The organism is Geodermatophilaceae bacterium NBWT11, assembly GCA_014218215.1.
GTDB lineage: Bacteria > Actinomycetota > Actinomycetes > Mycobacteriales > Geodermatophilaceae > Klenkia.
In genome coordinates, this window is record CP043652.1 from 1,773,974 (window position 1) to 1,831,644 (window position 57,671).

54 protein-coding genes and 1 pseudogene (2 of these 55 running past the window's edge) are annotated in these 57,671 nt (G+C 74.7%); 18 read left to right on the forward strand and 37 right to left on the reverse strand.

Annotated elements, in window-relative coordinates:
* The 4 genes in view from F1C76_08500 to F1C76_08515 are tightly spaced (each overlapping or abutting the next) and all read left to right on the forward strand, a layout consistent with a single transcriptional unit that may run on beyond the window.
* Positions 1-665, forward strand: partial view of a glycosyltransferase gene (locus tag F1C76_08500; GenBank protein ID QNG36627.1) — the 3' end only. 1,330 nt of this gene lie to the left of the window's left edge; only the last 665 of its 1,995 coding nucleotides appear in the window; its start codon lies beyond the left edge, outside the window; the stop codon is at positions 663-665.
* Positions 662-1,000, forward strand: coding sequence for an STAS domain-containing protein (locus F1C76_08505; GenBank protein QNG36628.1), 339 nt, complete (start codon positions 662-664; stop codon positions 998-1,000). The genes F1C76_08500 and F1C76_08505 overlap by 4 nt, the downstream gene beginning before the upstream one ends.
* Positions 990-1,436 carry an ATP-binding protein gene (locus tag F1C76_08510; protein ID QNG36629.1) on the forward strand — a complete coding sequence of 149 codons (447 nt, stop codon included), beginning with the start codon at positions 990-992 and terminating at the stop codon, positions 1,434-1,436. Before F1C76_08505 ends, F1C76_08510 begins: the two co-directional genes overlap by 11 nt.
* A complete protein-coding gene (locus tag F1C76_08515) occupies positions 1,433-3,898 on the forward strand; it encodes an acyltransferase domain-containing protein (protein QNG36630.1) in 2,466 nt (821 codons plus the stop codon). Before F1C76_08510 ends, F1C76_08515 begins: the two co-directional genes overlap by 4 nt.
* Before the next feature lie 3 nt (positions 3,899-3,901).
* Here the strand turns inward: F1C76_08515 and F1C76_08520 are convergent, their stop codons facing one another.
* Entirely contained in the window at positions 3,902-4,858 is a 957-nt protein-coding gene (locus F1C76_08520) for an EamA family transporter (GenBank protein ID QNG36631.1), read from the reverse strand.
* Positions 4,859-4,939: 81 nt separating this feature from the next.
* Between F1C76_08520 and F1C76_08525 the strand changes: the two genes are divergently transcribed.
* The 3 genes from F1C76_08525 to F1C76_08535 all read left to right on the forward strand — a co-directional run bounded on the left by F1C76_08525 (position 4,940) and on the right by F1C76_08535 (position 7,561).
* Positions 4,940-5,509 (forward strand): CGNR zinc finger domain-containing protein, encoded by a 570-nt coding sequence (locus F1C76_08525; protein ID QNG36632.1) that lies wholly within the window; start codon positions 4,940-4,942, stop codon positions 5,507-5,509.
* A gap of 4 nt (positions 5,510-5,513) precedes the next feature.
* Positions 5,514-6,080 (forward strand): hypothetical protein, encoded by a 567-nt coding sequence (locus F1C76_08530; GenBank protein QNG36633.1) that lies wholly within the window; start codon positions 5,514-5,516, stop codon positions 6,078-6,080.
* Positions 6,081-6,226: 146 nt separating this feature from the next.
* Positions 6,227-7,561, forward strand: a complete 1,335-nt coding sequence (locus F1C76_08535; protein ID QNG39107.1) for an aspartate aminotransferase family protein — start codon at positions 6,227-6,229, stop codon at positions 7,559-7,561.
* Between the two features lie 42 nt (positions 7,562-7,603).
* On the opposite strand, the gene F1C76_08540 is transcribed toward F1C76_08535, so the two are convergent.
* A complete protein-coding gene (locus F1C76_08540) occupies positions 7,604-8,023 on the reverse strand; it encodes a universal stress protein (GenBank protein ID QNG36634.1) in 420 nt (139 codons plus the stop codon).
* A gap of 17 nt (positions 8,024-8,040) precedes the next feature.
* On the reverse strand, positions 8,041-9,570 hold the full coding sequence (locus tag F1C76_08545; GenBank protein ID QNG36635.1) for an APC family permease: 1,530 nt from the start codon (positions 9,568-9,570) through the stop codon (positions 8,041-8,043).
* Positions 9,571-9,724: 154 nt separating this feature from the next.
* On the opposite strand from F1C76_08545, the gene F1C76_08550 reads away from it, so the two are divergent.
* Positions 9,725-10,939 (forward strand): ATP-binding protein, encoded by a 1,215-nt coding sequence (locus F1C76_08550; protein ID QNG36636.1) that lies wholly within the window; start codon positions 9,725-9,727, stop codon positions 10,937-10,939.
* Positions 10,940-10,989: 50 nt separating this feature from the next.
* A complete protein-coding gene (locus tag F1C76_08555; GenBank protein QNG36637.1) occupies positions 10,990-11,616 on the forward strand; it encodes a DedA family protein in 627 nt (208 codons plus the stop codon).
* 67 nt (positions 11,617-11,683) lie between these two features.
* Here F1C76_08555 and F1C76_08560 read toward each other — a convergent pair whose 3' ends face one another.
* The 13 genes from F1C76_08560 to F1C76_08620 all read right to left on the reverse strand — a co-directional run bounded on the left by F1C76_08560 (position 11,684) and on the right by F1C76_08620 (position 23,406).
* Positions 11,684-12,721 carry an NlpC/P60 family protein gene (locus tag F1C76_08560; GenBank protein ID QNG36638.1) on the reverse strand — a complete coding sequence of 346 codons (1,038 nt, stop codon included), beginning with the start codon at positions 12,719-12,721 and terminating at the stop codon, positions 11,684-11,686.
* Positions 12,722-12,845: 124 nt separating this feature from the next.
* Positions 12,846-13,151 (reverse strand): hypothetical protein, encoded by a 306-nt coding sequence (locus F1C76_08565; protein ID QNG36639.1) that lies wholly within the window; start codon positions 13,149-13,151, stop codon positions 12,846-12,848.
* A gap of 143 nt (positions 13,152-13,294) precedes the next feature.
* A complete protein-coding gene (locus tag F1C76_08570; protein QNG36640.1) occupies positions 13,295-14,713 on the reverse strand; it encodes a DUF11 domain-containing protein in 1,419 nt (472 codons plus the stop codon).
* A 66-nt stretch (positions 14,714-14,779) separates the two neighbouring features.
* Positions 14,780-15,874, reverse strand: a complete 1,095-nt coding sequence (locus F1C76_08575) for an MSMEG_0565 family glycosyltransferase (protein ID QNG36641.1) — start codon at positions 15,872-15,874, stop codon at positions 14,780-14,782.
* Complete coding sequence (locus F1C76_08580; GenBank protein QNG36642.1) at positions 15,871-16,686, reverse strand: carbon-nitrogen hydrolase family protein; 816 nt, start codon at positions 16,684-16,686, stop codon at positions 15,871-15,873. Before F1C76_08580 ends, F1C76_08575 begins: the two co-directional genes overlap by 4 nt.
* A complete protein-coding gene (locus F1C76_08585; protein QNG36643.1) occupies positions 16,683-18,011 on the reverse strand; it encodes an MSMEG_0569 family flavin-dependent oxidoreductase in 1,329 nt (442 codons plus the stop codon). Before F1C76_08585 ends, F1C76_08580 begins: the two co-directional genes overlap by 4 nt.
* Positions 18,008-18,865, reverse strand: a complete 858-nt coding sequence (locus F1C76_08590; GenBank protein QNG36644.1) for a carbon-nitrogen hydrolase family protein — start codon at positions 18,863-18,865, stop codon at positions 18,008-18,010. Before F1C76_08590 ends, F1C76_08585 begins: the two co-directional genes overlap by 4 nt.
* A 1-nt stretch (position 18,866) precedes the next feature.
* Positions 18,867-20,255, reverse strand: a complete 1,389-nt coding sequence (locus F1C76_08595; protein QNG39108.1) for an AIR synthase — start codon at positions 20,253-20,255, stop codon at positions 18,867-18,869.
* A gap of 14 nt (positions 20,256-20,269) precedes the next feature.
* Complete coding sequence (locus tag F1C76_08600; protein QNG36645.1) at positions 20,270-21,334, reverse strand: MSMEG_0568 family radical SAM protein; 1,065 nt, start codon at positions 21,332-21,334, stop codon at positions 20,270-20,272.
* A 10-nt stretch (positions 21,335-21,344) separates the two neighbouring features.
* Positions 21,345-21,848, reverse strand: coding sequence for an MSMEG_0572 family nitrogen starvation response protein (locus F1C76_08605; protein ID QNG39109.1), 504 nt, complete (start codon positions 21,846-21,848; stop codon positions 21,345-21,347).
* Positions 21,849-21,909: 61 nt separating this feature from the next.
* Positions 21,910-22,740: an amidohydrolase family protein gene (locus tag F1C76_08610; GenBank protein ID QNG36646.1), complete on the reverse strand. Its 831-nt coding sequence runs from the start codon at positions 22,738-22,740 to the stop codon at positions 21,910-21,912.
* A gap of 106 nt (positions 22,741-22,846) precedes the next feature.
* Entirely contained in the window at positions 22,847-23,212 is a 366-nt protein-coding gene (locus F1C76_08615; GenBank protein QNG36647.1) for a type II toxin-antitoxin system death-on-curing family toxin, read from the reverse strand.
* Positions 23,200-23,406: a hypothetical protein gene (locus F1C76_08620; GenBank protein ID QNG36648.1), complete on the reverse strand. Its 207-nt coding sequence runs from the start codon at positions 23,404-23,406 to the stop codon at positions 23,200-23,202. Before F1C76_08620 ends, F1C76_08615 begins: the two co-directional genes overlap by 13 nt.
* A gap of 196 nt (positions 23,407-23,602) precedes the next feature.
* Here F1C76_08620 and F1C76_08625 point away from each other — a divergent pair, with 196 nt between their 5' ends.
* A complete protein-coding gene (locus tag F1C76_08625) occupies positions 23,603-24,697 on the forward strand; it encodes a hypothetical protein (GenBank protein QNG36649.1) in 1,095 nt (364 codons plus the stop codon).
* A 140-nt stretch (positions 24,698-24,837) separates the two neighbouring features.
* A complete protein-coding gene (locus F1C76_08630) occupies positions 24,838-27,333 on the forward strand; it encodes a hypothetical protein (protein QNG36650.1) in 2,496 nt (831 codons plus the stop codon).
* Between the two features lie 66 nt (positions 27,334-27,399).
* On the opposite strand, the gene F1C76_08635 is transcribed toward F1C76_08630, so the two are convergent.
* Both F1C76_08635 and F1C76_08640 read right to left on the reverse strand, forming a co-directional pair.
* Complete coding sequence (locus tag F1C76_08635; protein QNG36651.1) at positions 27,400-28,779, reverse strand: TldD/PmbA family protein; 1,380 nt, start codon at positions 28,777-28,779, stop codon at positions 27,400-27,402.
* Positions 28,780-28,784: 5 nt separating this feature from the next.
* Positions 28,785-30,299 carry a TldD/PmbA family protein gene (locus F1C76_08640; protein QNG36652.1) on the reverse strand — a complete coding sequence of 505 codons (1,515 nt, stop codon included), beginning with the start codon at positions 30,297-30,299 and terminating at the stop codon, positions 28,785-28,787.
* Positions 30,300-30,375: 76 nt separating this feature from the next.
* Between F1C76_08640 and F1C76_08645 the strand changes: the two genes are divergently transcribed.
* The gene (locus F1C76_08645; GenBank protein ID QNG39110.1) at positions 30,376-30,843 is read left to right on the forward strand and encodes a low molecular weight phosphotyrosine protein phosphatase; all 468 of its coding nucleotides are present in this window, start codon (positions 30,376-30,378) and stop codon (positions 30,841-30,843) included.
* A gap of 3 nt (positions 30,844-30,846) precedes the next feature.
* Here F1C76_08645 and F1C76_08650 read toward each other — a convergent pair whose 3' ends face one another.
* Both F1C76_08650 and F1C76_08655 read right to left on the reverse strand, forming a co-directional pair.
* Complete coding sequence (locus tag F1C76_08650) at positions 30,847-31,215, reverse strand: hypothetical protein (GenBank protein QNG36653.1); 369 nt, start codon at positions 31,213-31,215, stop codon at positions 30,847-30,849.
* Positions 31,212-32,513: an amidohydrolase family protein gene (locus F1C76_08655; protein ID QNG36654.1), complete on the reverse strand. Its 1,302-nt coding sequence runs from the start codon at positions 32,511-32,513 to the stop codon at positions 31,212-31,214. Before F1C76_08655 ends, F1C76_08650 begins: the two co-directional genes overlap by 4 nt.
* A 58-nt stretch (positions 32,514-32,571) precedes the next feature.
* Here F1C76_08655 and F1C76_08660 point away from each other — a divergent pair, with 58 nt between their 5' ends.
* The 3 genes from F1C76_08660 (at position 32,572) to F1C76_08670 (ending at position 35,765) form a co-directional block, all read left to right on the forward strand.
* Positions 32,572-33,288: a DedA family protein gene (locus F1C76_08660; protein ID QNG36655.1), complete on the forward strand. Its 717-nt coding sequence runs from the start codon at positions 32,572-32,574 to the stop codon at positions 33,286-33,288.
* A 111-nt stretch (positions 33,289-33,399) separates the two neighbouring features.
* A complete protein-coding gene (locus tag F1C76_08665; GenBank protein ID QNG36656.1) occupies positions 33,400-35,154 on the forward strand; it encodes an AAA family ATPase in 1,755 nt (584 codons plus the stop codon).
* Positions 35,151-35,765 (forward strand): hypothetical protein, encoded by a 615-nt coding sequence (locus F1C76_08670; protein ID QNG36657.1) that lies wholly within the window; start codon positions 35,151-35,153, stop codon positions 35,763-35,765. The genes F1C76_08665 and F1C76_08670 overlap by 4 nt, the downstream gene beginning before the upstream one ends.
* 62 nt (positions 35,766-35,827) lie before the next feature.
* On the opposite strand, the gene F1C76_08675 is transcribed toward F1C76_08670, so the two are convergent.
* From F1C76_08675 to F1C76_08690, 4 genes are all read right to left on the reverse strand, one after another.
* On the reverse strand, positions 35,828-36,661 hold the full coding sequence (locus F1C76_08675; protein ID QNG36658.1) for a carbon monoxide dehydrogenase: 834 nt from the start codon (positions 36,659-36,661) through the stop codon (positions 35,828-35,830).
* Between the two features lie 92 nt (positions 36,662-36,753).
* Positions 36,754-37,614, reverse strand: a complete 861-nt coding sequence (locus tag F1C76_08680) for a xanthine dehydrogenase family protein subunit M (protein ID QNG36659.1) — start codon at positions 37,612-37,614, stop codon at positions 36,754-36,756.
* Positions 37,611-40,088, reverse strand: a complete 2,478-nt coding sequence (locus F1C76_08685) for a molybdopterin-dependent oxidoreductase (protein QNG36660.1) — start codon at positions 40,086-40,088, stop codon at positions 37,611-37,613. Before F1C76_08685 ends, F1C76_08680 begins: the two co-directional genes overlap by 4 nt.
* Positions 40,085-40,591, reverse strand: a complete 507-nt coding sequence (locus F1C76_08690) for a (2Fe-2S)-binding protein (GenBank protein ID QNG36661.1) — start codon at positions 40,589-40,591, stop codon at positions 40,085-40,087. The genes F1C76_08685 and F1C76_08690 overlap by 4 nt, the downstream gene beginning before the upstream one ends.
* 267 nt (positions 40,592-40,858) lie before the next feature.
* Between F1C76_08690 and F1C76_08695 the strand changes: the two genes are divergently transcribed.
* On the forward strand, positions 40,859-41,695 hold the full coding sequence (locus F1C76_08695) for a carbonic anhydrase family protein (protein ID QNG36662.1): 837 nt from the start codon (positions 40,859-40,861) through the stop codon (positions 41,693-41,695).
* A gap of 6 nt (positions 41,696-41,701) precedes the next feature.
* On the opposite strand, the gene F1C76_08700 is transcribed toward F1C76_08695, so the two are convergent.
* From F1C76_08700 to F1C76_08740, 9 genes are all read right to left on the reverse strand, one after another.
* The gene (locus F1C76_08700) at positions 41,702-43,000 is read right to left on the reverse strand and encodes a GAF domain-containing protein (protein QNG39111.1); all 1,299 of its coding nucleotides are present in this window, start codon (positions 42,998-43,000) and stop codon (positions 41,702-41,704) included.
* 96 nt (positions 43,001-43,096) lie between these two features.
* Entirely contained in the window at positions 43,097-44,353 is a 1,257-nt protein-coding gene (locus F1C76_08705) for a multidrug effflux MFS transporter (GenBank protein ID QNG39112.1), read from the reverse strand.
* A gap of 120 nt (positions 44,354-44,473) precedes the next feature.
* Positions 44,474-45,901, reverse strand: coding sequence for a mycofactocin system glycosyltransferase (gene mftF / locus F1C76_08710; protein QNG36663.1), 1,428 nt, complete (start codon positions 45,899-45,901; stop codon positions 44,474-44,476).
* 32 nt (positions 45,902-45,933) lie between these two features.
* A complete protein-coding gene (locus tag F1C76_08715; protein QNG39113.1) occupies positions 45,934-46,536 on the reverse strand; it encodes a class F sortase in 603 nt (200 codons plus the stop codon).
* Positions 46,533-47,369 carry a DUF4397 domain-containing protein gene (locus F1C76_08720; GenBank protein QNG36664.1) on the reverse strand — a complete coding sequence of 279 codons (837 nt, stop codon included), beginning with the start codon at positions 47,367-47,369 and terminating at the stop codon, positions 46,533-46,535. Before F1C76_08720 ends, F1C76_08715 begins: the two co-directional genes overlap by 4 nt.
* Positions 47,370-47,389: 20 nt before the next feature.
* Positions 47,390-48,943, reverse strand: a complete 1,554-nt coding sequence (locus F1C76_08725; GenBank protein ID QNG36665.1) for a hypothetical protein — start codon at positions 48,941-48,943, stop codon at positions 47,390-47,392.
* On the reverse strand, positions 48,943-49,527 hold the full coding sequence (locus F1C76_08730) for a hypothetical protein (GenBank protein QNG36666.1): 585 nt from the start codon (positions 49,525-49,527) through the stop codon (positions 48,943-48,945). Before F1C76_08730 ends, F1C76_08725 begins: the two co-directional genes overlap by 1 nt.
* Before the next feature lie 166 nt (positions 49,528-49,693).
* Complete coding sequence (gene mftE / locus F1C76_08735) at positions 49,694-50,392, reverse strand: mycofactocin biosynthesis peptidyl-dipeptidase MftE (GenBank protein QNG36667.1); 699 nt, start codon at positions 50,390-50,392, stop codon at positions 49,694-49,696.
* Positions 50,386-52,344 carry an FAD-binding protein gene (locus F1C76_08740; protein ID QNG36668.1) on the reverse strand — a complete coding sequence of 653 codons (1,959 nt, stop codon included), beginning with the start codon at positions 52,342-52,344 and terminating at the stop codon, positions 50,386-50,388. The genes mftE and F1C76_08740 overlap by 7 nt, the downstream gene beginning before the upstream one ends.
* Before the next feature lie 4 nt (positions 52,345-52,348).
* Between F1C76_08740 and F1C76_08745 the strand changes: the two genes are divergently transcribed.
* Both F1C76_08745 and F1C76_08750 read left to right on the forward strand, forming a co-directional pair.
* Positions 52,349-53,398 carry an iron-siderophore ABC transporter substrate-binding protein gene (locus F1C76_08745; GenBank protein QNG39114.1) on the forward strand — a complete coding sequence of 350 codons (1,050 nt, stop codon included), beginning with the start codon at positions 52,349-52,351 and terminating at the stop codon, positions 53,396-53,398.
* A gap of 29 nt (positions 53,399-53,427) precedes the next feature.
* Positions 53,428-53,910, forward strand: coding sequence for a pyridoxamine 5'-phosphate oxidase family protein (locus tag F1C76_08750; GenBank protein QNG36669.1), 483 nt, complete (start codon positions 53,428-53,430; stop codon positions 53,908-53,910).
* 210 nt (positions 53,911-54,120) lie between these two features.
* Here the strand turns inward: F1C76_08750 and F1C76_08755 are convergent.
* From F1C76_08755 to F1C76_08770, 4 genes and pseudogenes are all read right to left on the reverse strand, one after another.
* Positions 54,121-55,043, reverse strand: a pseudogene (locus F1C76_08755) (VWA domain-containing protein).
* A gap of 78 nt (positions 55,044-55,121) precedes the next feature.
* Positions 55,122-56,093, reverse strand: a complete 972-nt coding sequence (locus F1C76_08760) for a MoxR family ATPase (protein QNG36670.1) — start codon at positions 56,091-56,093, stop codon at positions 55,122-55,124.
* 56 nt (positions 56,094-56,149) lie between these two features.
* Positions 56,150-56,986: a mycofactocin-coupled SDR family oxidoreductase gene (locus F1C76_08765; protein ID QNG36671.1), complete on the reverse strand. Its 837-nt coding sequence runs from the start codon at positions 56,984-56,986 to the stop codon at positions 56,150-56,152.
* Positions 56,987-57,023: 37 nt separating this feature from the next.
* Positions 57,024-57,671, reverse strand: partial view of a mycofactocin-coupled SDR family oxidoreductase gene (locus F1C76_08770; protein ID QNG36672.1) — the 3' portion only. It continues 189 nt past the right edge of the window; the window shows 648 of its 837 coding nt (coding positions 190-837); its start codon lies beyond the right edge, outside the window; the stop codon is at positions 57,024-57,026.

Consider the following 57,671-nt stretch of genomic DNA (forward strand, 5'->3'; position numbering starts at 1 on the left):
AGGACCTCGGCACGATGCTGACCCAGCGGCTGCGCTGGGCCCAGGGCACCGTGCAGGTGATGCTGCGGGAGAACCCGCTGGTCCAGAAGGGGCTCTCGCTCACCCAGAAGCTGATGTACACGGCCACGATGTGGAGCTACCTGGCGGGCTTCGCCGCGCTGGTCTACATCGCCGCCCCGATCGTCTACCTGCTGGTCGGCGTGCTGCCCGTGCAGGCGCTGAGCTCGGACTTCTTCGTCCGGCTGGTGCCGTTCCTGGTGGTCAACCAGCTGCTGTTCCTCGTCGTCGGCCGCGGTGCTGCGACCTGGCGCGGCCAGCAGTACTCCCTGGCCCTGTTCCCGGTGTGGATCCGCTCGGTCACCTCCGCGGTGGCCAACGTGTACCGCGGCCGCAGCCTCGGGTTCGCCGTCACCCCCAAGACCAAGCAGGGCGGCGACGAGCTGCCCTGGCACCTGGTGAAGCCCCAGCTCACCGTGATGGTGCTGCTGGTGGTCGCCGCCGTCGTCGGGCTGATCCGACTCGCCGTCGGCCAGGCCACCCCGCTGGGCACCTGGGCCAACCTCGTCTGGGTCGTCTACGACCTCGCCGTCTTCTCCGTCGTCATCACCGCCGTCCGCTACCGCGGGTTCTCCCCCGCCCCCATCCCAGAGAAGGTCCCCTCGTGATCGACTTCCAGACGCACACCCGGGACGACGGCATCGGGGTGCTCGCCCCCGTCGGCCGGCTGACGATGGTCGCCGCACCCCAGCTCCGCGGGCTGGTCAGTCAGCTCGTCGAGCAGGGCCACCCGCGCATCGTGGTGGACCTCTCCGGCACCGAGTTCATCGACAGCTCCGGCCTCGGCGCGCTCATCGCCGGGCTCAAGACCACCCGGCAGGCCGGCGGTGACCTGCGGCTGGCCGCGGTCGGCCCGCAGGTGCAGGCCGTGCTGGAACTGACCAACCTGCACCGCGTGCTGCGCCCGCGCCCCGACGTCGCGGGCGCCTTCGATGGCGACTGACGGCGTCGAGCACGTCCTGCGGGTCAGCGCCCGCCCCGAGAGCCTCGAGCAGGTGCACGAGCTGCTCGCCGCCCTCTGGGCGGACGACGCCATGCCCGCCCTGGACCGGATGCACTTCGAGACCGCGGTCGCCGAGGTGGCGGCCAACATCGTCGAGCACGCCACCCGGGGCACCGCGGTGACGCTGGTGCTGCGGGTCAGCGGCTGGCCCGACCGGGTCGAGGCCCGCTTCGAGGACGACGGCGCCGAGGCCCACGTCGACCTGGACGCAGCCTCCATGCCCGAGTCCGGCGACCCCGACGACCTGGACGCCGTGCTGGCCCTGGCCGAGGACGGCCGCGGCCTGGCGCTGGCCCGGGCCGCCGTCGACGAGCTGGTCTACGAGCGGGAGGGGTCGACCAACCGCTGGTTCCTGGTCCGCCGGCGGTCGCGGTGAGGCGCGCCGGGCTCCTCGCCGTCCTCGTCGGACTCCTCGTCGCACTGGGGGTCGCCCCCGCCTGGGCCGCCCCGCGCGAGGCCCTCACCCCGCCGGCCGGCGCCCCCTACGTCGGCCCGGCGCTGGACTGGACCAGTGACGGCGCCGCCGACTACGCCGACCGGCTCGGGGAGTCCCCCAGCCTGTTCGCCCAGTCCGTCCGCTACCCGCTGACCGACGACGACGAGCTCTACCTGCGCCAGTTCGTGGAGCAGGCCACCACCACCGGCGCGCTGGCCGTCCTGACGCTGGAGCCGACGGAGTCCCTCGGCGACCTGACCGCCGAGGACGCCCAGCGGCTGGCCGACGAGCTCGCCGAGCTGACCGAGGCCGACGACGCCGCGTTCTGGGTGCGCTTCGCCCCGGAGATGAACGGCTCCTGGACCCCCTGGGGCCAACAGCCCGCGGCCTACGTCGACGCCTTCCGCACCCTGGCCGACGTCGTGCACGCCACCGCGCCGGGTGCGGCGATGACCTGGGCCCCGGCCTACGGCGCGGGCTACCCGTTCGGCACCGCCCGCGGCGAGGTCGAGGGCTCCGGCCCGCGCGAGGAGTCCGCCCTGGACACCGACGGGGACGGTGCGGTCACCGACGCCGACGACCCCTACGCCCCGTACTGGCCCGGCCCCGGGTACGTCGACGCCGTGGGGCTGTCGGCCTACCACTACGGCCTGCAGCAGGACTTCGGCGCCAACGACGTCCCGCCCGCCGGCAAGTACGAGGCACTGCTGTCCGGCACCGAGGGATGGAGTTCGCCCACCGGCGCCGGTCGCGACTTCTACGGCACCTACGTGACCGGCCAGGACCTGAGGATGGTGGTGCAGACCGGCGCGTTCTTCGCCCCCGGCGACCCGGGCGCGGACGCCGCCCAGGAGCTCGCGGTCAAGCAGGGCTGGTGGCGCCAGGTGTTCGCCGCCGCCCCGCAGTTCCCCGGGATCGCCGCCGTCGTGTGGCTGGAGCAGGAGCGCCCCGAGGCCGAGGCCGACGACGCCCTCGTCGACTGGCGGGCCACTGCCACCCCCGAGCTCGCGACCGCGTTCGCCGCCGACCTCACCGCCGCCGGGTTCACCACCGGGGCGGTCACCACGGTGCAGGACCTGCAGTCCGGCGGCACGGCACTGGCCCAGGACCGCGCCCGGACGACGACCGGCGGCGGCGACGAGATGGGCTGGATCGTCTTCTGCGCCGCGCTGGCGCTGCTGCTCTTCTACGCCTCCGGGCTGGCCGGACGGTTCCTGCCGTCCTGGCGGTACCCGGACGAGCACGACCCCCGCGACCGGCGGCTGGACCTGTTCCGCGGCTGGATCATCGTGGCGGTCGTGGTGACCCACATCGAGGTCGCCGGGCTGTTCTCCTACGTCACGCTCAACGCCATCGGCGCGATCACCGGCGCGGAGATGTTCGTGCTGCTCTCGGGCGTCGTGCTCGGCATGGTCTACCCGGTCGCGGTCCGCCGGGCCGGCGCGTGGCCGGCCGCCAAGGCCGCGTTCCGCCGGGCCGGTCGGCAGTACCTCACCGCGCTGGGCGTCGTCGTCCTGGTGTTCGTGCTGTCGTACGTGCCCTTCATCGACGCCTCGGTGATCACCACGTTCACCGACCGGGGCACCGGCGCCGACGGCAGCGCCGGGGCGGGCACGGTCTACGACCTGTACGCCAACGCCGGTCAGCTGCTGGGCTACCCGCCGCCCTGGTACGCGGTGCAGCAGCTGCTGCTGCTCCAGATGGGCCCCTGGGTCTTCAACATCATGGGCCTGTTCGTGCTGCTGTCGCTGCTGGTGCCGCCGCTGGTGTGGCTGCTGCAGCGCCGGCTCTGGTGGCTGGTGCTGGCGGTCAGCTGGGGCCTCTACGTGCTGCACGCCCAGACCGACCTGCGGGTGCTGCCCTCCCAGTTCGAGGACTCGTTCCCCCTGCTGGTCTGGCAGATCGCCTTCACCCACGGCCTGGTCGTCGGCTTCTACCGCCGGCAGATCACCGCCGCGCTGTCCCGGGTGCGCGGGAAGGTGCTCGTCACCGTGCTGATGACCGCCTACGTCGGCACCCTCGTCGTCCTGTGGGCGGGCTCGGTGTTGCACGTGGAACCACTGGAGGGCGTCTACGACGGGCTCTACGAGACCTTCTACCAGCGCACCGACCTGCAGGTCGGCCGGTTGGTCGACCTGGCCCTCGTGGTCGTCGTCGCCTACGCGGTGCTGACCACGATGTGGAAGCCGGTGAACGCCGCCGTCGGCTGGTTCTACACACCGCTGGGGAAGGTCAGCCTCTACGTCTTCATCGTGCACGTGTTCTTCGCCCTGGCCGTCGGCAACATCCCGGGCCTGGACCGGACGAACCCGTGGGTGGGCACCGCCGTGCACGCCGTCGTGCTGGCCCTGGTGTGGCTGATGGTGAGGTTCAAGGTCGGGTTCCGTTTCATCCCGACCTGATGCTCAGCGGACGACGGTCTCCGGCACCGGGTCCACGTCCACCACGGCCGCCGGGCGCTCCCCGGCCCGGACCAGCACGATCCCGGCCAGGACGACGACCCCGCCGAGCAGCTGCACCGGGCCGGGCTCCTGGCCCAGCAGCAGGGCGGCGAACAGGACGGCGAAGAGCACCTCGGTGAGCCCGACGAAGGAGGACAGGCGCGAGCCCAAGCGGCGGATGGCGGCGACCCCGGTCGCGTAGGCGAGCGCCGCGGCGAGCAGCGCCAGTCCGAGCACCGGGACGAGCCAGGTGACCTGCGCGCCGGCGAGCTCGACGTCGGCTGCGCTGGTCCGCCAGGGCACCAGGCCCACCGCGGCCGCCAGCCCGAGGGCGACCGCGCCCACACCGAGTCCGCCCCAGGCGCTGACCAGCGGGGGCAGGGCGCCGTCCGAACGCGCGGAGATGACGAAGTAGGACGCGAGCCCGACCGCGGCCAGCAGTCCCCAGACCACACCGAGCGGGTCGATCTGGGCGCCCCGGACGACGTCGAGCACCAGCACCAGGCCGACCACCGCGACGGCGACGCCGGTGGCGGTGACCGGGCTGGGCCGCTGCCCGTGCCGCAGCCAGGTCCACAGCACGACCAGGACGACGCCGGAGTACTCCAGCAGCAGCGCCACCCCGACCGAGAGCCGGCCGACGGCGAGGAAGTACGCGAGCTGGCAGCCGGCGACGGCCAGCAGGCCGAAGGCGAGCACCGAACCGACGTTGCTGCGCAGCAGGTGCCAGCGCCCGCGCAGCTGCAGCACCGCCGGCACGGTGAGCACCAGCGCGGCCAGCCCGACCCGGACGGTGACGGCGGCCGCGGCGCTCCACCCGGCGTCCAGCAGCGCGGTGGCGAACACCCCGGAGGTGCCGAAGGCGGCGGCCGAGGCCAGGGCGAGCAGCAGTCCGGTCAGCCCGGCGCGACGGTCCAGCACGGTGGATCTCCTCGAGACGCGTCAGGACCGTTGAGACGTACACTCCTGACGTGCCGGACCGTAGCAGACGTCAGGAGCAACATGCTCTTTGCCCATGACACCGAGGTCGGGCTGAACGCGGCCGCCGAGCTGGTGAACACCGCCTCCGGGTCGGGCACCGGCACCGAGCTGCTCCCCGACCCGCCGGCCCTGGCCGCCTTCCTGGACGCCTGGCAGTTCACCGGCGACCGGGCCGGTGACGCCGCCGAGCTCGCCGGGGTGCACGCGCTGCGCGCCGAGCTGTGCGAGATGTGGGACGCCGAGACCGAGGCCGTCGTCGCCGTCGTCAACCGGTTGCTGCGCGAGGGGCAGGCCCGGCCGCAGCTGGTCCGGCACGACGACTGGGGCTGGCACGTGCACGCCACCGAGCCGCACGCCCCGGTGCCGCACCGGATGGCCGTCGAGGCCGCGATGGCCGTGGCCGACCTGGTCCGCGCCGAGCAGCTGGACCGGCTGGGCCGCTGCGAGGCCGAGGGCTGCGGCGCCGCCCTGGTCGACCTGACCCGCAACCGCTCCCGCCGGTTCTGCGACGCCAGCTGCGCCAACCGCACGCACGCCGCCGCCTACCGCGCCCGCCGCGCTTCCCCGAACGGGGTGGGCCCGGCAGCATGACGGCATGGCCGACGAGTTCGAGCGCCGCTCCTTCGCCACCATGGACGAGGCGCACGCCTGGTTCGACGAGCACGGCGCGGACGCCCCGGGCCTCTCGGTGCTGCTGGCCAAGAAGAAGGCCTTCCCCTCGGTCACCTGGGAGGAGCTCGTCCAGGTGCTGCTCTGCCACGGCTGGATCGACGGGCGCAGCAACCGCTTCGACGACACCGGGTACCTGATCCGGGTCACGCCCCGCCGCAAGCGCAGCATCTGGTCGGCCAAGAACGTCGCCACCGTCGCCGAGCTGACGGCCGAGGGCCTGATGCGGCCCGCAGGGCTGGCCCAGGTCGAGGCCGCGCAGGCCGACGGCCGGTGGGAGCAGGCCTACGCCGGGCCCGCCGCGATGACCGAACCCGAGGACCTGACCGCGGCCCTGGCTGCCACCCCGGGCGCCCGGGGCGCCTTCGACGCGCTGCCGAAGACGGCCCGGTACGCCGTGCTGCACCGGGTCACCACCAAGCGCACCACGGCCGGCCGGGCCGCGACCATCGCCGACATGGTCGACCGGGTGGCGACCGGCAAGCCCATCTGAGGACGGTCTCGTCAGGGGAGGGCTGTTCTCGCTACGCTCTCGCTCGTCGAACGCCCGTCGGACGACGGGATCCGCAGCCCTGAGGAGTCCTCGTGACCACCACCGAGCAGCCCGTCACCGAGTCCGGCACGTACGGCCCGGGGAGCATGGACAACCTGTGGCTGCACTTCTCCCGGATGGGCGGCTACGCCCACCAGCCCCCGCCGGTGATCGTCAAGGGCGAGGGCGCCTACATCTGGGACGACCGGGGGCGGAAGTACCTCGACGGGCTGGCCGGGCTCTTCGTCGTCCAGGCCGGGCACGGACGACGGGTGCTGGCCGAGGCGGCCGCGAAGCAGGCCGAGACGCTGGCCTTCTTCCCGCTGTGGTCCTACGCGCACCCGGCGGCGATCGAGCTGTCGCACCGGCTCGCGGCCGAGGCCCCCGGTGACCTGAACCGGGTCTTCTTCACCACCGGGGGCGGCGAGGCCGTGGAGACCGCGTGGAAGGCGGCCAAGCAGTACTTCAAGCTGACCGGCAAGCCGTCCAAGCACAAGGTGATCAGCCGGGCGGTGGCCTACCACGGCACCACGGCCGGGGCGCTGTCCATCACCGGGCTGCCCGCGCTCAAGCAGGACTTCGAGCCGCTGGTGCCCGGGGCCTTCCGGGTGCCCAACACCAACATCTACCGCGCGCCGTACTTCGGTGACGACCCCAAGGCGTTCGGCCGCTGGGCCGCCGACCAGATCGAGCAGCAGATCCTCTTCGAGGGCCCGGACACCGTGGCCGCGGTGTTCCTGGAGCCGGTGCAGAACGCCGGCGGCTGCTTCCCGCCCCCGCCCGGCTACTTCGACCGGGTGCGCGAGATCTGCGACCAGTACGACGTCCTGCTGGTCAGCGACGAGGTCATCTGCGCCTTCGGCCGGCTGGGGACGACGTTCGCCTGCTCCAAGTTCGGCTACGTGCCCGACATGATCACCTGCGCCAAGGGGATGACCTCGGGCTACTCCCCCATCGGCGCGATGATCGCCAGCGACCGCGTGATGGAGCCCTTCCTGCGTCCGGGCGTCTCCTTCCCGCACGGCTACACCTTCGGCGGGCACCCCGTCTCGGCCGCCGTGGGCCTGGCCAACCTGGACCTGTTCGAGGCCGAGGGGCTCAACCAGCACGTGCTGGACACCGAGCACGACTTCCGCCGCACCCTGGAGAAGCTCACCGACCTGCCGATCGTGGGCGACGTCCGCGGCGACGGGTTCTTCTACGGGATCGAGATGGTCAAGGACAAGGCCACCAAGGAGACCTTCGACGACGCCGAGAGCGAGCGGCTGCTCCGCGGGTTCCTCTCCCAGGCCCTCTTCGACGCCGGCCTCTACTGCCGCGCCGACGACCGCGGCGACCCGGTCATCCAGCTCGCCCCGCCGCTCATCGCCGGCCAGGCCGAGTTCGACCTCATCGAACAGACCCTGCGCTCGGTGCTCACCGAGGCCTGGTCCCGCCTGTAGCGGAGGGTGGGAGGGCAGGATTCCTGCCCTCCCACCCTCCGGTCACTCGGGCTCGGCGGGGACGCAGAGGACCGGGCGGGTGGACAGGTGCAGCAGCTTGTAGGCCACCGAGCCCAGGAACGCTCCGCGCAGGGGGCTCTCGCCGTACGTGCCGACGACGATGACGCGCGCCTCGTGCCGGTCCCCGGCCGCCAGAAGCGCGGGCACCGGCTTCTCGGCGACCACCTCGACGACCGTCGCGACGCCGGCCGCGTCGGCAGCGGTGACGGCGTGCGCCAGCGCCGTCCGGCCGATCTCGGCCAGCGCCTTGCCGTGCTCACCGGCCTCCTCGCCGACCACGCCGGGCGGGGCGGCGCCGTAGACGAGCACCAGCTCCTCGTCCAGCTTGGCGGCCAGGTCGATGGCCAGGCCCAGGGCGCGACGGGCGCCCGGGGACTCGTCGTAACCCAGAACGATGCTCACTCAGATCTCCCAGACGGTCACGGGGCGGGGTCCTCGACGGCTGCTGCGGTGCGGCCGGCGGCGATGTCGGCCTGCAGCCGCTCGGCCGTCGTCGTCTTCTCGGCCCAGAAGCGGGCGTCCTTGACCCGCCACACGAACATGAAGACGACGCCGACCAGGAAGATGCCGATCCCGATCACCAGCGGCGGGCCCACCCCGAACCAGGACACCCCGCTGTAGGAGTTCGCCGGGTCGGCCAGGTCGCCGATGGACTCGACGAGCAGCCAGATGAGCAGCAGCGAGCCGATCACGGGGCCGACGCCGATGAGCAGGAGGTCCTTCACGCTGCGGGTCAGCTGGCGCCGGTGGAACACCGCGCAGGCGATGCCGGTGAGGGAGTAGTAGAAGGCGATCAGCAGCGAGAGCGCGGTGAGGGAGTCGAACAGCGCGTTCTCGCTGATCAGGTTGACCACCAGGTACCAGGCGATGGCGATCGCCGCGACGGTCCAGGTGGAGACGTCCGGGGTGCGGAAGCGGGGGCTGATCCGGGCCAGGGACGAGGGCATCGCGTGCCGCCGGGCCATCGACAACCCGGTGCGGGAGGCCGGCAGGATCGTCGTCTGGGTGGAGGCGATCGCCGAGGTGGACACCGCGGCCAGCAGCACCCAGTCCCACGGGCCCATCACCTCGGTCGCCAGGGTGGCGAAGATCGTCTCCTCCTCCCCCGACCGGTCGGCGAGGAACGCCGTCCCGAAGTAGCTGAGGATCGCGATGGTCACGCCGAGGTAGGTCACCAGCAGCACGACGGTGGACACGATCGCGGCCTTGCCGGGGGTGGACTCGGAGTCCTGGGTCTCCTCGGTCAGGTTGACCGCGGACTCCCAGCCCCAGTAGATGAAGACGCCGAGCAGCAGCCCGCCGGTCAGCGCGGCCCCGCCGGCGCCGAAGGGGTTCAGCCACGACAGGGACGGCGTCAGGCCACCGCCCTCCACGCCGTCCCCGGACAGGCCCTTGACCAGCGCGATCCCGGCGAAGACGAGCAGCGCGCCGACCTGGGCGATGATCAGCCCGTTCTGCAGCTTGGCGCTGAACTCGGTGCCGATCACGCACACCGCGGTCATCGCGATGATGAGCAGCACGGTCAGCGTGCGGACGACGAAGGTGTTGCCGGCCAGCCCGTCCAGCTGCAGCGCGAGCAGCCCGAACCGGACGCCGACGTCGGCGAGGGAGCCGATGACCAGCACCCCGGTCATCGCGATCGCCCAGCCACCCAGCCAGCCGATCCACGGGCCCATCGCCCGGGTGACCCAGGAGAACGTCGTCCCGCAGTCCTGGTCGGCCCGGTTCAGGTAGTAGAAGGCCGAGGCGATGAGCAGCATCGGCACGAACGAGGCGAGGAAGACCCCCGGGGCGTACACCCCGACCAACGCGACGACGGCCCCGACGACGGCGGCCAGCGAGTAGGCCGGTGAGGTCGAGGCCAGCCCGATGACCAGTGCGTCGACGAAGCCGATCGCGCCGGACTTCAGCTGCGGCTGCGCCTCCGTCCGCGGCGTCGGCGTGCTCACCGGGAGGTCCCTGACTCGGTCATGCGACGGTTATCGCAGGTGGAGCCCGCTGCCACAAGGGTTTCCCGTGTTACGAGTTGGTGCAGCGACGGATGCCGTCGCGAACGTGCTGGTCGTCCCCTAGGGTCGGCGCCACCTGCGAGAGAGGACCCCCATGCGCATCCTGTTGGTCGGAGCCGGCGGCGTCGGCAGCGCCTTCGCCGCCATCGCCGCCCGCCGTGACTTCTTCGAGGCCGTCGTGGTGGCCGACTACGACGGGGCGCGCGCGGAGAAGGTGGTCGCCGCCGCCGGGGGCGACACGCGCTTCAGCGCGGTGGGGTCGCTGGACGCCGGGGACGAGGCCGCGGTGGCGGCGCTGCTGACCGAGCGCGGCTGCGACGTGCTGATGAACGCCGTCGACCCGCGGTTCGTGATGCCGCTGTTCCGGGCCGCGCTGAGCGCCGGCGCCACCTACGTGGACATGGCCATGTCCCTGTCGCACCCCCACCCGGAGAACCCCTACACCGAGACCGGGGTGAAGCTCGGCGACGAGCAGTTCGCCCTCGCCGGTGAGTGGGAGTCCGCCGGGCAGCTCGCGCTGGTCGGGATGGGCGTGGAGCCCGGGTTGTCCGACGTGTTCGCCCGCTACGCCGCCGACCACCTCTTCTCCTCCATCGACGAGCTGGGGGTGCGGGACGGCGCGAACCTGGAGGTCGAGGGCTTCGAGTTCGCCCCGTCGTTCTCCATCTGGACCACGATCGAGGAGTGCCTCAACCCGCCGGTGGTCTACGAGGAGGGCCGCGGGTTCTTCACCACCGCGCCCTTCAGCGAGCCCGAGGTGTTCGAGTTCCCCGAGGGCATCGGGCCGGTCGAGTGCGTGAACGTCGAGCACGAGGAGGTGCTCCTCATGCCGCGCTGGGTGGACGCGAAGCGGGTCACCTTCAAGTACGGCCTGGGCACCGAGTTCATCGACGTCCTCAAGGCACTGCACAAGGTCGGCCTGGACAAGACCGCGCCGGTCACCGTGAAGGGCGTGCAGGTCAGCCCGCGCGACGTGGTCGCCGCCTGCCTGCCCGACCCGGCCACCCTGGGTGACGCGATGACCGGCAAGACCTGCGCCGGGCTGTGGGTCTCGGGCACCGGGAAGGACGGCGAGCCCCGGCAGGTCTACCTGTACCACGTGGTCGACAACGAGTGGTCCATGCGCGAGTACGGCCACCAGGCCGTGGTCTGGCAGACCGCGGTGAACCCCGTCGTCGCCCTCGAGCTCGTCGCGGCCGGCACCTGGAGCGGGGCCGGCGTGCTCGGCCCGGAGGCCTTCGACAGCCAGCCGTTCCTGGACCTGCTCACCGCCTACGGCTCCCCGTGGGGCATGCGCGAGGGCGGCTGACCCGCAGGCTCCTCCCAGCTCCCGTCCAGCAGGACGGGCACCGACCGCTCGTGACCGCCCTGCTCGAACGCCTGCTGTCGGTGCCCGCGATCTGGGTGTACGTCCTCGTCACCGCGCTGGTGTTCGTCGAGGACGCGTTGTTCGTGGGGTTCGTCGTCCCCGCCGAGACCGCCGTCGTGCTCGGCGGGGTGGCCGCCGAGCAGGGGCGGCTCAGCGTGTGGCTGCTCGGTGCACTGGTGGTCGTCGCCGCGATCGGCGGGGACAGCGTGGGCTACGAGGTGGGCCGGCGCGCCGGCCCCCGACTGCTGCGCAGCAGGATCGCCCAGCGGCACTCCGCCGGCATCGAGCGGGCCTCGGACACCCTGGCCCGACGCGGTGGCCCGGCCGTCCTGCTCGCCCGGCTCACCGCGTTCCTGCGCGCGGTCACCCCGGCGCTGGCCGGCGTCGCCCGGATGCGCTACCGCACGTTCCTGGCCTGGAACGCCGTCGGCGGGGTGCTCTGGGGCGTCGCCGCGGTGGCCATCGGCTACCTGGCCGGCGCCTCGTGGGAGACCGTGGCCACCCAGGTCGGCCGAGGAGGAGCGATCGTCGTCGGCGCCGTGGTGGTCGTCGGCGCCGTTGTGTGGAAGGTGCGGGAGCACCGGCGTGCGCCGCAGCCGGCCTCGTCCCGAGGGTGAGCCGCCGGCCCGGTCGCAGGGACCCGGGGCGTGCGGAGCGCGTCCTGGGGGGCGATCGGGTCCTTCGTCACGCGGTGGGGCGGCGGGCGCCGGCGTAGCCGGGCTTGTCGACGCTGGTCACGGCGACCGGGCGGCCGCTGACGCTGGCGTGCACCATCTGGCCGTTGCCGATGTACATGCCGACGTGGCTCACCGGGGAGTAGAAGAAGACCAGGTCCCCGGGCTGCAGGTCGGCGCGGGAGACGGCGGCGCCCATCGTGGACTGGGTGCGGCTGGAGTGCGGCAGCGAGACGCCGGCAGCGGCGTAGGCGAACTGGGTGAGGCCGGAGCAGTCGAAGCCGTTGGGGCCGGAGGCGGCGACGACGTAGGGCTTGCCGACCTGGGCCAGCGCGGTCTGCACCGCGATCGCAGCGGCCTCGGTCGGGGCCGCGGCCGGCGCGGCGGCAGCGGCCGCGGCCGTCTGGGCGCCGGAGACCTCGGGGCCGGCCACGGCGGTGACGACGGCGGCCTGCTGCACGGCGCTGAGCCGGGCGAAGTCGGCCTCGTAGCCGGCCAGGTCGGCCTCGAGCTGGGTCTGCTGCGCGGTCACGGCGTCCAGCGCGGCGGTGGCGGCGGCCGCGGCGGCGTCGGAGGTGGCGCGGGCCGCGGCGGCGGCGTCCTGGGCGACGGTGAGGTCGGCCAGCAGGTCGTTGGTGTTGTCGGTCAGCTGCCCGTAGAGCGCCCAGCGCTGCAGGGCCTCGTCGGCGGACTCGCTGGAGAGCACCAGCTCCATGCCCGACTGCGGGCCCGACAGGATGCCGCTGAGCACCAGCGCACGGACCCGGGGCTGGAGCGCGGCCACGTCGGCGTCCGCGACGTCGGCCGCCGCGTCGGTGGTGGCGGCGTCGGCGAGGGCGGCGTCGGCGGCCAGCTGCGCGTCGTTGACCTGCTCGGCCAGGACCTCCACCTGCCGGGACGTCTCGGCGACCGCGGTCGCGGCGTCAGCGGCGGTGGTGGGTGCGGCGGTCGCGGTCCCGGGGACCAGGGTGACGGCGAAGCCGGCGGCCACGGCGAGGGCGGCAGCACGAGTCGTGCGTCGGGTCGTCAGTCGAGTCGCGGCAGTCACGAGGGCCTCCAGCGGGCGCCCGTCCACCTGGGGAGGAGTGGATCTCCGAGCGCGTCCTGGCGGACGGTAACGACACGCGGGCACAGCGTGGGGTCGCCACGCGGTGTGGCGTCCATCGCGGCGGTCAGCCTGCTGCGGGCTCCTGGCACTCCAGCGCCTCGACCGCCGCCGCGTCGCGCAGCACGGCGCACAGCTCGGCCGACGTCCACGGTTCGCAGCAGTCGCAGTCCCCGTCGGCGCCGAAGCTGCGCAGGCCCAGGGTGCCCGCGGCGTGGTCCTCGAGGATCTGCAGCTGACCGTCGGCGGGGTCGCGGTGGCAGCGGCACTGGGGCGCACACATGCCCAGGCCCCAGCCGGCGACGACGGTGACGCCGTCCTCCTCGCGGACCTCGCCCAGCTGGAAGACCGACGGCTTCTGGTTCCGCGTCACGGTGCTGCCCCCTCGCCCCGCCCCGGCGTGGACGGTCTCGTCGTGCTCTGGACCCGAGTGTCACGCCGCGTCGTTTCCGCGCCGTGTCCGCGCCGTGAGAGCTGCGTTCCGTCACCGGTCCCGGGAGGCACCGGGCCACGGGGTCAGCGGGCTGCCGGACGCCGTCCGAGGAGGAGACAGACGGACCCCAGGAGGACCGCGAGGACCCCGGCACCGGTGCCCGCAGCGGTCGACACCCCCGTCGCGGCGAGCTGGGGGGCCGGTGCCGGGGCGGCGGCCGGGTTCGGAGCCGCCACACCGACCGGGACCCCCGGGGTCGGGACAGCGACGCCGGCCACCACCGTGACCGGGACGTCGACCGCCTGGACCACCGTCACCCCCGGCCCGGAGACGACCACACGGTTGGGCCCGGCATCGCCGACGAGGGCCGGGGCGACGGTGGAGAACCGGAAGGTGAAGACACCGGGCACACCGGCGTCCGCCTCGGGCACCACGAAGCTGCCCAGCCAGGTCAGGTCCTGCCCGGCGACCGACGGGTCGCCCCGGAGGTCACCGCTCGTGGAGGCCGACCGGTACGTGAACCCCGCGGGCAGCGTGTCCACGATCGAGGTGACCGTCTGCGGCACCGCGCCGGTGTTCCTGATCGTGATGACGAACCCGCCCTCCCCGTCGGCGACCACGTCCTGGGTGAGCAACCCCTGCGAGACCTCCAGCGGGCTGGCCCCCAAGGGCGAGAAGGTCGTGTAGTGGGCCACCCGCGCGGTGCCACCGGAGGGGACGGTCACGGGCCAGCTCAGGCCGACGCCGTTGTCGATCTCCTCGTCGCACAGGCAGGTGTCCGGGAACGGGAGGCCGGTGGCGATCGCCGTCCAGACGTCGTCGTAGGCGCCCTCCAGGTGGCTGCTGCCCGGAGTGAGCGGGTAGAGCTGCTCGATGCGGTCGGGCTCGTCGGCAGCTGCTCCGGCCCGACAGGCGACGGCCGTGCCGGTGACCGTGCCGCGGCCGGAGTCGGAGTCCTGCAGGTAACAGTCACCCGCCCGGTAGACCACCGCGTCGACGGCGCCGGGCCCGGGGTTCGCGACGACGACGTCGGTGCGGTACGCCTCGGCCCCGACCACGTAGCGGTCCGTCTGGGTGACCGTCAACCCGGTGTCGCCCAGGCCGACCACCGTGACGAGCGTCAACGGGTCGGTCTCGGTACCGGCACCCGTGGCCGCCGTCTGGGAGACCGGGGTGGAGACCACGTACTGCGGCGTCCCGGTCAGCACCCCGCCCGCCGGCAGGTCGGCGGGCCCGAAGACGGCGCCGTCCACCGCGACGAACGTGCCGCAGGCGCCGTCGCCGCCGGTGGGGAACCACTCGGACTGTTGGTCATCCGCGCGGGTCACCTGGCAGTTCAGCGTCGGCGAGGTCGTGATCTGCGTCAGCGGGCCGGCCGACGCGATCACCCCCGCCGGAGCGGCCGCTGCGGACTGCAGGGGGAGCACCGCACCGGTGACGAGCGCAGCGAGTCCGAGGACCTGGAGGGCGCGGCGGCCGGACCGGCGCATCGAGGTGGTCACGACCGGGAGTGAGGCACACCGCGGACGCGAGACGCACCGTTCTCGATCGGACACGCACGGCGTCGGTCACACGCGACGCGTGTGCCCCTCCCGGTACAGCTGCAGGTGCGCCGCTGCCGCGGCGTCCCAGTCGTGCCCGAACGCCAGCGCCCGGCCCGCCTCCGCCCGGGCCGGCTCCCGTGCGCCCGCCCCCGCGAGCAGCGCCGCCGCGAAGCCGGCCGGGTCGGTGGCGAACGCCGCGGCGCCGCCGAAGACCTCGCGCAGCACCGGGAGGTCCCGGGTCACCAGCGGCACGCCGGCGGCCAGGGCCTCCATCGCGGCCAGTCCGAAGCCCTCCTTGGTCGAGGGGAAGGCGAACACCTCGGCGCCGGCCACCAGGGTGGGCAGCTCGTCGTCGGCGACCGGCCCGAGGACCACCGGCACGACGCCGAGCTCCGCGGCCCGGGCCTCGACGTCGGCCCGGTAGGCGCGGTGGTCGAACAGGGTCTCCCCACCGGCCACCACCAGCTCCAGGTCGGGCCGCTCCCGCTGCACCAGCGCCATGGCCTCGACCAGGTCCCGGCTGCCCTTGCGCGGCTCGATCCCGCCGACGGCCAGCACGTAGCTGCCGAGCCGGTCCCGCCAGCGGCGCCGCCCGGCGTCCCCGTCGGGTCCGGCGGCGACGGCGAACCGGGCGCCGTCCACGCCGTTGGGGATGACGGTGGCGACCCGGCCCCAGCCGGTGGCCACCTCGGCGGCGACCGCCGCCGAGACGCAGACCAGGGCCCGCGGGGTGACGATCGCGCGCTCGTGGCAGGCGGCCAGCTCCGGGGTGGTGAAGACGTCGAGGTGGTGCACGGTGCGCAGGCAGTCCGGGACGGCGTTGGCCGAGATGCAGTCCTGGGCGTGCACCACGTCGTAGTCACCGCCGAAGGCGGCCCCCAGCACGGCGATCGACCGCACGATGCGGGCGCCGACGTCCTCGCCCGCCAGCTCGGGGAACGGCACCAGCCGCAGGGTCACCCGGGGGTCGATGGGGCGGAAGAACGCACCGTCACCACCGCGGCCCAGTGCCCAGACGTGCACGTCGTGCCCGGCCCGGGCCATCGCCTCGGCCAGGGCCAGGGTGTGCACGACCCCGCCCCGGGGCTTGGTGGAGTAGGTGAGCAGCGCGATCCTCACGCGTAGGCCTCCGGACGGCGTTCGCGCAGGTGGGAGAGGTTGAGCCGGGAGCGGCTGACCTCGGCGGCGACGTCCAGGTCGGCGCAGGCGAGCCCGGCCTTCGCCCAGGTGCGGGCCAGCACGTCCCCGCCGGGGCCGACCACCTTGGACTGGCCGAGGAAGCGCAGCCGGCCCATCGTGCCGGTCTGGTTCGCCGAGACCACGACCACCTGGTTCTCCGCGGCGCGCGCGCAGTCGTAGAGGTCGAAGAGCCGGGACTGCCGGTCCTGGGCCAGCCGGGGTGCCCGGTCGGTGAGCGAGGCCGGCCAGGCCGACAGGCAGGCCAGCAGCTGCGCGCCGTCCCCGGCGAGGGTGCGGGCGGCCTCGGGGAAGGTCTTGTCGTAGTCGACGAGCATCCCCAGCCGACCGACGGGGGTGTCGAAGGCGGCGAAGCGGTCGCCCGCGGCGTACGCCGCGACCTCCCCCACCGGCTGGTGCACCTTGCGGTGCCGGCCGAGCACGCCGTCGCCGGTCAGGCAGACGGCGCTGTTGAAGAACCGGCCTGCGTCGGACTCCCGCCAGGACAGGCAGACCACCGTCGGTCCCGCCGCGGCGGCGAGCCGGTCGAAGACCGGGTCGTCGGCCGGGAAGGCCGGCGGCATGCCGGTCGCGCCCACCGCACCGAAGCCGCCGAGGTACCCGCCGATGGTCGCGCCGGGGAACACCAGCAGGTCGACGCCCCGCGCCCGGGCGTCGGCGGTGATCGCCTCGATCTTGGCCAGGCAGGGCTCGACGTCCCGGCCGAAGTGCGCCGAGACGGCGGCGACCCTCACGCCATGCGGGAGGCGGACGACGCGGCGGCAGCCGCCAGCGCCGGCCCCAGCCCGGTGGGGGACCCGGCGGCGCTGAGCTCGGTGATCCGGTCGGCCACGTGCTCGGCGTCCCGGGCGATGCCGGAGAAGCGGCCCGATCCCCAGGTGTGCAACCACGGCAGGCCCAGCACGAAGAGGCCCGGGGCCGAGGTGACGCCGCGGTGGTGGGTCGGGTAGCCGCGGCCGTCGAACACCGGCACCTGCACCCACGACCAGTCGGCCCGGAAGCCGATCGCCCAGACCACGCTGGTGATCTCATCGACGTCCAGGGCCACCGGGTCCTCCGCCGGCGCCCAGACCGGCACGTAGCGGGGCTCGGTCGGGGCGTCGATCCCGGCTGCGGCGATGTGCCGGTCGATGACGTCCTTGGCCGAGTCGTCCACGGCGTCGGCGTGGTCCAGGTGGGCGGTGAGGTCCGGGCGGAAGGTCAACCGGCCCCCGGTCAGCCCGGTGAGGGTGCCGTAGAGCTGCATGCCCTGGCTCGCGAAGGTCCGCAGGTCGATGTCGCGGCCGCCGTCCCGGCCGGTGACGTAGTGGTTGGTGCCCACCCGGGCGGCCTCGCCGTCCCGGTGCTGCTCGACCGGCATGTCGTAGTGGCCCAGGTCGTGCAGCCAGGCGACGACGTCGCGGCCGCGGTACCGCCGGGCGATCCGGGGGGCGCTGCCGACCGCGAGGTGCACCCGTCGGCCCGCCAGGTGCAGGTCCTCGGCGATCTGCGCGCCGGACTGCCCGGTACCGACCACGAGCACGTCGCCGTCGGGCAGCTGGTCGGGGTTCTTGTACTGCTGGGAGTGCAGCTGGGTGACGCGCGCGGGCAACGCCGTGGCGTACGGGGGGACGACGGGCAGGTGGTAGCCGCCGACGGCCAGCACGACCTGGTCGGCGTGCAGCTCCCCCGCACTGGTGGTCAGCAGGTAGCCACCCGCCGGCGCCGGGGACAGCCGGGTGACGGCGACGCCCTCGTGCACCGGCGGGTCGAACGACGCCGCGTAGGAACGCACGTAGTCGACGATCTCGTCGCGCAGCATGAACCCGTCGGGGTCGTCCCCGGCGTAGGGCCAGCCGGGCAGCTGGCACTGCCAGTTGGGCGTGACCAGGCAGAACGTGTCCCAGCGGGCGTCCACCCACTCGTGGGCGACGGTCTCCCGCTCCAGGACGACGTGCTCGATCCCGCGCTGCACGAGGTGCCAGGAGAGCGACAACCCGGCCTGTCCCCCGCCGACGACGGCGACCGGCACGTGGGTGGGCAGCCCGGTCCGGGTGGGCGCGGTCTCGGTGAGCGTCACGCCACGGCCCCGACGCCGTAGGTGTCGGGACGGCGGTCCCGCAGGTGCCCCATCGCGCGGCGGGCGCCCTCCAGCGCGGCACCGACGTCCACGCCGGCCACCGCGGTGCCGGGCGCGACGCCGGTGGTCGCCAGCACGTCCCCGCCGGGACCGACCACCTTCGCGCTGCACACGAAGCGCAAGGAGCCGAAGGTGCCCGACTGGTTCGCCGACACCCACACGATCTGGTTCTCCAACGCCCGGGCCTGGTCGAACAGGTCGAAGCGACGGGTCCAGCGGTCCTCGGCGAGGTCGGCCACCGCCCCGGTCCGCGAGCCCGGCCACGCCGACATGCAGGCCACGATCTCCGCGCCGTCCATGGCCAGCGTGCGGGCCGCCTCGGGGAACGCCTTGTCGTAGCAGATCATCATCCCGATCCGGCCCACGGGAGTCTCGAAGGCCCGGAAGCCGTCGCCGGCCGCGTAGGAGTTCGACTCCCCCAGCGGCTGGTGCACCTTGCGGTGCACACCCAGCACGCCGTCGCCGGTCACGGCCACCGCGGTGTTGTACCGGTCGGTGCCGTCGGACTCGCAGAACCCCGCGGTGACCACCATGTCCCCCGCGATCCGGGCCAGGCGCGCGACCTCCGGCCCGTCGACGTCCAGTGCCGGCGGCAGGGCGTGTTCGGGCAGCACCTCGGCCACCCCGTGGTCCCCGAGCGAGGCCAGGTACCCGCCGAGGGTGGCCTCGGGCAGCGCGAGCAGCTGCACCCCCCGGGCGCGCGCGTCGGCGACGAGGAGCTCGATCCGGGCGAAGGTCTCGTCGAGGTCGCGCCCGAAGGGGGCGGCGACCGCGGCGACCGTGGTGGTGGCCATGTCAGTTCTCCGTGGGGTGGGAGGCACCCAGACCGGTCACCGGACCGGTCAGGGCAGGGGTGGTCGAGCCGTCGGGCCAGCGCAGCCGCACGCCGGAGCCGGGGACGAGCTCGCCGCAGGTGGCACTGGTCGCCGGGCCTGCGGGGGCGACGGTGCGGTCGGCGTCGTCGGTGGTCAGGAAGGCCGAGCCGGGGAAGCAGGTGAACCAGTCCCCGACCGTGGCGCCGCCGGGGCGGGGTACGGCGGCGACGTCGAGCACCGCCCCGCAGCCGCTGGCCTCGGCGAGCATCCCGAGGGTGCCGACCAGCCCGGCCATGGAGACGTCCTTCGCCGCGGCCGGGGCGGTGCGGGCGACGACGGAGCCCATCAGCTGCAGCTCCGCCGTCGTCCGGCCGGTGGTGGAGTCCCACTGGCGGCCGGTCGCGCCGCGGCGCCACCCGCCACCGAGGTCGGCGGTCAGGCGCACGTGCTGGCCCGGCCGCCCCCCGGAGCCGGGCACCGGGTGGTCGGTGCGGCCCAGCGCGGTCACGCTCAGTGCCGCGGGCACGCCGAGCTGGGTGTGTCCGCCGAGCACCGGCACGCCCCAGGCCTGCGACCCGGCACGGAGTCCTGCCACGACCCGGGCGGCGAAGGAGGCGTCCCGGGCGCCGATGGAGTCCAGCAGCCCGAGCGGGGCGGCGCCCATCGCGGACAGGTCATTGACGTTGACCAGCACCCCGCACCAGCCGGCCCACTCCGGGTCGCGCTCGACCATCGAGGGCAGGATCGCGTCGCACGCCGCGACCACGTCGGTGCCGGGCACGGGGGCACCGTCGTCCCCGACGAACCCGGCGCCGCCCAGCTGGAAGCCGGCCAGCAGGCCACCGAGCGGGGACTTGGTCGCCCGCGCCAGGGCAGCCAGCCGGCCGATCGGCCACGTCATGGCGGTGTGCGGGCGGCCGGCGAGCAGCGTCGGGCCGACGGTCTGCCAGCCGAGCCGGGTGAACAGCCCGGCGTACCGGTCCTGCACGGTGGCGTCGAAGCGCAGCGCACCGGCCTGCTCGGCCCGGGCGCAGGCCGCGGCGACCAGCGCCGGGCCGACCCCGGGCGGACCGTCCGGGGCCACGACCAGCCGCGACCCGGTCCACCAGCCGACGTCGGCACCCACCGGGGCCAACCGCACGCCGCCGAGCACCTCGCCGCGTGTTCCACGTGCAACGAGGACCACGGTGCGGTCGTCGGCGTCGGCCTCGTCGAGGTCGGAGCCGGCGAACAGCCCCTGGGCCTCCACGAACGCCTGCCGGCGGAGCTCCTGGTGGGCCCGGACCCCGGCGGCGTCGGCCTGCTCGAGCTGCCAGCCCGGGCGGACGGCGGCCTGCCGGTGGTCGACCAGGAGCACGTTGCGCTCCAGTGACTGCAGGTCGTTCACGCGCCCGCCGCCTGGAGTGCGCTGCACGCCCCGCAGGCCGCGCAGCCGGCGCCCTGGTCGGCGCCCCGCATGCCCAGTGCGCGCAGCCCGGCCGCGACCCGGGTGGTCACGTCCTCCAGCACCGCGGGGTCGGGCGCCCCGATGCCGTCGGCCATCGCGAGCGTGCCGGCCAGCGGGCGGTAGGGGACGACGAAGGGGTAGACGCCGCGTCGGGCCAGGTCCAGCGCCCCGGCCACGAGCTCGTCGGGGTCCTCGCCCAGTCCGACCAGCAGGTAGGTGGACACCCTGTTGGCCCCGAACACCCGCACCGCCTCGGCCCAGGCGGCGTCGTACTGGCTCATCGGCACGCTGGCCTTGCCGGGCATCCAGCGGCCGCGCACGTCGTCGTCCAGGGACTCGACGTGGATGCCGATCGCGGTGGCGCCGGCGTCCTTCAGCTCACCGATGGCGTCGAGGTCCTGCGGGGCTGGGGGCTCGCACTGCACCTGGATCGGCAACCCCGGCACGGCTGCGGTGATCGCCCGGACGCAGCGGGCCAGGTGCCGGGCGCCGCGGTCGCGGCCGTTGGTGGTGCCGGTGGTGAGCACCATCTGCCGCACGCCGTCCAGCCGGACGGCGGCCTCGGCCACCTCGGCGAGCTGGGCCGGGGTCTTCACCGCGGTGGTGGAGCCGACGGCGAGGGAGGCCTCGATGGCGCAGAACCGGCAGCGGTCGGCCTCGTCGTAGCGGATGCAGGTCTGCACCACGGTGGTGGCCAGCACGTCCTTGCCGTGCAGCCGGGCGAGCTTCTCGTAGGGCACGCCGTCGGCCGTGGACAGGTCGTAGAAGCGGGGCCGCTCGATCGCCTCGGCGTCGAAGCCCAGGTCGGCGCCGTCCAGCAGCAGCCTGCCCCCGCTGATCGAGTAGGGGCTGTCGGCGTTGAGCGGCAGCGCGGTCCCCATCCCGTTGAGCAGGACGTGCCCGTCGTCGCTGGGGCCCGCCCCGGCCCGTCGCCGGACCGGGGCGTCGACCCGGACGCCGAGGATCGCGACGTCCACGCGGGTGCTCGTCGTCCGGGTCATGGCCGGGCGACTAGAGGTTGTAGGTCGAGTTGATGATCGCGCCCTTGCGGGCGTAGTGGATCAGCGCGTCCTGCACGTCGAGCGGGTGGCAGGGGATGCAGCCGGCGATCAGGTCCTCCTCGCGGAGGCCGTGCAGGCTGAGCCCGAAGCGGCAGACGTAGACCGTGCCGCCCTCCTCGATGAACTTCTCGATCTGGCTGTTGATGTTCTGCTCACCGGGGAAGGCGGAGTCGCCGGTGGTCGGGAAGCCGCGGGTGGCCATGGCGTTCATCGCGGCCGGGCCGTAGAAGTACAGGACCGACTCGTAGCCCTTGCGCAGCGCGCGCAGGGCCTGCAGGCAGGCCACGAAGCTGACCGAGGACTCGTGCGCGATGCCGTGCACCAGCGTCAGGTAGCTCTCGCCCTCACCGGCCTGGTAGTCCGGGAAGATCTTGGTCGAGCCGTAGAGGTTGCTGCCCTTGGGGAGCGAGGGGTGCGGGACCTCGGCGAGGCTGGCCTCGGCGTTGGCCTTGATCTCCTCGGGCGTGGCGAGCGGTGTGGTCACTGGTTCCTCCGTGGGTTGGGGTGCTGCAGGGTCAGGACAGGCGGTGGAGCTGCTCGAAGTTGCCGCGGAAGACCAGGTCGGCGAGCTCGCCGTCCCCGGTGGCCGCGGCCAGGCGGGCGTGTTCGCCCTCGAAGTCGCCCCAGGGCTGGTCGGAGGCGAAGAGCACGCGGTCGTGGCCGATGCCGTGCCGCTCGATCTCGGCGGCGAACCAGCGCGGGGCGAAGCCGATGGCCCAGCTGGTGTCGGTGTAGACCCGCTTGCCCTCGGCGACCCAGGCGAAGAACCTCTGTCCGATCAGCTTGATGTGGCCGCTCATCCCGCCGCCCATGTGCACCAGGTGCACGGCGACGTCGTCGGCGTACCGGTCGACCAGCTGGCCCACCTCGTCGATGTCGCTGGCCGCGCCGGGGCTGGTGTGCACGTGGACGACGAGGTCGTGCTCGCGGGCCGTGGCGAAGATGCTGTCGAGCTGCGGGAGACACGCCTCGTCGGTGGCCCGCCCGCCCAGCAGGAAGGACAGCTTCAACGCACTCACGCCCTGCTCACCGGCGAGCGCGAGCGCCTTCTCGGTGGCGACGGCGTCCTGCGGCCGCGGGCTGGTCCACAGCCCCGCGCGGATCCGCTCGTCGGTCTGCGCGGCCTCGACGACCAGCTCGTTGAGGGCGAAGGACGCGCTCGGGTCGGGCACCCCGTAGTTGGGGATGACCAGCGCGCACTCGGTGCCCTCGCGGTCCAGGTCGGCCTGCAGCTCGGCGATCGTGGCCCGGGCGGTGGTGTCGGGGTTGACCGGCGGACCGCCGTAGAACGGGAACGCGGGCAGCACGCCGAGGTGGCGGTGCGCGTCGTGCACCCGCTGTGTCATGCACCCACCGTGGGCCCGCCAGGTTCCAGTGCGGTGACGTCGGGAACGAGATGTCGTTACGTGTGCGGCGCCGACCCCCCGCTCGCGTGACGGGCGTGTGTCCTGCTCAGCGCCCCGCCAGCCGGTGGGCGATCACGGGGACCGCCTCCACCCGGCCGGTGACGATCTCGGTGACCAGGGCGACGGCGTCCTCGTCGGAGACCGCCGACGGCTCGCCGGCCATCGCCATGAGGGTCAGCGCCGCGGCCAGCGCGAAGGGCCGGTTGCCCTCGGCCAGCGCCGAGGCCGTGACCAGGGAGTGCAGCAGCGCGGCCGCCTTCTCCGCGGTGGAGCCGTAGACGTCCTCGTCGCCGTCGGTGGCCTCGACCCGGGCCAGCGCCGCCACGAGGAGACCCCGGTCCCGGATCCGGACCTCCGGTCCGACCACCCGCTCGGCGATCTGCAGGAGGTCCGCGACCGTCAGTCCCGCCACCGGGCCAGCTCCCGGAGCGCGGCCCCGTGCCGGTCCAGCTCCGTGTCGAGCACGAGGTCCAGCGGCGTCGCCTCGTCGTGCAGGGCCAGGTAGTCCTCGAGCGCCCGCTTCGCCACGTCCTGCATGGACACGTGCTCGGCCCGCGCCCGTCTCCGCAGCGCCTCGGTCTGGGCCGCCGTCAGTCGCAGCGTCATCGCCATCTCGCACCCCCCGGTACGCCGTCCGGGTGATACCACCTGCGGTACCACGTCGAGCCGGTTCTCTGTCCATCTCACCCTGCGTGTTCGAGACGGAACGGTTCGTCGAGCCAACGGGCCCGACACGCCGTCATTGTGCCCTGCATCTCACTACTCCTGGTGATCTGCGGGTGCGCTCCCTAGCTTTCGCCCCGTGTTCGAGGCCGATCTCCCCGAGGGCGGCCGACCGCCGTCCCGGGGTCGGCCGTGGACCCGACGCCTGCTCACCGGAGCCGTGCTCGGGCTGGGGTCGGCGGCGGCCCTCACCGCCCTCGGCGGGCCCGCGTCCGCGGACGAGGCACCCGCGCCGGACACGGCGGCGGCGGCCCAGTCCGAGGAGTCGACCGCACCCGCGGAGACCGTCGAGGAGACGCCGACCGACCCCGTCGAGACGCCCACGGAGGCGGCCCCCGAGGACCCTCCTGCCGTGTCGGCACCGGTGGACGACCCCCTGACCGGCACGGACACCGGTCCGGCCGCGACCTCCAGCGTCGTGCTGTCGGCTGTGCAGGAGGACCCTGCCCCGGCACCGGAGGTCCCGTCCGATCCCGCGCCCGACCCCACGGCCACACCGGCCCCCGCACCCGTGCCGGATGCGGGGCCCGCCCCCGATGCGGGCCTCGCCCCGGCCGAGGCACCCGTGGCAGGTCCGTCCGTCGAGCCCGCTGCCGACCCCGCCGGGACGACGACCACCGAGGCCGCCGACCAGGTCGTCGCCGACCAGGCGGCCGCCGACCAGGCAGCACCCACCGTGGTCCCGGCCGATGGCACACCGCCGGGCACCACGGTCGGCACCGCTCTGCCGGCCGCCGAGTGCGGCGTCCCCACCGGGACGGGCGCGACCGCCGACCCGTCGTCCCGGACCGGCACCGGCCGGCACACCCGGCCGGCGGGCGACGACACCCCGACCGGGCACACGGCCCTCACGGAGCAGACCGAGATCGCCCCCGGCCCGGCGCTGCTCCCGAACGCCGACCCCGGCCCCGGCCCCGGCCCCGGCGACCCCACCGGCCCGATGGCACCCCCGGTGCCCGGCTCGCCCGGCGCGCCCCTCGCTGTCGCCGTCGGCTGCGCCACCTCGACCACCGCCGGGCCCGGGCAGGGCTCCGGTGCCACCGGGGACCAGGCCCTCGCCGTCCTCACCACAGCCGTCCCCGCCCCCGAGGCCGGGACCGCCACCGCGCGCACCCTCGCCGCCGTGGCCCCCGTCGTCGCCACCGACGACGACCCGGGTTCCCGCCCCGACTGAGTCGGCCGCCCGGCCCTCGCTGCCCGACTCGGCGTGCCCACGGGGGGCACCCCGCCGAACCCGGCGAGCGCCTCGCAGTGCCGCTCCTCCCATCACCCAGCGGTGCGCAACGGTGCGCACCCGGCAGAAGGACGACCCAGATGAACCGAACTGTGCGCAACGGCCTGGCCGTCGCCACCATGGCCGGGGGGCTCTTCCTCCTCGGTCAGGCGGCGGCCAGCGCCGAGGAGGTCACCGCGACCTCCAGCTCCACCGACGGGACCGCGGTCACCGTCGTGGACGCAGGTGTCTCCGCCCCGGGCGGCAGCGCCGAGGGCACCACCGCCGAGAACACCGGTGACGCCACCGGTGGGGCCGGCAGCAACGCAGGCTCCGCCACCAGCAGCGCGACCGTCGCCGTCGAGGCGACGAACGTGCACAGCGACGGGAACGGCTCACCGACGACCAGCGTCGGACCGGCCATCAACACCAGCACCGGCGGCAACGGCGGCGCCGGCTCCGTCGCGGTGACCTCCAGTGGGGACACCGCGGCGGGCGGGGGCACCGCGAGTGCACCTGCTGTCACGGCGTCCTCGGAGTCCGTGGGCACCGGCGGAGGCAGCTCGGACACCGGGGCCTCGACCGGGGTCAGCGCTCCGGTCACCGCCGGCGGCGGCACGGCCACGGGCACCCTGGCCGGCAACGGCGGCAACGCCACCGGCGGCGCCGGCGGCAACGCCGGGTCGGCGACCAGCGGGGCCGGCGTCGGTGTCGGCTGCGAGGACCTGCACAGCGACGGCAACTGCAGCCCGACCACGACCGTCGGCGGGGCGACCAACACCAGCACCGGCGGCAACGGCGGCGCGGGCACGATCGTCGTGGGCGCCAGCGGGAACACCACGGCCGGTGGCGGGACCGCCACCGGCGGGAGCGTGACGGCCAGCGCGGAGAGCGTCGACTTCGGCGACTTCCTCGAGTGGCTGCGGGTCAACGGCTACGAGTACGACAGCGTGGCCGGGACCGTCGTCTCCACCCCGGTGCGGGCAGGCGGCGGCACCGCCGAGGGCCAGCTCGCCGGCAACGACGGCAACGCCACGGGTGGGGCGGGCGACAACGTCGGCTCGGCCACCAGCGGCGCCGTCGTCACCGTCGTGTGCTTCAACTACAAGAGCCACAGCGCCTGCAACCCGGTCACCACGACCGGCGCGGTGACCAACACCAGCACCGGCGGCAACGGCGGCGCGGGCACGATCACCGTCGTCGCGACCGGCACCACCACGGCCGGCGGCGGCACCGCCACCGGCGGGTCCACCACCGGCACCTCCGAGGCCGTCGGCTTCGGCGGCACCGGCGCCGGCACCGTCGTCACCGCCCCGGTCCGCGCCGGCGGCGGCGACGCCATCGGCAACGACGCCATCACCAGCGGCAGCGCCCAGGGTGGCAACGGCTCCAACGTCGGCTCGGCCCACAGCGGCGCCACCGTCGTCGTCGTCTGCTTCAACTACAAGAGCGACCACAACTGCAACCCCGTCACCACCACCGGCGCAGCCACCAACACCAGCACCGGGGGCAACGGCGGGAACGGCACCATCGCCGTCTCCGCCAGCGGGACCACCAGCGCCGGCGGCGGCACCGCCACCGGTGGCTCCACCACCGGCACCTCCGAGGCCGTCGGCCTCGGCGGCGCCAGCGCCGGCACCGTCGTCACCGCCCCGGTCCGGGCCGGCGGCGGCACCGCCCAGGGCAACCTGGCCCTGAACGAGGGCAACGCCCGCGGCGGCAACGGCTACAACCTGGGCTCGGCCTACAGCGGCGCCTCGGTCACGGTCGTCTGCTTCAACTACAAGAGCGACCACAACTGCAACCCCGTCACCACCACCGGCGCAGCCACCAACACCAGCACCGGCGGCAACGGCGGGAACGGCACCATCGCCGTCTCCGCCAGCGGCAACACCAGCGCCGGCGGCGGCACCGCGACCCGCGGTGCGGTCTCCGGCTCCTCCGAGGCCGTCTCCTTCGGCGGCTCCAGCTCGGCCGGCACCGAGGTCGTCGCGGGCGTCCGCGCCGGTGGCGGCACGGCCGTCGGGAACACGGCGATCAACAGCGGCAACGCCCAGGGCGGCTCCGGCCGGAACCTCGGCTACGCCTCCAGCGAGGCCACCGTGGTCGTCGTGTGCTTCAACTACAAGAGCCACGAGAACTGCAACCCCGTCACCACCACCGGCGCAGCCACCAACACCAGCACCGGCGGCAACGGTGGCGACGCCGTGATCGTCGTCGACGCGCACGGCGACACCACCGCCGGTGGCGGTTGCGTCGGCACCTGCCCCGCCCCCGGCTCGGAGCACCCGACCGAGCCCACCACCCCGGCTGAGCCCGTGACCCCGGCCCAGCCCGCCGCCCCCGCTGAGCACCCGGCCACCGCGCCGGCTGCCCACCCGGTGACGGTCGTCCACCCCGCGGCCGCCTCGGCCGCCCACGTGGTCTCGACCGGGCGCACCGCCCCGGCCGCGGTCACCCACAGCTCGGCGTCCGATGCCGAGCTGGCCTACACCGGTGCCGACCTCGGTGCCCCGTTCGCCCTGGGCCTGCTGGCCCTGGCTGCGGGTCTCGGCCTGACGACGGCCTCGCGCCGTCGCCGGCTGCAGGAGGTCTGAGGCCGCACCGCACGCACGAGGGGCCGGTCCGCACCCAGCGGACCGGCCCCTCCGTGCTGCCCGGCGTCAGCTGGCCGGCGACACCGAGCTCATGTTGAAGTCCGGCACCCGCAACATCGGCATGGCCGCCCGGGTGAAGAAGTCGTTCCACTCCCGGGGCAGGGTGCGCTCGGTGCGGGAGGCCTGGGTGGCCCGGCCGAGCAGGGAGACCGGGGACTCGTTGAACCGGAAGTTGTTCACCGCCCCGGTCACCTCGCCGTCCTCGATCAGGAAGACACCGTCACGGGTGAGACCGGTGAGCAGCAGCGACTGCGGGTCGACCTCGCGGATGTACCAGAGCGTGGTGAGGAGCAGCCCGCGCTCGGTGGAGGCGATCATCTCCTCCGTCGTCACCGTCGAGGTGGGGTCCTCCAGCACCAGGTTGTCCAGCGCCGCGGTGGCCGGCGCGGTCTGCTGCAGCGCCCAGGCGCGCGGGCGGATCAGGTTGGTGAGCACCCCGCCGGAGATCCAGTCGATCGCCGGCGTGGCCATCCCGTTGTCGAAGACCGAGGCCATGCCCGAGGACCCGCCGACCACCTGGAACGGCGAGCACTCCAGGCCCGGCTCGTCGGGGTCGCTGCGCAGCGTCAGCGGGAGGGCGCAGATGCGCTCGCCGATCCGGTTGCCGCCCCCGGTCTTCGCGTAGACGTTGCGGCCCTCGTCGGCGTCGCGGGCCTCCATCGTCCAGTAGGCGTAGATCAGCAGGTCGCTCACCGTGGAGGGCGGCAGCAGCGTCTCGTACCGCCCGGCGGGCAGGTCGACCCGGCGCTGGGACCAGGCCAGCTTCTGCTCGACCTCGGCGGCCAGCGCCTCGATCGAGACGTCGGAGAAGTCGCGGGTGCCGACCCCGGCCCACACCGAGCGGGCGAAGTCCCGGCTCTTGCCGTTCAGCTCGACCCGGCCGGTGGGCTGGTCGTGCCGCAGCCGCAGCCCGGTGGAGGTGCCGACGTAGGTGGTGGCCATCTGGTGCTCGGCGAACCCGAACAGCAGCTCGTCGCGCGCCCCGGCCGCACCGAACGCCTGCCCCAACGCGGGGGCGAACTCGCGGAAGACCTCGATCGAGGTGGTGGCGGGCTCGGCGTCCCACTCCCCCGACCCGGCCGGGACGTCACCGATGAGCGGCATGGCGTCCTCGGCCGGGCCGGCATCGCGGGCGGCCTGCTCACTGGCCGCGACCAGCTCGGCGACGTCGGGGGTGCCGGTCCGGGCCACGGTGCCCGCGGCCATCCCGGCCCCACCGTCGACGAAGCTGATGACGACGACCTGGCGGGAGCGCATCGCCCCGTTGGTGGTGAGGCTGTTGCTGGCCCACCGGAGGTTGGCCTCGGAGCTGTCGACGACGTAGACGACCTGCCCGTCGACGGTGGAGGCGGCGAGTGCGGCCTCGACGATCTGCTGTGCGGTCATGACGCTCACTGGCCGCCCTCCTGCACCGTGTTGAGGATGGTCGTGTTCTCGAACAACGCGCTCGGGCAGCCGTGGCTGACCGGCGCGACCTGCCCGGGCTGGGCCTTGCCGCAGTTGAACGCCCCGCCCAGGACGTAGGTCTCCGGCCCGCCGACCCGGCTCATCGAGCCCCAGAAGTCGGTGGTCGTGGCCTGGTAGGCGACGTCCTTGAGCTGGCCGGCCAGCTTCCCGCCCTCGATCTTGTAGAACCGCTGGCCGGTGAACTGGAAGTTGTAGCGCTGCATGTCGATCGACCAGCTCTTGTCGCCGACCACGTAGACGCCGCGGTCGACGCCGGCGATGAGCTCCTCGGTGGAGGGGCCGTCGGGGTCGGGCTGCAGGCTCACGTTGGCCATCCGCTGCACCGGCACGTGCGCGGCGCTGTCGGCGAAGGCGCAGCCGTTGGAGCGGCCCATGCCCTGGAGCCGGGCCATGTTGCGGTCGATCTGGTAGCCGACGAGCACGCCGTCCTTCACGATGTCCCACTGCTGGCCGGCGACGCCCTCGTCGTCGTAGCCGACGGTGGACAGCCCGTGCTCGGCGGTGCGGTCACCGGTGACGTTCATCAGCGGCGAGCCGTACTGCAGGCTGCCGAGCTTGTCGACGGTGGCGAACGAGGTGCCGGCGTAGGCGGCCTCGTAGCCCAGCGCCCGGTCGAGCTCGGTGGCGTGTCCGATCGACTCGTGGATGGTGAGGAACAGGTTCGAGGGGTCGACGACGAGGTCGTAGCGGCCCGGCTCGACGCTCGGGGCCTTCGTCTTCTCCCGCAGCAGCTCGGGGATCTCGGCGAGCTCGGCCCCCCAGTTCCACGTGGAACCGGTGAGGTACTCCCACCCGCGCCCGGCCGGCGGGGCCAGCGTGCGCATCGACTCGAAGGCACCGGTGGACCGGTCGACGGTCAGCGCGGTGAAGGTCGGGTGGATGCGCACCCGCTGCTGCCGGGTGCGGGTGCCGGCGGTGTCGGCGTACCACTTCTGTTCCTTGACGGCCATCACGTCGGACTGCACGTGCTCGACGCCGTCGGCGGCCAGCAGCCGCTCGGACAGCTCGACCATCAGCCCGGTCTTCTCCGCCTCGGGGACGGCGAACGGGTCGATCTCGTAGGCCGAGACCCACTCGGCGTCGGGGTACACCGGCTCGGGGGCCAGCTCCACCCGGTCGGTGTTCACCGCCGCCGAGACCTGCGCGACCACGACGGCCTCCTCGGCCAGCCGGACCGCCTCCGCGGCGGTCAGCACGACCCCGGCGGCGAAGCCCCAGGTGCCCTCGTGCACGACCCGGACGGCGAGACCGAGGTCCTCGCCGTCGGCAGCGGCCTCGACCCGTGCGTCCCTCAGCCGGAGCGTCTGGGTGCGGATGCGCTCGACGCGGATGTCGGCGTGCTCGCAGCCCAGGTCGACGGCCCGGGTGAGGGCCGCCTCGGTGAGCGCGGAGAGGGGGAGGGCCAGGAAGGACTCATCGACGGAACGGGGTTCTGCCACGCGTCCTGTCTACCAGCAGGCACCGACAGGAGAGACTGGGTTCGTGAGCACTGCTACCGACCCGTACCGCGTCTCGATGGTCTGCCTGGGCAACATCTGCCGCTCCCCGATCGCCGAGGTCCTGCTCCGGCGGATGGTCGAGGACGAGGGCCTCGCGGACGACGTCGTCGTCACCTCGGCGGGCACCGGCGCCTGGCACGTCGGCGGCCCGATGGACCCGGGTTCGGCCGCGGTGCTGCGCGCCCGGGGCCTGGACCCCGACACCCACCGCGCCCAGCAGATGACCGCCGCCGTCGTCGAGCAGTACGACCTGCTCGTCGCGATGGACACCAGCAACCTGGCCGACCTGCAGGAGATGGTCGGGGACGCCGACCACCCCCGGGTGGTCCTGCTGCGCGACTTCGACCCCGACGGCGCGGACGGGCAGTCGGTGCCCGACCCCTACGGCGGCGGGCCCGACGGCTTCGAGACGGTCTACGCCCAGGTCGAGGCGGCCTGTGCCGGTCTGGTCACCGCCCTGCCGGGGTTCCTCGCCGACCGCTGACCGTCAGCCGGTGACGGTCACCCGCAGCTCGACGTCGTCGTTCTCGGTCGCGCACGGCCCCTCGTCGCAGTCGGCCGAATAGCTGAGCACGGTCACGACGACGTCCCCGGGGGCCCGGCCGGTGAACAGCCGGGGGTCGGCCCCGTCGGGGGCCAGCACGGCGTCGTCCGAGGACGACGCGCTGGTGAACCGCTCAGCGGGGGTGTCGAAGCCCGGCAGGAGCGCGCACTCCCCGACAGCGAGGGTGACGCCGTCGTCCAGGTCCACCGGCTCGCCGCCGTCGGGACAGACGGCGACCGGGGTCGGATCTCCGTCCACGGTGGTGCCGCAGCCGGTGGCCAGCAGCGCCAGGACGACGACCGCCCGCCTCACCCGCGGGCCTCGGCCGCCAACCGGAGCGCCCGCTCCTGCACCTGGGCCCGCAGCGCCGCCTCGTCCACCGTGGTCGAGACGCCGTCCCGGACGACCTGCCGGCCGGCGACCCAGGTGTCGCGGACGTGCCGGGAGCCGACCGACCAGACCAGGTGGGTGAGCAGGTCGGCGGGCTCGGCGACCGGGACGAAGGCGATGTCGTCGCTGTCCACGTGCACCAGGTCCGCCCGCCGGCCGACCGACAGCTGGCCCAGGTCGGGCCGGTCGATCGCGGCCGCAGCGGCGCCGGTGGCCAGCCAGAACGCCTCGGGCGCGGTGATCGCGGTGGCGTCCCGCTCGCGCAGCCGGGCCAGCTGGGCGGCCAGCCGCAGGTCCTCGAAGAGGTCCAGGTTGTCGTTGGAGGCCGGCCCGTCGGTGCCCATCCCGACCCGGATGCCCAGGTCGAGCATGTCCCGCAGCCGGGCGGTGCCGCTGGCCAGCTTGGTGTTCGAGCCGGGGCAGTGCGCCACGGCGACGTCGTACTCCCGCCACAGCTCGAGGTCGCCGTCGTCCATGTGCACGCAGTGGTTCCCCAGCACCCGCCCGCCCAGGACGTCGTTCGAGGCCAGCAGCTGCGGCACGCTGAGCCCGTGGGTGGCGAGCAGCTCGTCGCCCTCGGTGGCGGTCTCGGCGACGTGGACGGTCAGCAGCAGGTCGTGCTCCCGCGCCGCGGTGGCGGCGTCCCGGAGCACCTCCAGCGGCACGGTGTAGGCCGAGTGCGGGCCGATGCCGAACTCGACCTGCGGGTCCGCGGACGCCGCCAGCGTGACCGCGGTCTGCAGCTGCTCGTCGAAGGTGCCGAACCCGGGCAGCCCGATGAGCGGGTTGGCCACGATCGCCCGCGCCCCGGTGGCCCGCACCGCGGTGGCGATCCGCTCGGGCTGGAAGTACATCTCCACGCTGGTGGTCACCCCGTGCCGGAGCATCTCCGCCGACGCCGCGGTCATCGCGACCTCGACGTCGTCGGGGGTCAGCCGGGCCTCCCGCGGCCACATGACCTCGCGCAGCCACCGGTCCAGCGGCAGGCCCTCGCCCTGACCGCGGAACAGCACCATCGGGGCGTGCGAGTGCGTGTTGACCATGCCGGGGGTGAGCACGCCGGACAGCGCGAGGACGTCGGCCTCCGGGGCGGCCGGGGCGTCGGCGGCCGGCCCCACCCAGGTGATGACGCCGTCCTCGACGTCCAGCACGGCATCGGGGACGACGGTCCCGGCCCGGTCCCCGACGACGACGGCCCGGGCGGTGAAGCGCTGCAGCATGCCCGCAGACGCTAGTGCCCCCGCCTCCGGGAGCCCCGACGCCGATACCGTGGGGCGCATGTCCGTCCTCGCCGCCGCTGCCGACGCCGACCAGGGGGGCATCACCGGGTGGTTGCTCGACGTGGTCCAGACCCTGGGTCCCGTGGGCGTGGGGTTCGCCATCCTGCTGGAGACCGTGGTCCCGCCGATCCCCAGCGAGGCCGTCCTCGGTCTCGCCGGCGTGCTGATCAGCGAGGACACGAGCCTGCTCGTGCCGATGGTCGTGGCCGCCACCATCGGGTCCGTCCTGGGTGCGGCGGTGCTGTACCAGATCGGCCGCTCGTTGGGCCCCCGTCGCTCGCACCTCTTCCTCGACCGGCTGCCGCTGGTGAAGACCGAGGACGTGGACCGCACCTTCGACTGGTTCGTGCGGCACGGCCGGTCCGCGGTCTTCTTCGGCCGGATGGTGCCGATCGTGCGCAGCTTCGTGTCGGTGCCCGCGGGCGTGGTGAAGATGCCGTGGCCGCAGTTCCTGCTCTACACGCTGGCCGGGTCGCTGATCTGGAACAGCCTGCTGATCGGGCTGGGGGTCGCCCTGGGCCCGGTCGTCAACGACTACCTCCACTACGTCGACTACCTGATCTACGTCGCCGTCGTCGGTGCCGTCGCCTGGTTCGTCTACCGGGCCGTGAAGGAGAAGCGCGACCAGCGCCGCACCGGCCCGCCCGGACGGCACGCCGCCGACCGGGTGGTGGAGGCGCACGGCGACGCCGAGGACCGCGACTCCCACGCCTGACCTGGCCTTCCCCCGTCGGGTGATCGGACGCGCCGGGACCGCATCCCTGCACTAGCGTGATCACGCGCCGGCAGGGGCCGGCACACCGAGTGACCACCTGGGGGCCCACCCGTGTCCGACCGCCCTGACGACGCCCGCGCTGACCACGCCGCGGGTCCCGCCGGAGACGGATCGGGGGCACCGGCGCCCTCGGACGACGCCGAGCGCCGCACCGACGGCGACCGCTGGCAGGCCTCCGTGGCGAGCTGGTCCCCCGGCGGGGACGACGCAGGACCCACCGAGTCGACCCGGGAGATCCGGCTCGACGGCGGTGCCCCCGGGTCCTCGGGCAGCGGCGGCTCCTGGGAGCAGTCCTGGCCCGCCGACCAGTCCTCCTCGTGGCAGCAGCCCACCTGGGAGCAGCCGTCCTGGGAGCAGAGCGGACAGCAGCCCACCACCCCGGAGCCGCAGGCCTGGGGCACCCCGACCGACGACCGCTCCTGGGAGCAGGCCTCCCGCGACCAGATCGCCAGCTGGCAGCAGCCGCCGTCCTGGCAGCAGGCCGCCGACGCGGAGGCCGGTGTGGACCGCAGCGACCAGCGCTCGTGGGAGCAGACCCCGGACGCCCCCGCACCCCAGCCGACCTGGCGCCCGGCCGAGCAGCCGCCGGCCAACCCGCCGTCGTGGGAGCAGCCCGCGCCGGCCCAGCAGCAGGCACCGCAGCAGCCGGCACCGCAGCAGCAGTACGCACCGCCCCCGCCGCAGCAGGGCGCCCAGCAGAACGGCCAGCAGTCGTGGGGCCAGCAGCCCCCGGCCGGTGGCTCCGGCAGCTGGGGCAGCCAGGGCAGCACCACCGGGTGGCAGCCCGACAGCCGCCCCTCCGGTCAGGGCGGGCAGCACGGGCAGCGGCACAGCCCGCCGCAGCTCCCGCCGCCCGGTCCGCCGCCGTCGCTGACCTCCCAGTCGCTTCTCCGGCAGACCACCCAGGCGCCCACCCGCGGCTGGCGCCGGTTCGTGCACAAGGCCTCGGGCGGCAGCTTCAACCCGGGGCTGTCACCGGCCGAGATCGAGCACCGCGCGATGGTCGCCCGGGTGACCACCCCGGTGCGCGGCAGCAACCGCATCGCCGTCGTCTCGCTCAAGGGCGGCATCGGCAAGACCACCACCACCTGCTGCCTCGGGCTGACGCTGGCGCACCACCGCGGTGACCGGGTGGTCGCCGTCGACGCCAACCCCGACGCCGGCACGCTGGCCGAGCGGCTGACCAACGTCACCGACGTGACCGTGCGCGACCTGCTGGCCGGGGCCTCGCAGATCCGGTCGTTCACCGACGTCTCGGCCTACACCTCGCTGGCCGGCCGGCTGCAGGTGCTGGCCAGCGACCAGGACCCGGCGCTCTCGGAGGCCTTCTCCGAGGAGGAGTACACGACCGTCGCCGACATCCTGGCGCGGTACTTCAACTTGATCCTCACCGACTCCGGCACCGGCCTGCTGCACTCGGCGATGTCGGGCACGCTGGCGATCGCCGACTCCCTCGTCGTCGTCGGCGCCCCGTCGGTCGACGGCGCCAGCCGGGCCAGCAAGACCCTGGACTGGCTGATCGCGCACGGCCACGAGGAGCTGGTCTCCCGCTCGGTGGCGGTCATCTCCAGCGTGCGCCCGAACACCGGTGACGTGGACATGGACATGGTCCGCGACCACTTCGCCGCCCGGTGCCGCGCCGTGGTGGAGATCCCCTACGACCAGCACCTGGTCACCGGTGGGCTGATCGACCTGGACCGGGTCGGCGAGCCGGCCCGCCGGGCCTACCTCGAGCTGGCCGCGCACGTCGCCGACGGCTTCTCCCTGCCCCCGCTGCAGCGCAGGCCCAAGCCCGCCTCCGCGTGACCCGCCGGGACGTCGACACGCCCCTGGGCCCCGCCCGGGTCACCGTCGACGACCCGGCCGTCCCCCCGGTGGGCACGCTGCTGCTCGGGCACGGCGCCGGCGGCGGCATCGAGGCCCCCGACCTGCTGACGACGACGACAGCGGCGGTCGCGCTGGGCTGGCGGGTGCTGCGGGTGGAGCAGCCGTGGCGGGTGGCCGGCAAGCGGATCGCCGCGGCGCCGCCACGGCTGGACGAGGGCTGGCGAGCGGTGCACGCCGCGTGCGCGGACCTGCTGGCCGGCCCGGTCGTGTTCGGGGGCCGCAGCGCCGGCGCCCGGGTGGCCTGCCGGACGGCGGGCGAGCTGGGTGCGGCGGGCGTGCTGTGCCTGGCCTTCCCACTGCACCCGCCGGGGAAGCCGGAGAAGACCCGGATCGCCGAGCTGGCCGGCGTCGTCGTCCCCACGCTGGTGGTGCAGGGCGCCACCGACGCCTTCGGCGGCCCGGACGACGTCCGCACCGCCCTGGCCGGGCACCCAGCGCGGGTCGTGGCCGTCCGCGGGGACCACGCGCTCAAGCCCGACCAGCCCGCGATCGCCGCCGCCGTCACCGCCTGGCTGCCCACCCTTAGATGACGAGACGCGCCCTCCTCGTCAGCAGAGCTGACGAGGAGGGCGCTTCCTGTCGGGCGGGGGGATCAGCGCCGGCGGCGGACGATCAGCGCGACCAGGATACCGAGCACCGCGACGGCGGCGGCGGGTGCCGCGAACCGGGTGAAGGCGGCGCCGCCGGCGACCTCGAGCAGGTCGATCGGCTCGGGCTCGGACTGCGGCGCCGGACGGGGCTTGGTGGGGGCCTTCGTGGTCTCGGCGAGCTTGTCCGTCGCGGTGGCCGCGGCGTCGAACGCGGCCTCGCCGGCCTTGCGGGTGGCGTCGGCGACCGGGTTGTCCCCGTCGACGGAGGCCACCGACGCGGCGACCTCCTCGGCGGCACCGGTCATGGTCTGCGCGGCGTCGGCGGCAGCGGCCTTGACGGTCGGCTCCTGCTGCTCGGCAGCGGCGGCCTGGTCGAGGGCGTGCTGCTCGTCGCTGGTGCCGAGCTGGGCGGCGAGCCGGTCGGCGAACTGGCCGAGCAGCTTGTTGCCCACGTCGGTCATCACGCCGCGGCCGAACTGGGCCGGCCGGCCGGTGATGTTGAGGTCGGTGAGCACGTTGACCCGGGTGGAGGAGCCCTCGTCGGCGAGCACGGCGGTGACGACGGCGGCGGCGGTGCCGTTGCCGCGCTGGTCCTTGCCGCGGGCGTCGATGACGGCCTTGTGCGCGACGTCGTCCTTCTCGATGAAGGACGCCTTGCCGGCGTAGGTCAGGTTGATCGGGCCGAGCTTGACCTTGACCCGGCCGGTGAAGTCGTCACCGGTGACGGAGTCGAGGGCGGCGCCGGGCATGCACGGGGCGATCCGCTCGATGTCCAGCAGCACCCGCCAGGCGTCGTCGATCGGGACGGGGACGATGAACGAGTTCTCCAACTGCACGGCTGGACCTCCAGGTTGAGGGAGCGGACAGGCGACCGGCCCGCCCCCGCAGGGGACGGGCCGGCCGACTGGGTGGGGCCTTGAAACCGACGCTACAGCCCTGCGGCCGCGGTCACAGCTCGTCGGGTCAGCACCCGGGCGAGGTGCTGGCGGTAGTCGGCCTGGGCGTTGAGGTCGCTGCTGGGTTCGGTGCCCTCGGCGGCCTGCGCGGCCGCCCCGGTCACGGTCTCCATGCTCACGTCGGCGCCGACCAGGGCCGCCTCGACCGCGCGGGCGCGGATCGGGGTGGAGCCCATGTTGGTCAGCCCGATGCGGGCCTCGGTGATCCTCGAGCCCTCGCGGCGGACGGCCGCGGCGACGGCCACGATCGACCACGCCTGGGCCACCCGGTTGAACTTCTCGTACCGGACGCCCCAGTCGCTGCCGAGCTTGGGCACCCGGATCTCGACGAGCAGCTCGCCGTCCTCGAGCGCGGTGGTCAGGTAGTCGACGAAGAAGTCGGCCGCCCCCACCGTGCGCCGCGCCCCGCCGGGGCCGGCGATGACGAACTCGGCGTCCAGCGCCAGCGCCACGGCCGGCAGGTCACCGGCCGGGTCGGCGTGCGCCAGGGCGCCACCGAACGTGCCGCGGTGCCGGACGGCGGGGTCGGCGACGGTCTCGGTGGCCTCGGCGATGAGCTTCCCGTACTGCGCGACCAACGGGTCGGTGCAGATGTCGTGGTGGGTCGTCATCGCCCCGATGACCAGGCTGTCGCCGTCCTCCCGGACGCCGCGCAGCTCGGCCACCTTCGTCAGGTCGACGATGGTCTCGGGTGCGGCCAGCCGCAGCCGCATGACCGGGATGAGCGACTGCCCACCGGCCAGGATCTTCACGTCCTCCCCGCCGGCGGCGATGGCCTGGAGGGCCTCGTCGACGCTGGTGGGGCGGACGTACGCGAACGCAGCGGGGATCACTTCGCCTCCTCGTAGCCGGACTCGGTGGTGCGGGCACCGCCGTAGGCGTTGCTGCCCTCGGCGGCGCGGTCTCCGCCGTCGCCGCCCTGGTGGATGGCCCGCCAGACCCGCTCGGGGGTCAGCGGCATGCGGATGTCGGACACGCCCAGGTGCCGGACGGCGTCCAGGGCGGCGTTGACGACCGCCGGGGTGCTGGCGATGCAGCCGGCCTCGCCGACGCCCTTGGCACCCAGCGGGTTGTCCGGGGCGGCGTGCGTGGTGTTGCCGGTGTCGAAGTGCGGCAGGTCCATCGCCGAGGGCACCAGGTAGTCCACGAACGTGCCGGTGGTCAGGTTGCCGTCGGCGTCGTAGATGGCCTCCTCGTACAGGGCCTGGCTGATGCCCTGGGCGAGCCCGCCGTGCATCTGACCCTCGACGATGATCGGGTTGACGATGTTGCCGATGTCGTCGACGCAGGCGTACTTGCGGATCTTGACGAACCCGGTGTCGGTGTCGACCTCCATGGCGCACAGGTGGGTGCCGTGCGGGAAGGAGAAGTTCGTCGGGTCGAAGGCGGCCTCGGCGTCGATCGAGGGCTCGATGCCCTCGGGGTAGTCGTGCGCGGCGAAGATCGCCAGGGCGATCTCCTGGATGCCGAGCCCCGCGCCGGGGGTGCCCTTGACGGAGAACTTCCCGCCGCTGAACTCCAGGTCGTCCTCGCTGGCCTCGAGCAGGTGCGCGGCGATCTTGCGGGCCTTGGCGACGACCTTCTCCGAGGCCTTCACCACCGCGGTGCCACCGACGACCAGCGAGCGCGAGCCGTAGGTGTCCAGACCGCGCGAGCTGATCGCGGTGTCACCGTGCAGCACCTCGACGTCGTCGAAGGGCACGCCCAGCTGGTCGGCGACGATCTGGCTCCAGGCCGTCTCGTGGCCCTGGCCGTGCGGGGTGGACCCGGTGACGACCTCGACCTTGCCGGTGGGCAGCATCCGGATGGAGGCCTGCTCCCAGCCGCCGGCGCCGAAGGCCAGCGAGCCGAGCACCCGGGAGGGGGCCAGGCCGCACATCTCGGTGAACGTGGAGATGCCGATGCCCAGCTGGACCGGGTCGCCGGACTCGCGACGCTGCTTCTGCTCCGCACGCAGCTCGTCGTAGCCGAGCAGCTCGAGCGCGGCCTGGGTGGCCTGCTCGTAGTCACCGGAGTCGTAGGAGAGCCCGGCCACCGTGGTGAACGGGAACTCCTCGGCGTTGATCCAGTTCTTGCGGCGCAGCTCCATCGGGTCCATGGACAGCTCGACGGCGAGCTCGTCCATGATCCGCTCGATGGCGAAGGTCGCCTCGGGGCGGCCGGCACCGCGGTAGGCGTCGGTGGGCACCTTGTTGGTGAACACCCCGTCGCACTCGAAGCGGTAGGCCGGGAACTTGTAGATGCCCGGGAACATGAACGCACCCAGTGCGGGGACGCCGGGGGTGATCAGCCGCAGGTAGGCGCCCATGTCGGCCAGCAGCCGCACGCGCAGGCCCTTGACGTTGCCCTCGCGGTCGGCGGCGACGTCGATGTACTGGATCTGGTCGCGCCCGTGGTGGGCGGTCATCAGGGACTCCGAGCGGGTCTCGGTCCACTTGACCGGCTTGCCCAGCCGGCGCGCGATGAGCAGCGCCAGGATCTCCTCGGGGTTGACCTGCAGCTTGCCGCCGAAACCGCCGCCGACGTCGGGGGCGATGACGCGCAGCTTGTGCTCGGGGATGCCGGTGGTCAGCGCCGCCATGACCCGCAGGATGTGCGGGATCTGGGTGGCCGACCACAGCGTGTAGTTGTCCCCGGAGACGCCGACGACGACCGAGCGCGGCTCCATGAACGCCGGGATCAGGCGCTGCTGCACGAACCGGCGGGAGACGACCACGTCGGCGGCGTCGAACGCGGCGTCGGTGTCGCCACCGGTGCCGGCCTCGCCGGCGTCGAAGACGAAGTGGTAGCTGGTGTTGGACTCGGTGTGGGCGTGGACCAGCGGTGCGCCGTCCTTCGTCGCCTCCTCCATGTCCAGGACCACGGGGATGTTCTCGTAGTCCACGTCGATGGCCTCGACGGCGTCGACGGCGGCGGTGCGGCTGCGGGCGACGACGATCGCCACGGCCTCACCGACGTGGTTGACGGTGTCCACGGCGATCGAGGGGTGCCCGGGGTTGACCATGTCCGGGGTGACCGGCCAGGCGCAGGGGATGGAGCCCTGCTCGTCCTTGAAGTCGGCGCCGGTGTAGACGGCGACGACGTTCGGGCGGTCCTTGGCGGCGCTGACGTCGAGGTGGGTGATGGTCGCGTGCGCCACGGGCGAGCGCAGCACCGACATGTAGACCATGCCGGGCAGGACCATGTTGTCGGTCCAGGTGGTCTTGCCGGTGATCAGCCGGGCGTCCTCCTTGCGCAGGCGCGCCGAACCGACCTCCTTGGCCGGTGCCTCCGGGGTCGCGGTGCTCGGGTCCTCGGTGATGGTCATGCCTGTGCTCCCGTCGTCTCGACGGCGTGGGTGCCCGTCGAGCTCATCTCGCCGGCGGCCTGCTGGACCGCCTTGACGATGTTCTGGTAGCCCGTGCAGCGACAGAGGTTGCCCTCGATGCCCTCACGGATCTCGTGCTCGGTGGGGTTCGGGTTGTTCTTCACCAGGTCGATCGAGGCCATGATCATCCCGGGCGTGCAGTAGCCGCACTGCAGACCGTGCTGCTCGTGGAAGGCCTTCTGCATCGGGTGCAGGGTGGCGCCGTCGGCGATGCCCTCGATGGTGGTGACCTCGGCGCCGTCGGCCTGGACGGCCAGCACGGTGCAGGACTTCACGCTCTCGCCGTCCAGGTGGACGGTGCAGGCGCCGCAGTTGCTGGTGTCGCAGCCGACGACCGTGCCGACCTTGCCCAGCTGCTCGCGCAAGTAGTGGACCAGGAGGGTCCTCGGTTCGACGTCGTCCGAGTAGGACGCCCCGTCGACACGCACGTTGATCTGCGTCATGTCCTCCGCCTCGTTGCAGGGTCGTGGCAGCAGTCACCCACCGCCCGTGACCGCAGTGTGCCGACGGACACAGTTCTTAGGCCACGCTTACTTCCGCGCCCTGCCCTCGTGGACACCGCACGAGCGGAGAAGGGAGCCCCGCGTGCACGCACCAGCGGAGGTGCGGCGTCGAGAGCCCCGCACCTCGGGGAGCGCGCAACGTTGCAGCGCTGTTGCAGGTGCCGTCCACGGTCGCGTTGACACCACCACACAGCCGACGCACAGTGGTTGTCAAGAGCAACCACACTCCCGGAGGTCCCCGTGCGTCCCGCCGTCCGTCCCGCCAGCGCCCTCACCGCCGCCGCGGTCCTGCTGCTCACCGCCTGCGGGGGGACCGCCGGGAGCGCCGGGGCTGAGGCCGGGGCCGGCACCACCACGGCTGCGGTCCCGGCGGCGGGTGAGCAGTTCGGCTACACCGGGGCCACCGGTCCCGGCGCCTGGGCGCAGCTGGACCCGGAGTGGTCGGCGTGCGGCACCGGGGAGCACCAGTCCCCCATCGACCTGGGCGGCGCCACGCCCGCGGCGCAGTCCGAACTGGGCGTGTCCTACGTGCCGGGCACCGCGGAGCTGGTCAACACCGGTGCCACGGTGCGGGCCGACGAGGCGCCCGGCTCCACCCTCACGGTGGACGGCGTGGGCTACGAGCTCACCCAGTTCCACCTGCACGAGCCGGCCGAGCACACCGTGGACGGCGTCCGCGCGGATGCCGAGCTGCACCTGGTGCACACCGCGGCCGACGGGTCCCTCGCCGTCCTCGGCGTGCTGCTCACCGAGGGCGCGGAGGACGTGGCCCTGCAGCCCTACCTGGACGCGCTCCCGGGCACGCCGGGCGAGACCTCGGCACCGGCGTCGGTCGACCCCGCGGCCCTGCTGCCGGCCGACCACGCGACCTACCGCTACACCGGCTCGCTGACGACGCCGCCCTGCTCGGAGGACGTCGAGTGGCTGGTCCTGCAGCAGCCGGTGTCCGCCTCGGCCGCACAGCTGGCGGGCTTCCGCGCCGTCATCGGGGAGAACGCCCGCCCGGTGCAGGAGACCGGCGACCGGACGGTCACCGTCGGCTGAGCCCGGTCAGCGCGGGCGGGGGCTGCGGCGCAGCCGGAGCAGCTGCCCGGCCGCCGCGGCCCGCCGGGGTGAGCTGACCGGCAGGCAGTCGAGCAGGCCCTGCCAGACCGCGGCGTCGTCGGCGGCGTCGGGGAGCCGGCTGTAGCGCACCAGCAGCTCGGGGCGGCCCGAGCGCAGCACCGCGGCGCGCAGCGAGCCGGCCAGCCGGGCCCGGGCGGTGCGGACGCCGGGGGCCTCCGAACGCGGCAGCACCACCCCGACGTAGCGGTCCAGGGCGGGGGCGACGGCGCCGCGGGCCAGCGCGCGGCGGACCTGGTCGAGGTCGGTGTCCAGCGGGGCGGTGAGCCGGTAGGGCCGGGACCCCAGGAGGTCCTCGCCCAGGATCCGGCGCAACCGGGACAGCTCCGCGCGCACGGTCACCGCGGCCGCGTCCCCCGGGTGCACCTCGGCGGCGAGCTGGTCGGCGCTGCGTCCCTCGTCGGCCGCGGCGGCCTCGGCGAGCAGGAGCAGCAGCTCGGAGTGCCGCAGCGACAGGTCGGTGCGCCCGGCCGGGGTGGTCAGCCGGGCGCGCTCGCGGCCCAGCACCTCGAGCAACGGCCGGGCCAGGGGCGGGACCGCCGACCGGCCGGGGAGCTCCTCGCGGTGCAACCAGCGCAGCTCGGACTCCGCGGCCGCGACCGTGGCGCGCACCAGGGTGAGCACGTGCGGACTGGCCACGTGGTCCCCGCCGGTGACGTCGATGGCGCCGAGGAGCACCCCGGTGACCGGGTGGTGCACCGGCGCGGCCGAGCACGACCACTGCTGCACGGTGCGGCTGAAGTGCTCGCCGCCGTGGATCTGCACCGGGGTGTCCAGGGCCAGCGCGGTCCCGGGGGCGTTGGTGCCGGCGACGTCCTCGCCCCACCGGGCGCCGGCCACGAAGTGCATGGACTCCGCGCGCGAGCGCAGCGCGCGGTCGCCCTCGACCCACAGCATCCGGCCCTCGGCGTCGGTGACGGCCACGATCATCCGGTCGGCCTCGGCATCGGTGACCAGCAGGCGCCGGATCACCGGCATGACCGCGGCCAGCGGGTGCGCCTCGCGGTAGGCCAGCAGGTCGTGGTCGAGCAGGTCGACCGGCGGCGGCGTGCCGTCGGGGTCGACGCCGCTGCCCAGGCTGCGCCGCCACGACTCGTAGACGACCGGCCGCACCTCGTCGCGGCGGACGGCTCCCCCGTGGGTCACCACCGCCTCGTGCGCGGCCCGCAACCGCCGGGCGGCCACCGGGCTGGGCAACCCGTCGGGCAGCGCGAGCCACGGGTTCAGCGTGGTCACGCGACCCGGCCCGAGGGGACTGCCCAGTGGCTCATGTCACCCCATCGTGACCGTTCCGAGCCCGTTGCGCCAGGACGGACGTCCTGCTCAGTCCCCGGACTCCCAGTCGGGCAGCTGCCACGGACGCACCACGGCGGCCAGCACGACGATCGCGGCGGCGAACGCACCGACCATCGTCACGCCCATCGCCAGCGCGTCGTTGCCGAGCACGCCGACCAGGGGGGCCACCAGCGCACCCACGCCGAACTGCACCGCACCCAGCAGGGCGGCCGCGGTGCCGGCGGCCTCGCCGTGCCGGGTCAGCGCCAGGGCGGGGGCGTTGGGCAGGCCGAGTCCGCTGGCGAACAGCACCACCCAGACCGGGACGACGACGCCGACCAGGCCGCCGGTGTCGGTGAGCGCCAGGACGACGAGGACCAGGGCCGCGACCAGGCCGATGACCAGGGCGCTCGCGAGCAGCCACTGCGGCTGGAAGCGGCGCAGCAGCACCGGGTTGAGCTGGGTGGCGGCGATCAGCCAGAAGGCCCCGGCGCCGAAGAGCAGGCCGAACTGCTGCTCGTCGAGGCCGAACTCGCCCTGGTAGACGAAGGCCGAGCCCGAGACGTAGCTGAACAGCCCGGCCATGGTCAGCCCGGCGACGAGCACCAGGCCGACGAAGACCCGGTCGTGCAGCAGGCCCAGGTAGTTGCGGCCGGTGCCGCGCAGCCCGCTGCTGGTGCGGCGCTCGGGCGGCAGCGTCTCCTTCAGCGTGGCGCCGACGGCGAAGACGAGCACCAGGCCGTACAGGGCCAGGAAGGCGAAGACCCCGCGCCAGGAGGTGAACCGCAGCAGCTCCCCGCCCAGCGTGGGCGCGAGCACCGGGGCCGCGCCGATGACCAGGAAGAGCCGGGACAGCAGGGTGGCGGCGGCCCGCCCGGTGTAGAGGTCGCGGACCACGGCGAGTGCGATCACCGCACCCGCGGCGGCGCCCACGCCCTGCAGCACCCGCAGCACCCCGAGGACGGCGATGTTCGGGGCGATCAGCACCAGGGCGCTGGCCAGCACGTGCAGCGCGGTGCCCACCAGCAGCGGGCGGCGCCGGCCCAGCGCGTCGGACAGCGGGCCGATCACCAGCTGCCCGAGCGCGAGGCCCAGCAGGGTGCCGGTCAGGGTGAGCTGGACCGTCGCCGACGTCGTCTGCAGGTCCTCGGTGATCGTCGGCAGGGCCGGCAGGTACATGTCGATCGTGAGCGGGCCGAGGGCGACGAAGGCGCCCAGGGTGAGCACCGTCCGCAGCCGGCTCGGGGTCGCGGCGACGGGGGCGGTGCCCTCGACGGTGCGCGGGGTCTCGGTGGTGGCGCTGATGACGAGCTCCTCGGCTGGTGGCGGCTGGCACGAGGGACGGCGCTGCCCCACAGGTGGCTCCAAGGCAGCACCCGGGACGGGTGTTCCCCGCAACGGACTCCGTCACGCGCTGTTCACCGGTCAGCCCGCCGGCGGCCTCGCGGGCAGCAGCGCCCGGGCGTCCCGGGCCCGGAGCGCGCCCCGCCACAGCCCGGCGCCGTAGGCCAGGTCCTCCAGCCGGCGGGCAGCCACGAAGCGGGGCAGGTCGACGTCCCGGCGGTGCGGCCACCAGGCGCCGACCCCGTCGGCCAGCGCAGCCAGCAGGGTCAGCCGGCGGGCCCGGCCGGACACCGCCAGGAGCGGGAGGACCAGCGGCCAGTGGTGCCGGGTGACCGAGCGGGCCAGCGTGCGGCCACCGGCCCAGGTGCCGCGGACGACCAGGGTGGCGGCGAGCCCGACGGGTGCGGGCTCGCCGGGGCGGGCCAGCCGCCGGGACAGCGTCCGGGTGGCGACGCCGAGCACGCCGGCGCCGGCGACCAGCCCCGGGCGTCCGCCCAGCAGGACGCAGGCCCACGCCGCGGCCGACCACGGGGACATCACCACCGGGGCGACCGCGCTGCCGTGCCGCTGGGCCAGCAGGGCGGCTCCGGTGCCGTAGAACGCCCGGCGGCGCAGCCACTCCCCCGTCGCCCGGGGGTGCTGGTGGTCCACCTGCGCGCCGGGCTCGTAGCGCACCCGCCACCCGGCGCCGGCCAGCCGCCAGACGAGGTCGACGTCCTCGGCGACCCGCATGGTCTCGTCGAACCCGCCGCCCAGCGCGGCCCGCCGGACCAGCAGGGCCGCGCTCGGCACGTAGGAGACCCCCGACAGCGGGGTCACCGGCGCGGGGTGGCGGCCCATGTCCAGCGCGCTGACCGTGTCCTCGTACCCGCCCACCCAGCCGGAGCCGTCCCCGGCCAGGGCGGTGATCCGGGGCGCGACGACGGCCAGCCGGGGGTCGGCCAGGTGCGCGGCCAGCACCCCGAGCCACCCGGGGCGGGGCACGCAGTCGGAGTCCAGGAAGGCCACCGCTGCGGTGCCGGCCGCGCGCAGGCCGGCGTTGCGGGCCGCCGAGGGGCCGCGGGCCACCTCGTGCCGGAGCACGTCGGCCCGGTGTGCGGCGCACACGCGGGCCACGGCGCCGGGGTCCGCCGAGCCGTCGTCGACCACCACGACCGGGACGGCGGCCGTCTGCGGGTCGGCGCGCACCGCGGTGAGCAGGCGGTCCAGGCCCGCCGTGCGGTCCTTCACCGGGACGACGACGGTGACGCCGGCCGGGGTGACCGGGCCGAGCCGCGGGTGGGCGAGGCCGCTGTCGAGCAGCCGCCCGGCCAACGCCGCGGTGGTCGGGTCCGCGACCGTGAGCCCCTCGCCGGCGAGCAGCTCGCGGGCCCGGGGCGCGAGCCGGAGCAGCCGCAGCGGCGAGCCGCCCAGCAACGTCGCCCCGGCGTCCCGGCGCCGGACCCGGGGGTCCAGGGCGACCACGAACCCGTCCGGCAGCCTCGCGTCCGGTGGAGCCGTCACCGGCACGGGCGGACGGGCAGGACGGACACGGGACGAGGTTAGGGGCTGACCCGACTGGCGAAGACGATGGTGTTGTCCTCGTAGGAGCGCACCGACCGGTCGAACTCCCCGCCGCAGGTGATCAGCCGCAGCTGGGCGTCCGGGGTCGGGCCGTAGACCTCGGCGGTCGGGAAGTCGTCCTTGGGCGCGGACTCCACCCGGTCCACCCGGAAGGTCGGGGCGGTCCCGTCGGAGAGCTCGACGACCACCTCGTCGCCGGGGGCGAGCTCCCGCAGCCGGTAGAACACCGCCGGTCCGTCGACGGAGTCCACGTGGCCGGCCACCACCGCCGGCCCCCGCTCACCGGGCACCGTCCCGTCGGCGAACCACCCGGCGCGGTCGAAGTCCACCGGCGCCGCGAGGCTCCCGTCGGGCAGCAGCCCGAGGGCCTCCAGCCCGGTCGCGTCGACCCCGATCGCCGGGACGGTCACCCGGGTCACCGTGGGCGCTGCGTCCTCCAACGGCTGCGGGCCGGGCAGCGAGGTGCTGGCGGCCGGCGCGGGGACCGACGACGGGGCGGCTCCCGGTGCCGCGACGGCACCGCCGCACCCGGCGAGCAGGAGGCCGACGGCGAGCAGGCCGGCGGCCCGGACGGCGCTCAGACCGTCCGCCGGCGGGCCACCACCGGCACGACCACCGCCGCGGCGAGCACCAGGCCGGCCAGCGTCGCCGGACCGCGGTCGGCCGGCGCCGTCCCACCGCCACCGGTCTCCACCCCGCCGCTGGGGGTGACGCCGGTGCCGGCCGCGTCCTGCAGGGCGGTGACCGTGACGGACCCGTCCGGTGCGTCCAGGGCGACCAGGGTGTTCACGCTGCCCGGCTCGACCCGCACGCCGGTCGCCGTCCCCACCTGGGCGCCGTCGGCGTCCACCGCCAACGACCACACCCCGGCCGGGATCTCGGCGTAGCCGGTGGCCGTGGCGAAGGCCGCGTCCCGGGCCAGCACCGGCCCGTCGACGGCGGTGACGGTGACGGAGGGGTGGCTCACCGAGGCCTGCAGCAGCCGGATCCGGGCCTGCCCGTCCGGCGGGGTGCTGAGGTCGTCGGTGAGCACGGTGCCGGTCAGGTCGGCGTTGAGCCCGACCGCGGCCACCGTGTAGGCCTGCCCGTCGGCCACCGTGACCGACTGGGTGATCGCCGGCGGGTCGGCGGCGTCGCCGCCGGCCGGGACCATCGAGGCGGTGTAGGTGCCGGCGGGCACCCGGGTGTAGTCCGACACGTCGCCGTAGGCCACGTCGCTCAACGCCAGCACCGAGCCGGAGTCGCTGGCCGCGGTGAGCTGGACGTCGACCGCGGGGGTGTCCGGGGACAGGTGGGTCAGCCGGACCCACCCACCGGTCGTGCCGTCCGCGGGCGCCGCGGCGGCGACCGCGGGGACCCCCAGGACGGCGAGGGCGGTCAGGGTCAGCACACCGAGTGCGCGTCGGACGGTCATGGTTCCTCCAGGGCGGGTGGTCACGGGGTGCCCAGCAGGCCGGACGGCGGAGCGCCCGGCCAGGTGAGCAGGAGGCCGTCGCCGGTGTCGGCGACGACGGCGGTGAAGGGGGCGGGCTGGGCGCCCACGAGCACGGCGAGCGCCGACCCGGTGCCCACGGGGGAGCCGTCGACCGCGGTGACGAGCACGGAGTCCGCCAGCCCGTCACCGTCGGTGTCCCGGACGGCGGCGACGTCCAGCGTGCCGTCGGCGGCCGCCCGCGGGAGCACGACGAGCACGCGGGGGTCGACGGCACCGGCGGCCAGTGCGGTGCGGACGGCGTCGGTGAGCACCAGCCCGGGGTTGACCGCGAGCTCGGCGCCGACGCCCTGCCGGACCTCGAGCCCGGCGTCGGGCACCGCGGTCGCTGGGGCAGCGGCAGACGCGTCGGCCGCCTCGACCGGGGTCGGAGCCCGACCGGCCGGGACACCGCTCAGCGCCAGGGCGAGGACGACGGCCCCGACCGGGGCCAGCCGCGCGGCCCGTCGGGCACCCCGCCCCCGCCCGAGGGCCAGCTCCAGTGCCGCGGCCGGCAGCACGAGCGCGATCCACGGCAGGACGACGACCAGCACGGTCGGCGCCGCCACCCCGGGGAGGGCGGACAGCGCCAGCCAGCCCACGACGCCGGCGGCCAGCGGGCGGGCCGAGGGCCGGCGGACGAGCAGGAGCACACCCCCGGCGGCGGCCAGCACGGTCGTCACCGGGTCGGCGTCCAGGCCCAGTGCCAGGGGCAGCTGCCCGCCGGGGCCGAGCAGGCCGAACCCGGCGCCGTCGACGAGCGGGCCCGGCGCGGCGCCGAGCCGGGCCAGCCCGACCAGCAGGGCGTACCCGCCGAGCAGCAGGGCCACGGTGCCGACGGCGACGGCCGGCGCCCGACGGTCGGCCGGAGCGTGCCGCACCACCAGCCAGACCACCACGGGCACCGCCAGCAGGGTCAGCGGCGCGGTCAGCACCGCGACCGCGGCGCAGACCGCCGCGGCCGCCGCGGCCCGGGGCCCGGCCCGGCCGCCCACGGCGAGGCAGCAGGCGGCCAGCAGCCAGGGGACGGCGACGGCCTCGGCGGACACCGTGCGGTGCAGCAGCAGACCCAGCGGCGAGACCACCAGCACGACGACGCCGGCCGCGGCGACCGCCCGGGACGCCCCCAGCCGACGGGCCAGCACCCAGGTGAGCGCAACGGTCACCAGCAGCGCGAGGACGGCGACCTCGCGGAGCGCGGCCACGGGGTCGCCGCCGTGCCGGCCGAGCGCACCGGTCCCGGACAGCCAGGCGGCGAGCTGCAGCACCGCGCCCGGCGGCCGCCCGGTCCACACGGGGTCGGCGACCCAGCCGGTGCCCGACGCGACACCCGCAGCGACCCGGGCCAGAGCGGACTCCTGCTCCGGGACGGCCGACCGGCCACCGTGGGAGAGCACGCCGACGACCGCGGCACCGAGCAGCAGGGCACCCAGGACGAGGGCGGACCGGCCCCGCCCGGCGGATGGCCGGCCCTCCCCGGCGGGGCGGGCCGGGCGGGCCTGGACGACGACGGCCATCAGCGCTTGCGCTTGCGCTTGGCCGGCGGGCGGCCGGGAGTGCGGGTCGAGCCGCCGGCGGCCGTGACCCGGGCGGCCGGTCGCTGCGCCGGGCGACGGACGGCGGGCGGGGCGACGACGGGGGCCGGCTCGACGGCAGGCCCGGCGGAGGAGGACGGCTCGGGCTCGGTGGGCTCGGGCTCGGTGGGTTCCGGCTCGGTGGCTCCGGCCTCGTCGACGACGGGAGCCACCTCGGACTCGGCCGCGGGCTCGACGACCGGCGCGGACACCGGTACCGGCTCGACGTCGTCGGTCGCCCGGCCGCGCCGGCCGACCACCACGGCGCCACCGAGCCCGGCGACGAGCACCGCAGCGCCGCCGCCGACGGCCATCCAGGCGCCACCGCGGGACTCCTCCACCTGCTGCACCGGCCGGGCCGGCGTGCTCGGCGCCTCCGTGGTGGGGGCGGTGGTCGGCGTGGGCGTCGTCGTGGCCGGGGGCAGCAGCTGCGAGGGCGGTGCCGGTGCCGCGAGGGCCGCGGAGGCGCCGCCCAGCACGACGGCGACCGCGGCCGGCAGCACCCACGTACCCACTCGGTCCAGCACCACAGGTCCCCCGTCGTCAGCGGGACCACGCGGACCCGCCCTGGTCAGCAGGACTCGATGGTGACCCGGTGACACGACCAGGGTCGGACCCGTCGGTCTCGGTACGGGGCGCCGTGACCCTCCGTGACGGCGAACGGGCTCAGTGATCACACAGAGGACCCTCAGCTCACCCCAGCAGACGGCCCCCGGCGTCGACCTGCCAGTTCCCCACGGCGACGACGAGCCGGTCGACCATCCCCGCGAGGAACCGCGCACCCTCCGCCGCGGTGGCGCCGGCCGGGTCGCCGAGCACCCCGTTCGGGCTCACCCCGCGCACGCCCTCGGCCCGCAGCCGGGGCAGCAGCTCGCCGATCGGGGCCGTTTCTCCCGCCTCGGCCCGGTCCGGCCGCACGGCGTCCGGTTCCACGTGCAACAGCAGCGAGGTCTCGGTGCGCCCGGCGTGCGCGTCGCCTCCCGCCACGCCGCACGGGAACCAGGCGACGTCCCGCCCCTCGTGCCGGAGCAGCGCCACTGCCGCGCGCAGCGCCTCGAGGTTGCCGCCGTGCCCGTTGACCACCAGCAGTCGGCCCGCCCACAGCCCGGCCGAGCGGCCCAGCTCGACGAGCACCGCGGTGAGCGCCTCGGTGCCCAGCGACACCGTGCCGGGGAACCCCTCGTGCTCCCCGCTCGCCCCGTAGGGCAGCGCGGGGGCGAGCAGCAGCCCGGGCACGCGGGCCACCGCGGCGCCGGCGACCGCGGCGGCCACCGTGGTGTCGGTGCCCAGCGGCAGGTGCGCGCCGTGCTGCTCCACCGAGCCCAGCGGGACGACGACGGTGGGCCGGTGCGGCAGGTCCGGGGAGTGCGCCGTCCGCAGCTCGCTCACCACGCCAGCACCACCCGCTCGGCCTCCACCACCGCGGCGGTGGCACCGCGCGGGGCCAGGCAGTCACCGATCCGGTGCACCTCGAGGCCGCCGTCGACGAGCTCCTGCCACAGCTCGTCGGCCGGGGTGGGGGGTGCGGCGGTCACGACCCAGTCGACCACCCGCACCTCCTCGGCACCGGTCGGGTGGTGCAGCAGCCGGACGCTCCGCCGGCCGTCGTCCCGGCGGTGCACGCCGAGGACGACCCGCTCGACGGTCTGGGCGATCCCTGCCGCGGCGGCCCGGCGGTGCCAGAGCTCGCGGTCCAGCGTGGGGCCGAGGTCCTGGGCGGCGACGAACGCGCCGCTGACCACCTCGACCCGGCAGTCCCCGGCGGCCAGCAGCTCGGCGGTCGACGTCGCGTGCGGCCCGCCGAGCTCGTCGACGACCAGCACCGAGCCGGCCGGCGTCACCGCTCCGGTCAGCACGGGGACGACGTCGACCACCCGCCCGTCGTCGTCGGCCCAGGCCGGCCGGGCCGGACGGGCCCCGGTGGCCAGCACGACGACGTCCGGCCGGTCGGCCAGCAGCTCGGCGGCGGTGACCCGGTGCCCGGTGCGCGGTTCCACCCCGGCCCGCCGGCAGGCGTGCAGGTCGGCGGCGACCAGCCCACCGAACCCGGCCCGCCCGGGGGCTGCACCCGCCACCGCGACCTGCCCGCCGACGGCGCCCCCGGCCTCCAGCAGGGTGACCCGGTGCCCGCGACCGGCGGCCGTGGCCGCGGCCCGCAGCCCGGCCGGACCGGCGCCGACGACCACCACGCGGCGGCTGCGCCGGGGGGCGGGCACGACGACGGACTCCCGGCCGGCCCGTGGGCTCACCTGGCAGCCCAGCCAGCGGTTGGCCCCCACCCGGGCGGCGCACTCGGTGTTGCAGCCGGTGCAGGGCCGGACGTCGTCCGCCCGCCCGGTGCGCAGCTTGGTGACCAGGTCGGGGTCGGCGACCTGGCCGCGGACGATGCCGACCAGGTCGCAGGAGCCGGTGGCGAGGGCGTGCTCGGCCTGGTCCGCGGTGACGATCCGCCCCACCCCGACGACCGGCAGCTCGCTGCCGTCGGCGCGCAGGGCGGCTCGGATGTGGGCGGCCAGCGGCAGTGCGTAGCCCGGCGGGGTGGCCATCGAGGGCTCGACGAGGTGCAGGGACTCGGTGGCCACCCCGACGGTGGTGGAGAGCAGGTCGACCCGACCGGTGCCGGCCAGCAGCCGGGCGGTCGCGACGGCGTCCCCGGTCGTCGTCCCGTCCGGTTCGGCGGCGGCCAGTCGGACACCGAGCAGCAGGTCGGGTCCCAGTGCGTCCCGGACGGCGTGCACCACCTCCAGCAGCAGCCGGGCCCGGTGCCCGACCGGCCCGCCCCAGCGGTCGGTGCGCCGGTTGGCGGTCGGGGAGAGGAAGGCGCGCAGCAGCGAGGACTGCGAGGCCTGCAGCTCGACGCCGTCCAGCCCGCCGGCCCGGCACCGTGCGGCGGCCGCGGCGAACGCGGTGACGACGGCGGCGAGGTCGGCGTCGGTGGCCTGCCGGGGGACCTCGCGGAACAGCGCGTCGGCCGCCGGCGAGGGGGCCAGCAGCGGCACCCGGCTGTGCAGCGAGCTGCCCTGCCCGCCGTTGTGGTTGAGCTGGGCGAGCACGAGTCCGCCGTGCGGGTGCACCGCGGCGGCCAGCTCGGCGTACCAGTCCACGATGCCGGGGCCGGTGCCGTCGAGGACCTTCTCGTAGGGCCGGTCGTCGGCGGTGACCGCCTGCTCCTCGGTGATCACCAGTCCGGCGCCGCCCGCCGCACGGGCCGCGTAGTACGCGGTGTGGGCTGCGGTGGGTCGCCGGTCCAGCGCCTGGTTGGTCAGGTGCGCGCAGAACACCACGCGGTTGGGCAGCGTCCGGCCGCGCAGCTGCAGCGGGGCCAGGAGCTGCGGGTGGGGCACGACGCTGACTCTGCCACCGCTGCGCCGACCGGCCAGGTGTGGTGAGGCTTGCCTTACCCTGGCCCCGGTGAAGCGTGCCCTCCTCCTCGTCACCGCGGTGCTGCTGGCCGGCTGCTCCGCCGAGCCGGCCGGGGAGGACTCCGCGGCCTCGGCCGCGGCACCGCCCTCGGGGATCGCCCCGGACGCGCTGCCCGACGGCTACGGCTCGCCTGCTGCCGACGGCGTCTTCCCCCGCACGGTGACCCACTTCGGTGGCACCTCCGAGATCCCGGCCGAGCCCGAGCGCGTCGTCGTGGTCAGCACCGGGCAGCTGGACGGGGTGCTGTCGCTCGGGGTGGTGCCCGTCGGCGCCACCCTCGCCAGCGGGGCCGAGCTGGTGCCCGGGTACCTGGAGACCGCCTTCCCCGAGGTGGACCTGGCCGCGATCGGCTCGGTCGGGCTGCGGCTGGAGCCCGACCTCGAGGCGATCGCCGCGCTGCAGCCGGACCTGGTGCTGGTCAACACGGTGGGCGCCGAGACGATCGGGGCGTCGCTGGCCGGCATCGCCCCGACCGTGGTCACCGAGGGGACCGGGGTGAACTGGCAGCAGGACCTGCTGCTGGTCGCATCCGCCCTGGGCCGCACCGACCGGGCCGACGCCCTGCTCGGAGACCTGCTGGACGACGCGGCCGAAGTCGGCGCCCGGGTGGACGGGCGCACCGTCTCGGTCGTGCGGATCGGCTCGGACCGCACCCGGCTCTTCGGCGTCGGCTCCTTCGTGGGCAGCCTGCTGGCCGCCGGCGACGTCCCCCGCCCGCCCGACCAGCAGTTCACCGGGACCTCCCAGGACCTCAGCGAGGAGCAGCTCACCCTGGCCGACGGGGACCTGCTCCTCTACGGCGTCCAGGCCGGCGCCGAGGACGCTGCGGCGCTGTCCAGCTCGCTCTGGACCGGACTGCCCGCGGTCGCCGACGGCTCGGCCGTGCAGGTCGACGACGAGGCGTGGTTCCTCAACGCCGGGCCGGCCGCGGCGCAGGTGGTGCTCGACGAGCTCGACGCGGCCCTGGGGGGTTGACGCACCCGCCGCGGGGGAACCCCGGCGCCATGACTGAGGACCACACCCGCAAGGTCGCCGAACTGCTGAAGGACGAGCGGATCGGCATGTTCACCACCACCGCTCCCGACGGCACCATGATCAGCCGGCCGATGGCGCTGCAGGAGGTCGAGTTCGACGGCGACCTGTGGTTCTTCGCCGCCCGCAGCTCCCGCAAGGTCACCCACATCACGGCGAACCCGCAGGTCAACGTGGTGGTCGGATCGGGCAGCTCGTGGGTCTCGCTGACCGGTCGGGCCGCGGTGGTCACCGACGACGCGAAGAAGAAGGAGCTGTGGAACGCCGGAGTCGCCGCCTGGTTCCCCGACGGGCCCGACGACGACGAGATCGTGCTGATCGAGGTGGACGGCGACAGCGCCGAGTACTGGGACACCCCCGGCGGCCGCGTCTCGACCCTGCTGAGCTTCGCCAAGGCCAAGGTCACCGGCGAGCCCTTCTCCGGCGGCGAGAACGAGAAGGTCGACCTGCCCTGAGCCCCGTGCAGCCGGCGCACAGCGAGCGCACTGCCCGCGTGCAGCTCGCCGGCGCACGGTGGGGGCACACCACAGGAGGTGCCCCGATGACCGCCATCGCCGTGCTCGCCGTCTTCTTCGCCCTGCTGACCGTCGCCGATCTCCTGCCGGAGACCGTGCACGAACGCCGGATCGGCCTCGTCGCCCCCCGTCCCTGATCCGAGGCGCTGGTCAGTCGGTGAAGACGGCGGTGAGCGCGCGGGCGACGTCGGTGTGGTCGCGGACCAGCCGGATCCGGCCGCGGCCCATCCGGGCGAGGTCGCGGCCGAGCTCGACGTCGTCCTCACCGCTGGTGTCCAGCAGCACGTCCAGGCGGGGCAGCCGGGCGGCGGTGGTGCGCGGGTCGGGGCCGGCGTTGTGCACGCAGTCGGACAGCAGCAGCACCCGGGCGTCGCGCGGCGGCACCCCGGCCAGCAGCCGGCCGGCGGTCTCCAGGGCGAAGGAGACGTTGGTGAGTCCCTGGGTGGGCACCCGCAGCAGGAGGTCGAGCACGCCCAGCGGCTCGACGGGGGCCCCGAGCGGGACGAGCACCGCGGCGTCGGACCAGAAGGCGACGACGGCCAGGGAGTCCCGGCCCAGCTCGCCGGCCAGCGCGCCGACGGTGGCCGCCGCCGTCCGCAGCCGCTCGCCCTTCATCGACCCGGAGACGTCCACGACCAGCACGACCGACCGCTTCGTGCGCACCCGTTCGCGCACCACCACGTCGTCGTCCTCGGGCAGCGGCTTGCCGGCGACGAGCTCCAGCGTGCGCTCGAGGTCCAGCTCGTCGGAGCCCCCGGCCCAGCGTTGACTGGTCAGCTCCCCGACCCCGCGCCGGGCCCGGCGGTCCCGCGGGGGCGGGGCACGGCGAGCCGGCGGGCGATCTGCCGGGCCCGCTGACGGGTGCGGGCGTCGGCCTCGGCGAGCACGTCGAGGTCGGCCAGCGGGATCAGCTCGGCCGGTTCGTCCGTCGTCCCCGGACCGGACCCACCACGCCGCGCCGCGGCCTCCTTCGCGCGCCGCCGGTCACCCGACGACAGCGCGAGACCGGACCCGCCCTTCGCCGGCTCGTAGGTGGCGGGTTGCTCGGTCAGCTGCTTGGGACGACGCCGCAGGGGCTTCAGCGTGCGGTGCTGTCGAGAGCTCCCCGGCCGGTCGCGGCGGGTGACCGGGGAGTCGGCCTCGACGGTCCTTCAACCGGGCTCCGCGGCTGCCGGCTGCAGCAGGAAGTGGTCCTCCCAGATCTCCCGCAGCACGCCTTCGGGGGTCTGCTCGGCGATCTCGTCCAGGTGCACCCGGCCCGACAGCGCCAGCATCACGGCGTCCCAGACCACGGCCGTGTAGTCCTCGGGCAACCCGCGCGGCGGGGCCACCGACGGCTCGTCCGGGAGCGGGACCCCGCGCATGGCGGCGAGCTGGGCGGCGACCAGGGCGACGTCGATCGCCCCGCGCACCGAGCTGCCCTGCCGGACGTCGTCCCGCTCGCGGGTGGCCCGGGTGAGCGCGACGGCATCGGCGACCAGCCGGGGTGACTCCACCCCCGTGCGTCGTCCGACGATGCCGCGTTCGGCCTCGGCGTCCTGGTAGTCCACGGCCAGCCGGCACATCCGGTCCGACACCGAGGTGGGCATCCGCGTCGTCCCCACCGCGTCGTAGGGGTTCATCGAGGCGACCACCCGGAAGGTGGGTGCGGCGTCGACGGTGCCCACGGTGGGCACCGTGATCCGTCGTTCGGCCATGGCGGTGAGCAGGGTGTTCAAGGTGTCCTCGGGGGCCCGGTTGAACTCCTCGACGTAGAGGAACCCGCCCTGGCGCATGGCCTCGACCAGCGGACCGGGGACGAAGTTGTCCGCGGTGTAGTCCTCGCGCAGCACCCGGGCCGGGTTGTGGTGCCCCACCAGCCGGGTGGGGGTGAGGTCGGCGTTGCCCTCGACGAAGAGCAGCGGGATGCCCCACTCGGCGGTGATCGAGCGCAGCAGGGTGGACTTCGACGTGCCGGGCGGACCCTCGAGCAGCACGTCGCGGCCGGCGGCGACGGCGGCCAGCAACAGGTCCGTCTCCCGTTCGCGGCCGACCAGGTGGGTGGCGACCCGGGCACGGACCTCGCGGACCGTGCCTGCGTCCAGACCGGTGACCCGGCTGCCGGTGATGGTGCTGTCGTCCATGGTGTCCCGTCGTGGAGGGGCGGCCGGGGACCGCGCGGGTCCCCGGCTGCCGGTGGTCACTTGACCGTGTAGCCGGCGTCGACCGGGAGGGTCACGCCGGTGATGTACCGCGCCTCGTCGGAGACCAGGAAGAGGATCGCGTTGGAGATGTCGACCGGCTCGACCCACGGGACCGGCAGCGCGTTCGTCGACTCGAAGATCGGCGCCGCCTTCTCCCGGGACGGCGCCGGGTCGCCCGGTGCGAACAGGCCCCAGGTCTTCTCGTTCTGGATCATCACGGTGTCCACCCCGGTGGGGTGCACGCTGTTGACCCGGATCGAGTGCTGGGCGAACTCGTTGGCCAGCGTCCGCATGACCCCGACGACGCCGTGCTTGGCCGCCGTGTAGTGGATCGTGTTCGGCGTGCCCTTGAGGCCCGCCGTGGAGCTGGTGAGCACGATCGACCCGCCCCGGCCGCCCTCGATGAGGTGCGGCAGGGCCACCTTGCAGGTGTTCCAGACCCCGGTCAGGTTGATGTCGATCATCTCGCGCCAGGCCTCGTCGGTGATCTCCAGCGCGGGCTGGATCTCGAAGACCCCGGCGTTGCCGAGCACGATGTCCAGCCGCCCGAGCTGGGCGACCCCGTCGTCGACGGCGGCCTTCATCGCGGCGGAGTCCCGGACGTCGGCCTTGGTGGCCACGATCCGCCGGTCCAGCGCCTCGACCTGCCGGACGGTCTCCGCCAGGTCCTCGTCGGTGGCCGGCGGGTACATGCCGATCGAGCCGATCGGCGCGCAGACGTCGACGGCGATGATGTCCGCGCCCTCCTGCGCCAGCCGCAGCGCGTGGCTGCGGCCCTGCGACCGGGCCGCGCCGGTGATGAACGCGACCTTGCCCTCTACTCGTCCTGCCATGGTGTCTCTCCTCTTCGTCGAGGTGGATCGGGATGGGTCACTTGACGAGGTTGCCGGCGTCCACCGGCAGCTGGACCCCGGTGACGTAGCGCGCCAGGTCCGAGCACAGCCAGACCAGCGCGTTCGAGATGTCGATGGACTCCACCCACGGGACGTCGAGCTTGTTCGTGGTGCGGAACCCCGCCTCGGCGTCCTCGCGGGTGGCCGAGGTGCCCAGGTCGGGCCGGAAGAGCCCGTACATCGCCGGGTTCTGGATCATGTCGGTGTCCACCGTGGTGGGGTGCAGCGAGTTGACCCGGATGCGGTGCGGTGCCAGCTCGTTGGCCAGCGTCTTCATCAGACCGACCACCCCGTGCTTGGCCGCGACGTAGTGCGCGGCGTTCGGGATGCCCTTGACGCCCGCGGTGGAGCTGGTGAGCACCATCGCGCCGCCGTCGGGGTTGGCCTTCAGGTGCGGGACCGCGGCCCGCGCGGTGCGGAACACCCCGGTCAGGTTGACCCCGATCATGTCGTCCCACTGATCGTCGGTCAGGTCCTCGAAGCGAGCGGTGCTGAACACCCCTGCGTTCGCCGAGACCACGTCGAGCTTCCCCAGCTGGGCCACGCCGTCGTCCAGCGCGGACTGCAGGCCGGCGGAGTCGCGGACGTCGACGGTGCTGGCGACGATCCGCCGGTCGAGCGCCTC

What these genes read in the sequence shown, in the direction of transcription:
- F1C76_08510 (QNG36629.1), top strand. Translation starts at nt 990, where the DNA reads ATGGCGACTGACGGCGTCGAGCACGTCCTGCGGGTCAGCGCCCGCCCC.
- F1C76_08525 (QNG36632.1), top strand. Translation starts at nt 4,940, where the DNA reads ATGCTCTTTGCCCATGACACCGAGGTCGGGCTGAACGCGGCCGCCGAG.
- F1C76_08530 (QNG36633.1), top strand. Translation starts at nt 5,514, where the DNA reads ATGGCCGACGAGTTCGAGCGCCGCTCCTTCGCCACCATGGACGAGGCG.
- F1C76_08535 (QNG39107.1), top strand. Translation starts at nt 6,227, where the DNA reads ATGGACAACCTGTGGCTGCACTTCTCCCGGATGGGCGGCTACGCCCAC.
- F1C76_08550 (QNG36636.1), top strand. Translation starts at nt 9,725, where the DNA reads ATGCGCATCCTGTTGGTCGGAGCCGGCGGCGTCGGCAGCGCCTTCGCC.
- F1C76_08590 (QNG36644.1), bottom strand. Translation starts at nt 18,865, where the DNA reads ATGGCCACCACCACGGTCGCCGCGGTCGCCGCCCCCTTCGGGCGCGAC.
- F1C76_08600 (QNG36645.1), bottom strand. Translation starts at nt 21,334, where the DNA reads ATGACCCGGACGACGAGCACCCGCGTGGACGTCGCGATCCTCGGCGTC.
- F1C76_08610 (QNG36646.1), bottom strand. Translation starts at nt 22,740, where the DNA reads ATGACACAGCGGGTGCACGACGCGCACCGCCACCTCGGCGTGCTGCCC.
- F1C76_08620 (QNG36648.1), bottom strand. Translation starts at nt 23,406, where the DNA reads ATGACGCTGCGACTGACGGCGGCCCAGACCGAGGCGCTGCGGAGACGG.
- F1C76_08630 (QNG36650.1), top strand. Translation starts at nt 24,838, where the DNA reads ATGAACCGAACTGTGCGCAACGGCCTGGCCGTCGCCACCATGGCCGGG.
- F1C76_08635 (QNG36651.1), bottom strand. Translation starts at nt 28,779, where the DNA reads ATGACCGCACAGCAGATCGTCGAGGCCGCACTCGCCGCCTCCACCGTC.
- F1C76_08645 (QNG39110.1), top strand. Translation starts at nt 30,376, where the DNA reads ATGGTCTGCCTGGGCAACATCTGCCGCTCCCCGATCGCCGAGGTCCTG.
- F1C76_08655 (QNG36654.1), bottom strand. Translation starts at nt 32,513, where the DNA reads ATGCTGCAGCGCTTCACCGCCCGGGCCGTCGTCGTCGGGGACCGGGCC.
- F1C76_08660 (QNG36655.1), top strand. Translation starts at nt 32,572, where the DNA reads ATGTCCGTCCTCGCCGCCGCTGCCGACGCCGACCAGGGGGGCATCACC.
- F1C76_08685 (QNG36660.1), bottom strand. Translation starts at nt 40,088, where the DNA reads ATGACCATCACCGAGGACCCGAGCACCGCGACCCCGGAGGCACCGGCC.
- F1C76_08690 (QNG36661.1), bottom strand. Translation starts at nt 40,591, where the DNA reads ATGACGCAGATCAACGTGCGTGTCGACGGGGCGTCCTACTCGGACGAC.
- F1C76_08720 (QNG36664.1), bottom strand. Translation starts at nt 47,369, where the DNA reads ATGACCGTCCGACGCGCACTCGGTGTGCTGACCCTGACCGCCCTCGCC.
- F1C76_08725 (QNG36665.1), bottom strand. Translation starts at nt 48,943, where the DNA reads ATGGCCGTCGTCGTCCAGGCCCGCCCGGCCCGCCCCGCCGGGGAGGGC.
- F1C76_08750 (QNG36669.1), top strand. Translation starts at nt 53,428, where the DNA reads ATGACTGAGGACCACACCCGCAAGGTCGCCGAACTGCTGAAGGACGAG.
- F1C76_08760 (QNG36670.1), bottom strand. Translation starts at nt 56,093, where the DNA reads ATGGACGACAGCACCATCACCGGCAGCCGGGTCACCGGTCTGGACGCA.
- F1C76_08765 (QNG36671.1), bottom strand. Translation starts at nt 56,986, where the DNA reads ATGGCAGGACGAGTAGAGGGCAAGGTCGCGTTCATCACCGGCGCGGCC.